We start from the raw sequence: 53,932 nt of genomic DNA on the forward strand, positions 1-53,932 counted from the left end.
TTGCCAAATCGAGACCAATGAGCGTAATGTTCATAGTGGACACCTTTTGTGGATATTTGAGCCTCAACCCAAATATGGCGCATCGCGACGCCGGTTACACAAGAGGTGTCCATCTCATCATCCCTGTACGCTCCGTCACGCCATCCTTGGCGTGAAGGGCACGGCGAAGCAGACACCCTTTGCCCTCCTTGTTAATCACCGAGCTGCCTCTCGTTCCCACACTGCTCGTGACTCGTTCCCACGCTCTGCGTGGGAACACATACCGTTTATCCTGATATTTGCACAGGCGCTCAAAGACTTGTTACCGGTGAAGTAGTGCCTTTGTTCGACCTCCGTACAGTTCTGCAGACACCCCTAATGCGTTAAAGGCATAAAAAATCATTTTTTATTATTATGTGGCTATATGGCCCGCGGTTTATAGTTAGCCTGTCTATCGTTATTTGCGGAGCCGGCCATGGAACACCTGCCTCTTTTTATCAGCATTGAACAACGCCCCTGCCTGGTGGTGGGGGGCGGTGCCGTGGCGGCCCGCAAGGCCCGGCTGCTGCTGTCCCGGGGTGCGCGACTGACTGTGGTGGCTCCCGAACTCTGCTCCGAGCTGGAACAGCAGCTGCCGGAGTTTGAGTGGCAGCAGGCGCCGTTTGCTGAAGCGCACCTGGATGGTCAGTTTCTGGTGGTCACCGCCACCGACAGTGCAGAGGTAAACGCGCAGGTGTACCAGCTCGCCAACCGGCGCGGGATCCTGGTCAACAAGGCCGATGACAGCAAACGTTCGGCGGTGATCTTTCCGTCCGTGGTCGAGCGCTTTCCGCTGCAGGTGGCACTCAGCACCGGTGGCAAGGCTCCCTGGCTGGCCCGCCTGCTGCGCGCCCGGATCGATGCCCTGCTGCCATCTCACTGGGGTGCGCTGGCGGAAGTGGCCGGTCGTCTGCGCCAGCGGGTGAAGAACACCCTGGGCAGCAGCGACGAACGCCGCCGTTTCTGGGCCCGGGCTCAGGATGACAACACCCTCAATGCCTTTCTCAAGCATGGCAATCTGGCCGCCGCCGAGCGCTGGCTGCAGCAGGAAGTTCAGCAGCCTTCAAAGGGAGAGGTGATCCTGGTGGGCGCGGGCCCCGGGGATCCGGATCTGCTGACCGTAAAGGCCCTGAATGAACTGCAAAAGGCCGAGGTGGTGCTGTACGATCAACTGGTGTCCGACGAGATCCTGGCGCTGATCCGGCCCGAGGCGGAGCGGATCTCCGTGGGCAAAAAGGCGGGTAACCACAGTGTGCCCCAGGATCAGATCAACCAGCTGCTGGTGGATCATGCCCTGACCGGCAAGCGGGTGGTGCGCCTCAAAGGCGGCGATCCCTTTATGTTCGGACGCGGCGCGGAAGAGCTGCAGACCCTGGTGGAAGCCGGTATTCGTTACCAGGTGGTGCCCGGCATCACCGCCGCCGCCGGCGCCACCGCCTATGCCGGCATTCCGCTGACCCACAGGGATCATGCCCAGAGTGCGGTATTCATTACCGGTCACTGCAAAAAAGACGGTGAAGAGCCTGACTGGGCCAGCCTGGCCAGTGGCCGCCAGACCCTGGTGATCTACATGGGGCTGATGCGCTCGGCGCACATTCAGCAGCGCTTGCTGGAGCACGGCCTGAGTGCCGCCACGCCGGTGGCGCTGATCGAGCGGGGCACAACGGCGCAGCAGAAGGTGGTGCGGGGCCAGCTGAACGCGCTGAGCGAACTTGCCACGCGGGTGGAAAGCCCGGCGCTGATGGTGATTGGCTCGGTGGCCAGCCTGGCCGACAGCCTGGCCTGGTTCAATACCGGTGCCGATAATCTGGAAGCCCCCCTTGAGCGCGCCGGTTAAGCGCCACTCTCCTTTTGTTCCAGCTGGCCCAGCGGGGCCAGCAACTCCATCAGATCCGTGACATAATCCTTTGGCGCCGTCTCTGCCATCAGGGCAGCGAGCTCGTTGCCAATGCCGGTAAAGCGGTAATACAGCAGCCGTACGCCTCGGCGCCGGGTACTGAGCTGCAACCGCCGGCCGCCCAGCACCAGTCCCAACGGAGGACTGGCGGTCAGCTCTCCCGACTCCAGCTCGGTCTGGTGCAACAACCCCAGTTCAAACAGCTGCATCAGCCCCGCGTAGGGCAGCCGGTATTTGCCCGGGCTCAGTTTCTGCTGACGCAGCCCCTGCCACAGCCCCTTTTGCCGGTAGCCGAGGATCAGCCGTAAATTGTCATCGCCAAAGTGACAGCCCAGGGCGCCGGCCTTTTGCAGCAGCAAGGCATCCTTCTGGGTCATGCGCCGGAGGCAGCTCAGGGCCTGCACCGAGCAGCGGCCGGGCTGGGCGATCTCCCGGACCAGTATGCTGGCCCAGAATTGTTGCATGGCCGGATGACGGATGTTCTCGGCCAGGGCCAGAAAGTGGCTCAGCCAGTCCGGATCCGGCTCGCCACCCACCTCGCTGCTGCACTGCTCATGGGCCTGGCGCACTATGGTTTCCAGGTTTTTCTGGCGGGCGGCTTCGTCCAGTTGCTGACGCATGCGGTAACGCTCGCCAAAACTGTGGGGCGAATCGCCGTGCAGCAGGCCGGCCAGGCCCCGTTGCTCGGCGAGCTCCCGCAGCAGGTGTTTGCTGTTTTTAATCCGCGGATCCTGACTGGGTGGTTTGGCGATCATGAACGTCGATTCAGCTTGTTAATTATGTTTTCACCATGTTAAAATTCGGCTGCAATATTCGAAAGGAGCACCGAATGCAAAAAGACAAGTCCAGGATGACTTGGTTGCTTCTGTTCATCGGCTATGTCTCAAGCCTCGGGATCCTCGCCGTCATGATATAGGGCAACCGGTCAAACTGCATACAGCATAAGGCCCGTTCAGGGCCTTGTCATCAGTGATTATTGAAAGACCGGCTGACCGCCACACAAACAAAAAAAGAGCACCGAAGTGCTCTTTTTTTGTATTCGCTTTTTGTGCAACAAGGCGAAGTTATCAGGCCTTGTTGTGACGCTCGGCGGAAGCCAGAATTTCGGCTTCGGCGGCGGCCTTGTCTTCCCAGCCGTCTACCTTCACCCACTTGCCGGCTTCCAGTTCCTTGTAGCGCTCAAAGAAGTGCTTGATCTGGGCCTTGAGCAGCTCGGGCACATCGTTGATGTCCTGAATGTGGTCGTATTCCTTGGTCAGCTTGCTGTGGGGAACGGCGATCACCTTGGCGTCTTCACCGGACTCGTCGGTCATCTTCAGCACGCCTACCGGACGGCAGCGGATCACGGCACCGGGCACCAGCGGGTGCGGGGTGGGCACCAGTACGTCTACGGGGTCGCCGTCCAGAGACAGGGTCTGGTTTACGTAACCGTAGTTGCAGGGGTAGAACATGGGAGTGGCCATGAAGCGATCCACGAACACGGCGCCGGTGTCCTTGTCGACTTCGTACTTGATGGGATCGGCGTTCTGGGGAATTTCGATAACTACGTAGATATCTTCGGGCAGGCTCTTACCGGCCGGTACCAGGTTCAGGCTCATGACGTTTCCTTGTGTATAGTCAGTTGCGGACTTGTGAATCGAGTGTACCACCGCGGCCGCTTTGCATCTGTTATACAAATGGGTAACGGCGATTCGTGGCCGGCATTATAACCGGGCTGTCGTGTCAATCGCCAGAGCAGTGCCCAAAGTGCCGGCGGATTGCTAGAATGGCGGCACTTTCCATTGCCGAAGGCAGTCTCATGCACATTCATATTCTCGGTATTTGCGGCACCTTTATGGGCGGACTGGCGGTGCTGGCCCGCCAGCTCGGCTACAAGGTCACCGGCAGTGACGCCAATGTTTATCCGCCCATGAGCACCCAGCTGGAGCAGCAGGGGATCGAATTGATCGAAGGCTATGATCCAGACCAGCTGGATCCATGCCCGGATCTGGTGGTGATCGGCAATGCCATGAGCCGGGGCAACCCCTGCGTGGAAGCCGTGCTCAACCGGCGCATTCCCTATACCTCCGGTCCTCAGTGGCTGCTGGAGTATGTGTTGCAGGATCGCTGGGTACTGGCGGTGGCCGGTACTCACGGCAAAACTACTACCTCCGGCATGCTGGCTCATATTCTGGAAGACTGCGGCCTCAAGCCCGGCTTTTTGATCGGTGGCGTGCCCGGCAACTTCGAGGTGTCAGCCCGCCTGGGTGACGCGCCGTTTTTCGTGATCGAGGCGGATGAGTACGACAGCGCCTTTTTCGACAAACGATCCAAGTTTGTGCATTACCGCCCCAGTACCCTGATCCTCAATAACCTTGAGTTTGATCATGCGGATATCTTCCCTGATCTGGCGGCGATCCAGCGACAGTTCCATCATCTGCTGCGCATGGTACCCGGCCATGGCCGCATTCTGATGCCCACCCATACGCCGGCGCTGGAAGTCGTGAAGGACATGGGCTGCTGGAGCGAGCTGGAATATGTGGGCGAAGACGGCCTCTGGCGCGCCGAGCTGCTGACCGCCGATGGCAGCCGTTTTGCGGTCTGGCTCGACAACGAGCGGGTGGGTGAGGTGAGCTGGCCCTGCATGGGCGAGCATAATGTGCACAACGGCCTGATGGCCCTGGCCGCCGCCCGCCATGCCGGCGTGCCGGTGGCCGAGGCCATCACCGCCCTGTGCGGCTTTGTGCCCCCCAGGCGGCGCATGGAGCAAAAGGGCGAGGTGGCCGGCATTCGGGTATGGGACGATTTTGCCCATCACCCTACGGCCATTGCCACCACCCTGGCCGGCCTCAAGGCCCGCAGCGAAGGTCGCCGTGTGCTGGCGGTGCTGGAACCCCGTTCCAATACCATGAAAATGGGCATACACCAGCAGGAGCTGGCGACTTCACTGCAGCAGGCGGACGCCACCTACCTGTTTCAGCCAACCGGGCTGGAGTGGGATCTGCGTGCGGTGGCCGGCGCCTGCCCACAGGGACAAGTGTTTGACGAGCTGGATGCTCTCATTACCGCCTTGGTGAATGAGGCGAACACCGGCGACGAAATTCTGGTCATGAGCAACGGTGGCTTTGGCGGTATTCACGGCAAGTTGCTGGCGGCGCTGGAGGTGGCCCATGGTTGAGTATGCCCGTCATCAGCAGATAACCCTGGCCCTGAGTGGCGCCTCGGGTGCGCCCTATGCCCTTGCCTTGCTGGAGTGTCTGGTCAAGGCCGGCATGCAGGTGCACCTGCTGGTCTCCAGTGCCGCCCGGGTGGTGCTGGCCACCGAGCAGGGCGAGCAGTGGCCGGGCAAGCCGGAGCAGTTGTCCGATTATTTGTGCGAGCGTTACGGCGCCGCTCCCGGCCAGATTCGGGCCTACGGCAAGGAAGAGTGGTTCTCGCCGGTGGCCTCGGGCTCGGGGGCGCCCCGGCGCATGGTGATTTGTCCCTGCTCCATGGGCACGGTGGCCTCCATTGCCAGCGGTGCGTCCGATAATCTGATCGAGCGCGCCGCCGATGTGGTGATCAAGGAAAAGGGTCAGTTGCTCCTGGTGCCCAGAGAGTCGCCATTATCCGAGATCCACCTGGAAAACCTGCTCAAACTGGCGCGACTGGGCGTGACCATCATGCCGGCGGCGCCGGGGTTCTATCATCAGCCCAAATCGATCGAGGATCTGGTCGATTTTATGGTGGCGCGGATCCTGGATCACTTGGGTGTGGATCAGGATCTGGTCTCTCGCTGGGGTTACGGCCAGAAAACCCAAGCTTGAAGCTGGAAGCAAAGCCAGTTGTCTGTAGGTACAGTAAAGTTCGTCGGCCAAAGCGGACTGCTTCTCCGGCACGCCGTGAACCCATCCATGGGGGCTCCACTGCGCCATCCATGGCGCAGAGGGCGCGGCGAAGCAGACACCCTTTGCCCTCCTTAATTGAGTACCGAGCTGACGGTTAGCCTTCAACAGGCGGCTCTGCAGTTTCACGAAGCGGCAGGGCGGATTGCCGGAGCCGACCGTCACATGCCATGGATGGCATGTGCCGAGCGTCCCACGGAAGGGCTTGAAGCGTGTCGGCGGAGCGCAACCGCACTGCTGCTTCGCATGGCGAGCCCACTTTGTGCACCCTGGGCGGAATTCCGCTAAAATACGGCTTTAATCACAGCCGGGTGTTATTAACCCGAACGGAGCAGTAACAATGAAACACCGAGTGGATGTGCTGATCGGCACCGATGAGGTCAATGCCAGAACTCAGGCGCTGGGCGAACAGATTAACACCCACTATCAGGGCGTCGACGAAGTGGTCATCGTGGGCCTGCTGCGGGGCTCCTGCATCTTTATGGCCGATCTGTGCCGCCAGCTCACCGTGCCGGTGCGGCTCGACTTCATGACCGCTTCCAGCTATGGCAACAGCATGGACAGCAACCGGGATGTGCGCATTCTCAAGGACCTGGACGACGAGATCCACGGCAAGCACGTACTGATTGTGGAAGACATCATCGACACCGGTTACACCCTGAGCAAGGTGAGAGAAATACTGTCTCTGCGCAGCCCGGCGTCACTCACCATCTGCACCCTGCTCGACAAGCCCGACCGGCGCGAGGTGCAGGTGCCGGTGGACTGGGTCGGCTTTACCATTCCCGATGAATTCGTGGTAGGTTACGGCATCGACTATGCCCAGCTGTACCGCAACCTGCCCTATATCGGTAAAGTGGTACTGCTCGAATAGCGCACCTTCTTTGTCTCGAACATATTCAATTCTTTCATATGCCTGGTCTCTGTCCAGGCATATGTTTTTCATACGGAGTGAACATGACCAAAGCACTGGAGATCCAGGGCCTGCGCAAAACCTACGCCGGTGGTGTGGAAGCGCTCAAGGGCATTGATCTCGGCGTGGAAGCGGGCGACTTCTACGCCTTGCTTGGCCCCAACGGCGCCGGCAAGTCCACCACCATCGGTATTATTTCTTCCCTGGTGAACAAGAGCGGCGGCACCGTGCGCGTGTTTGGCCACGACATCGACACCGAGCTGGAACAGGCCAAGTCCTGCATCGGCCTGGTGCCTCAGGAATTCAACTTCAACCAGTTTGAAAAAGTACGGCAGATTGTGGTTAACCAGGCCGGCCTTTACGGGGTTGAGCGCAAGGAGGCCCTGGCTCGGGCCGAGCGTTACCTCAAGCAGCTTGATCTGTGGGACAAGCGGGATCTGCCGGCGCGCACCCTGTCCGGCGGCATGAAACGCCGGCTGATGATTGCCCGGGCCCTGATGCACCAGCCCAAGCTGTTGATCCTCGATGAGCCCACCGCCGGGGTGGACATCGAAATTCGCCGGGCCATGTGGGACTTCCTAAAGGAGATCAACGCCGAAGGCATCACCATCATCCTCACCACCCACTACCTGGAAGAAGCCGAAATGCTGTGCCGCCATATCGGCATTATCGACAAGGGCCGGCTGGTGGAAAACACCACCATGAAGGGGCTGCTGGGCAAGTTGAATGTGGAAACCTTTATTCTCGACCTGGCCGCCGACTGTCGCGAGCCCTTCCTGTCGGGCTTTAACTGGCAGATGGTGGACGACCACACCCTGGAAGTGGAAGTGAAGAAGGAGCAGGGGCTCAACGGCGTGTTTGACCAGCTTAACGAGCAGGGGATTCGCGTACTGAGCATGCGCAACAAGGCCAACCGGCTGGAAGAGTTGTTTGTGACACTGGTAGAGCAGGGGAGAAAAGCATGAACGCCAGACAGTATTACATCGCCTTCAAGAGCATACTGCACCGGGAAATCGTGCGTTTTACCCGTATCTGGGTGCAGACCCTGGTACCGCCGGCCATTACCATGACCCTGTATTTCGTGATTTTTGGCAACCTGATCGGCAGCCGTATCGGTGAAATGGGCGGCTATTCCTATATGGCCTTCATCGTGCCCGGGCTTATCATGATGTCGGTGATCACCAACTCCTATTCCAACGTGGCCTCGTCGTTCTTCAGCAGCAAGTTTCAGCGTAATGTGGAGGAGCTGCTGGTCGCACCCGTGCCCACCTATGTGATTATCGCCGGTTATGTCGGTGGTGGCGTGGTACGGGGCCTGCTGGTGGGACTGATTGTCAGCCTGGTGTCGCTGTTTTTCGTCGATCTGCAGGTCAGTCACCTGTTCAGTGTGATCTTTACCGTGTTCCTGACCGCCGTGCTGTTTTCACTGGCCGGGCTGCTCAATGCCATTTTCGCCCGTACCTTTGACGATATCAGCATTATTCCCACCTTTATTCTGACGCCGCTCACCTACCTGGGCGGCGTGTTCTACTCCATCGATCTGCTGCCCGACTTCTGGCAGGGCGTGTCTCACGCCAACCCGGTGCTCTATATGGTGAACGCTTTTCGCTACGGCTTTCTGGGCATTACCGATGTGCCCCTGACCGTGGCTTACGGCATTATTATCGGCTTTATCGGCGCCTTCTACGCCGCTGCCTGGTATCTGATCCACACCGGCCGCGGCCTGCGGCACTGATTGCGGCCCGCTTCTCCTGACACAAAAAAGGCAGCCATTTGGCTGCCTTTTGTTTTCACCGCAGAAGAAAACCGGTGTTCAGGCCAGCTGCAGCGGAATGTTCTTGCTGGTGCGGACGATGTTGTTGTCGGCGTCCAGATAGACCAGATTCGGGTCGTAGGACTCGATCTGCTGCTCGCTCATCGGCGCATAGGCGCAGATGATGATACGGTCGCCCACGGCGGCCTTGCGGGCGGCGGCGCCGTTCAGGGAGATCATTTTCGAGCCCCGCTCGCCGGAAATGGCGTAGGTGTGAAAACGTTCGCCGTTCTCGATGTTGTAAATGTCGATCTGCTCGTATTCACGAATATTGACTGCGTCCAGCAGATCCTGATCGATGGCACAGGAGCCTTCGTAGTTGAGCTCGGCGTGGGTAACCCGGGCCTGGTGCAGTTTGCCCCTGAGCATGATGCGTTGCATGTCCATGTTTAGCTTGTCTCCGTCAATGTTCAGCCCGGTGGGGCTTGTGGTTTTGCGACAGTGCCCGAAGAGAGGGGGGCTCCCTTCCTGCAAAACCTGAGTGTTAACTACAGGGGCACTACCTGATTGTCGATCAGTCTGGCCTTGCCCAGAAAGGCGGCCATCAAAATTACCACTGCCCGGCTGTTGTTGCTCAGCGGGGTCAGGGTGTCGGCATCCACCATGTCGATGCCGTCGGTGCGAAAACCGGCATTATCGAGCCGGGTGCGGCCATCGGCCGCCAGCTGCACCAGATCCCGCTCGCCGGCGGCCAGGCGTCCGGCCAGCCAGTTCATGGTGGCGGCCAGTTCGGGTGCCAGCGCCCGTTCGGCCTCGGTCAGGTAACCATTGCGCGAGCTCAGGGCCAGACCGTCGTCGGCACGCACCGTGGGCACACCGATGATCTCCACCGGCAGGTTCAGATCCGTGGTCATTTTACGGATCAGCGCCAGCTGCTGGTAGTCCTTTTCGCCAAAGCAGGCCAGGTCGGGCTGTACCAGGTTGAACAGCTTGCATACCACTGTGCTGACGCCGTCAAAATGACCCGGGCGCAGGGCGCCTTCCAGTACCTCGGACACACCGGGCACACTGACTTTGGTCTGTTGTTGCTGGCCGTTGGGGTACATCAGCTCCGGAGTGGGAGTAAACACCAGCTCCGCGAGCTCACCCAGGCGCTCGCAATCCTGCTCCAGGGTACGCGGGTAGGCATCCAGATCCGCGGCCCGGTCAAACTGCAGGGGGTTGACGAATATGCTCACCACCACCTTATCGGCTTTTTCCCGGGCCCGGCGTACCAGCTCCAGGTGGCCGTCGTGCAGGTTGCCCATGGTGGGTACAAAACCGATACGCAGGCCGGCGCGGCGCCATTCGGTAATGGTGGCTCTCAGCTGTTCAATGGTACTGGCCAGGTGCATGGCAATTCCTCAGTTAAAGCTGTGCTCGGGACCGGGAAAGCGGCCGTCGGCCACCTCGGTCACGTAGGCCTCGATGGCGGCCTTCACATTGCCGCTGTCGGCCAGAAAGTTTTTGGTAAATTTGGGTACGTAGCCGCTGGTCAGCCCCAGGGCGTCCTGCATCACCAGCACCTGGCCGTCGGTGTCGGCCCCGGCGCCGATGCCAATCACCGGAATGGACAGCATGCGGCTGATGTCGGTGGCAAGCTGGCTGGGCACGCATTCCAGTACCAGCAGCTGAATGCCGGCGGCTTCCAGCGCTCTGGCGTGATGCTTGATCTGCTCGGCCTGCTCGGTCTCGCGGCCCTGCAGCTTGAAGCCGCCGAACACGTGCACCGACTGGGGCGTTAGCCCCAGGTGGCCGCACACCGGCACGCCCTGGCGGGTCAGTTGTTTCACGGTGTCGGCGAGCCAGTCACCGCCTTCCAGCTTCACCATGTGGGCACCGGCGCGCATCAGGGCGGCGGCGCTGGCGCAGGCCTGCTCGGGGGTGCTGTAGCTCATGAACGGCATATCGGCGACGATAAATGCCTTTTCGCAGCCGTTGGCCACGCAACGGGTATGGTAGGCCATGTTGTCCACGGTCACCCCCAGGGTGCTGCTTTCGCCCTGCAATACCATGCCGAGGGAGTCGCCAATGAGAATGGCGTGTACCCCGGCCTGCTCAAACAGGGTGGCAAAGGTGGCGTCGTAGGCGGTGATCATGGCGATCTTGTCCCCGGCCTGCTTCATGGCCTGCAGCCGGGCGGTGGTGATTTTGCTCATGTTGGTTCCTGTTACTGCTCGGGCAGTGGAGTCATGCCGTTAAGCGGGCATTGTTGCAGCAGGGAGGAGAGGCTGGTGCCACAGGGCAGGATCAGGCCGGGAGCCAGATCCGCCAGCGGGTAGAGTACGAATTCCCTTTGCTTCATGCCGTAGTGGGGCACGGTCAGGCGCTCGTCGTCGATGCGCTGCTCGCCATAGAGCAGCAGGTCGAGATCGAGCGCCCGGGGGCCCCAGCGTTCGTCCTTGCGTACCCGGCCTTCCCGCTGCTCGATGTCCTGCAGGGCGTCGAGCAGGGCGAGGGGGGCCAGGGTGGTGTCAAACACCGACACGCCGTTGATGTAGTCCGGCTGATCTGCCGGGCCCATGGGCTTGCTGCAATACAGCGCTGAGTGACGCAGGCTGCCGGGGGCAGCCAGTGCCTCCAGCGCCTGCTGGGCGGCCCGAATGCGCGCCAGCGGCTCATTCAGGTTGGCGCCCAGGGCCACGTAGACGGTGGTCACGACTCTTTTCTCCGGCGCGGCCGACGACGGGGGCGCTTGCGGGGTTTGCGCTCGCCACGTTCGTCGTTATCCCGCTGGTTGTTGCGGCTCAGCTGCTGGCGGTCTACGGGGTTGGCCTGCTGAAACTCGGTCCACCATTCGGCCAGCTCCTTCAGGCGCGGGTCCAGCTCGGCCCGCAGCAGCAGGAAGTCGTAGCCGGCGCGAAACTTGGGATGCTCCAGCAGGCGGAAGGGGCGCTTGCCGGCGCGCTTGGTGAGCCGGTCCTGCAACTGCCAGATGTCGCGCACCACGGTACTGAAGCGGCGTGGAATGGCCACGCTTTTCACCTGGCGGCCAATCACTTCGTCGGCGGCCAGCATAAAGGCGTCGTGGTAGCCCAGGCCGCCTTCGTTGACGAATTCCTGGGTGCGGGTTTCCACCGGGCCCCACAGCAGGGCGGCGTAGAGGAAGGCGGGGGTCACCCGCAGATCCTGGGCAATGCGGTCATCGGTGTTGGCCAGGGCCAGCTCAATGAAGCGGCCGTAGCGGTTATTGCCCCGCCCCATGACCTCGGCGGCTTCCGGGAACAACGGCGCGAACAGGCCGTAGTGCTGCAGCTGGCGATAGGTTTCCACGCCCTGGCCGGCGAGCAGCAGCTTGAGGGTTTCCTCAAACAGCCGGGCCGGAGGAATATCGGCCAGCAGCGGCGCCAGCTCCTTGATGGGCGCTTCGGTACGGGGGCTGATGGACAGCCCCAGCTTGGCGGAGAAACGCACCGCCCGCAGCATTCGCACCGGGTCTTCCCGGTAGCGGGTTTCCGGATCCCCAATCAGCTCCAGGCGACGGGCCTCCAGATCCTTCAGGCCGCCGGCAAAGCCGTGCACGGTGAAGTCGGCGATGTTGTAGTAGAGGGCGTTGACGGTAAAGTCGCGGCGCTCGGCGTCTTCCTCTATGGTGCCGTAGACGTTGTCGCGCAGCAGCATGCCTTCCTTGGACTGGGAGGAAAGGTGCTTGCTGTTATTGACGCTGTGGTGGTGGCCACGGAAGGTGGCCACCTCGATCACATCACGGCCGAACAGCACATGGGCCAGGCGAAAACGGCGTCCCACCAGACGGCAGTTGCTGAACAGCCCCTTGATTTGCTCGGGCGTGGCGTTGGTGGCCACGTCAAAGTCCTTGGGCTGGCGCCCCAGCAGCAGGTCGCGCACGCCACCACCCACCAGGTAGGCCTCATAGCCTCCCTTGTTCAGGCGGTAGAGCACCTTGAGGGCGTTTTCACTGATTTGTCGGCGCGAAATACCGTGCTGGTCGCGCGTCAGTACCACGGGTTGCAAGGGCAACGCCTCCTGTTGTCGGGTCAGCAGCTTTTTACAAAAGCCGGCAATCTGGGAAAAAATGGGACACCTCGCGGGGCTCGGGGTTGAAAAATCGGCGCACTATGATAACGCAGGGCGCTGAAAATGCGAACTGTCGGCGTAATCCAGCTCAATCTGTGGTCCTTTGGGCACTCGTTCCAGCCGCCAGTTGGGTACCGCCCAGGCCAGTAATTCCGCCGCTCCGGCACCAAACAGCTCCGCCGGTGGCTGCTGACCGAGAAAGGCCAGGGCCTGCCACAGGGCGGGGCCCGGCGCCCGGTTGTCGAGCGGTGGTGCATGGTTTTGTTTCGACAGCTTGTGGCCGTCGTGCACCGCCAGTGGCAGGTGCAGCCAGGCCGGCTCGGGGGCCTTCAGCAGCCGGAAAAGCGCAATCTGGCGTACCGTGGGCTCCAGCAGATCGGCACCGCGCACCACTTCGGTGATGCCGGCATCCATGTCGTCGATCACCACCGCCAGGTTGTAGGCATAGAGACCATCGCGGCGGCGCACGATAAAGTCTTCTTCCGCCAGCCGTTCGGCCACGCACACTTCGCCCTGCAGCCGATCGTGAAAGTGATATACAGGCGCCGTCATTTTCAGCCGCACGGCGGCGCCTTCGGCGGGCAGGCCAAGGTTGCGGCAGTGACCGGTATACAGACCGCCGCGGGCAGCAATCTGTTTGCGGGTGCAGTGGCAGTGGTAGGTCAGACCGCGGCGGGTCCAGTGCTCCAGAATTTCCTGGTAACGACCGTGGCGCCGGCTTTGATACACCAGCTCGCCATCCCAGTGCAGGCCAAACGCCTCCAGGGTGCGCAGTATGTCGTCGGCGGCACCGGGCACTTCCCGGGGCGGATCCAGATCTTCAACGCGCACCCGCCATCGCCCCGCCTGGCTGCGAGCCTGCAGGTAACTGCCAAGAGCGGCAATCAGGGAGCCAAAATGAAGGGGACCGCTGGGGGAGGGAGCAAAGCGCCCTGTGTAGCGGTCGGGCGCAGTGGTGTTCATGCTTGAAGGGGCCGGTCAGTAACCGGCCATCTGCTTTTCCTTGATCTCGGCCAGGGTCTTGCAGTCGATGCACAGGTCGGCGGTGGGGCGGGCTTCCAGACGGCGAATGCCGATTTCCACGCCGCAGTGCTCGCAAAAGCCGAAGTCGTCGTCTTCGATTTTCTGCAGGGTCTTTTCGATCTTTTTGATCAGTTTGCGTTCCCGGTCCCGGGCGCGCAGTTCAAGGGCGAACTCTTCTTCCTGAGCGGCCCGGTCAACCGGGTCGGGGAAGTTGGCCGCTTCGTCCTTCATGTGGCCCACGGTACGATCCACTTCTTCGCGCAATTGATTGCGCCAGGCGCCCAGAATCTTGCGGAAGTGCGTTTTCTGCTCTTCGTTCATGTATTCTTCGTCGGGCTTGGCCTGGTAGGGCTCAACACCGGCAATAGCCAGAATACCGAGAGATTTTTTGGTTTCGACTGCTGGCATTCCGTATCTCCTAAAAAGCAAATATTGCGCCAACCAAATTTGAGAAGCGGCTATCTATAGCAGAAAGCATATTGGCAAAGCAATTTTACCGTGTTGTTTCTGCGAAAGTGGTCTTTGTACGGCACCGGCTGGTGCGTGCAAACCACTCGGACAACCCAAAGCGGCGGCATTCTCTTTGGTGAGCTCACCAGATGGGGGCGAGCCTTTCGCTTTTCAAGGCTGGAGCCCCGAACCTTGCTACGGTTACCATTTCATGTCATTCCAACAACTATAGGTATTATTTTGCGTTTTTCCTCCACCCTGGTCCGCGGGCGGCTGATCCAGCGTTATAAACGCTTTCTGGCCGACATTATCGTCGATGATCAGAAACTGACACTGCATTGCCCCAACACCGGCCGCATGACCGGTTGCGCCGGGCCGGGCTGGGCCGTGTATTACTCCACCTCCGACAATGCCAGGCGCAAGTATGCCCATACCTGGGAGCTGAGCCGGGACGATGCCGGCGATTTTATTTGCGTGAACACCGCCCGGGCCAACCAGCTGGTGGCCGAGGCGCTCGACGAAGGGCGCATACCGGCCCTGAGTGGTTACGATACCGTGCGTGCCGAGGTGCGCTACGGCGCCGAGAACAGTCGCATTGATTTTCTGCTTACCGGCCCCGGTTTGCCCGACTGCTACGTGGAAGTGAAAAGTGTGACCCTGCATGAAGGCGAGGGTAACGGCTTTTTTCCCGACACCCAGAGCCTGCGGGCACAAAAGCATGTGCGTGAACTGATGGAATGTGCACGGGCCGGGCACAGAGCCGTGATGCTGTTTTGTGTGCTGCATACCGGCATTGAGCGGGTCAGTCCGGCCGAGCACCTGGATTCGAAATATGCCGCTCTGGTCCGCGAGGCGGTCGCCGCCGGGGTGGAATGCCTGGCCTGGAAGGCGGACATCTCTCCCGAGGGCATGAGCCTGACCGAGCCGTTACCGGTTGAGGTTGGCGGTTAGGCCGTGCAATCTTGTCGGGCCAGAGGCACTACTTCGCCGGCACGCTGTGAATACATCCATGTACGCTCCGCTGCGCCTTCCCTGGCGCAGAGGGCACGGCGAAGCAGACGCCCCTTGCCCTCCTTGTTTCAGCACTGTGTTGTCAGACGAATAGTAACCGGCCGCTCCAGCAACATTTCCCTGATCCCCAGTCTCTATTCCCTGGAAGCAGCAAGCGGCCAGCGTTTGAGACAGTCATACACAGGCCCCTGGTCGGTCAGGGTGGAGCGGTACAGGCACAACGCCTGTGGCTGGTAATGAATCGGGGTGATGGCGGGCAGCTTGTCGGTTTTGCAGTGGCGAAACAGGGTGATGTGCGGGCGGTAGGCTCTGTGCGGTTTGCCAATGCCCAGGGCGCGGCATTTCAGCTCCACGGTGTCGGCCAGCGCCATTAATGCCGGTGGCGGCGTGCTGGGCCCCAGCCACACCACGCCGGCCCGGGGAAAACAGCCGAGCCGGTCCAGTTCCAGCGTAAAGCCGGGCAGGGGCAGGCGAGTCAGTTGTTTGAGCAGTGACGCCTGTTGTTCCGGGCTGCACTGACCGAGAAAATGCAGGGTCAGGTGCAGCTGTTCGGGCGGAATGCGCCGGCCGGACAGGGCCAGCCGGCGTTGCAGAGCTTGCAGTGCCGGAGCCAGTTCCTTGGCGGAAAAGGCCAGAAACAGCCGGTTGTCGTCGTTTGCCATGGTGACTCTCCTGGACAGGCTGCCGTCTGGCGCGCTCTGTTAACTCGCGGCGGCCACTTTTTCGTTGCCGGCATCATCATACCCCTGATAGTGCAGCGCTTGCTCGGGCGAAAGAGGCCGGGCAAACAAAAAGCCCTGGCCGTAATCACAGCCAATGTTACGCAACAGTCGCCGCTGTTGTTCGGTTTCAATGCCTTCGGCCACCACCTTGAGATCCAGCTTGTGCACCATGGCGGTAATGGCCTCCACCATTTGCTGATCAACGGGGCTGGTTTCCAGCTCCATCACAAAGGAACGGTCGATTTTCAGGGCATTGACCGGCAACTGGCGCAGTTGTGCCAACGAAGAATAGCCGGTACCAAAATCATCAATGGAAATGCGCATGCCCAGGCGCTTCAGGTCGCCAATCAGGGCCATGGCCAGATCGACATTTTCCATCAGCATGGACTCGGTAATTTCCAGCTCCAGCAGCTCGGGCGGCACCTTTAATCTCGTGAGCAGGGCTTCCACCCTGGTCGCGAAGTTTGCCTCACGCAACTGGCAGACACTCAGGTTTACCGCCACCGGCCGGGTGGTTTTCCCCGTCTGCATCTGCTGCTGAATGAACCGGCAGGCCGCCTCGAGCACCCAGTAGCCGATGGGCACAATCAGGCCGGTCTGTTCGGCGGTTTCAATAAAGCTGCCGGGGTTCTGCACGCCCTGCTCCGGTTGATCCCAGCGCAGCAGGGCTTCAAATTTTTCTGCCCGGCCGCTGGCCAGGGAAATGATGGGCTGAAACAGCAGAAAGAATTGCTGTTGTTCAATGGCCTGGCGCAGCGCTTTCTCCAGCCTGACCGAATAAAGCGCCTGTTCCTGCATCCGGGCATTGTAAAAGGAAAGCTGGTTCTTGCCCGAGCGTTTCGAGTCATACATGGCGAGATCGGCATTGCGCAATAGCTCTCCGCTGCTGGTGCCGTCTTCCGGTGCCAGGGTGATGCCAATGCTGGTGCCGACCACCGCCTCATGCTGCCCCAGCTGAACGGGCCTGCCGATATTGGCGAGGATCTTTTCGGCGATTTTTCGCACATTGTCGGCGTTGTTCACATTGACCAGCACGATGGCAAATTCATCGCCGCCCAGCCTGCCGACCAGATCCGTCTGCCTGACCGAGTCCTGAAGGCGCCGGGCAATCTCCATCAACAGCCGGTCGCCGTCGGTATGACCCGACGAGTCATTAATGCGTTTGAAATCATCCAGATCCAGATACATCAGGGCCAGACATTGCCCTTCGCGCCGGCCATTCAGAATGGCGCGATCCAGTTGCTCGGTGAGAAAGCGCCGGTTGGCCAGGCCGGTGAGGTCATCATTAAAGGCCAGCAATTCGAGCTGGGCGGTTTGCTGTTTGACCAGCTGTCGTAACCGTTCCGGCTCTCGCAGAATACGGTGCATCAGCAGTGCCACCAGAGTCGCGATCAGCGCACTGAAGAGAATACCCAGCACTACCGGCAGCGTGAAGCTGGCGGGGCGGCTCATGGCGATGGTCCATTCGCCATTGGGCACTCGAATGGCTTTGGTCACCTGCTGTTCATCCAGCTCGCGGGTGGAGCGGGCAAAAATATCCACCTGGCCGGTATCCGGGTGCCAGCGCGACAGTTCATAGGCATAGCCTTTTTGCTGCAGCTGATCCAGCTCGGTAAAGGCCAGCAGATCGTCCAGGTAAATCAGGGCCGTGGCAAAGCCCCAGAAATAGGGCTCGCCCTTTTGCTCCAGGAATACCGGGTTGCGGCCCACCATGCCCATGCGGCCCTGCACCAGCATAAAGGGGCCGGCCAGGCTCAGCTGTTTGCTTTCAATGGCCTGCCAGGCTTCCTTTTTGCGTTTGTCACTGTAAAGCAGATCATGGCCGATGCCCTTTTCATTACCTGCCAGCGGGTAGATTTGTTCGGTAATTCCGTTTGGGGCTAATTGAAGATTGGAGACGCCGCCCAGGGTTTGCATGACTTCTTCGGCAAACTTGTCGAAATCCCTGAACTGGCCGTTACTGCGCCGCACCTCCTGGGCAAGAATGTAGGTGGACGACAGCGAGCGGGTCAGGCGGCGCTCGATGGCGGCGGCCTGAACACCCACCACTTCTTCCATCAGCAGCCGCTGCTCCTTGCGGTCGGCCACTATGCTCAGGTGAGTGTAATAAACCCCTGCTGCAAAGATGCACACAAAGGCCATCAGGGTATACAGGCTGCTGAGCCGGAGTTTGGGCATTAATGTCTCTTACCTGGCATGCCAGGAGTGCTTGAATGTGGTGGTTTCGCGGTACCAGGCACGACCACTCAACAATGCCTAACTCAGCGTAACAACCCGCGTTGGGTTACCTGTATTCCACTATACACAATCTTCGGGGGGTGTTCCGTTTGAGCATTTTCTTGACGGCGACGGTCACACCGGTGGCGTAGTCCTTTGCATGGGCTTTTGGCACAATGGTGGGGTTTCAAGCCAGCCGAGTTATTCCGTGAACCAGCTACCCATTACCGAGGCATTGCCTCAACTGCAACAGGCGCTGACCGCCGGCCAGATCATCGTTGAGGCGCCGCCCGGCGCCGGCAAGTCCACCTGGCTGCCGTTGTGGCTGCTGCAACAGCCGGCCATTGACGGCCGCATCATCATGCTGGAGCCGCGCCGGCTGGCGGCCCGCAGCATCGCCCAGTACCTGGCCAGCCAGCTGAATGAGCAACCCGGCCAGACCGTGGGCTATCGCATGCGTGGCGACAGCCGCACCGGCAAACAGACCCGGCTGGAGGTGGTCACCGAAGGGGTACTGACCCGCATGTTGCAGGCGGATCCCGAGCTGGACGGCGTGTCTTTGTTGATCTTTGACGAATTTCACGAGCGCAGCCTGCAGGCGGATCTGGCTTTGGCCTTTGCCCTGGAGTGCCAGGCGCTGCGCGACGATCTCAAAATCATGGTGATGTCGGCCACCCTGGACGGCCTGGCCCTCGACACTCTGCTGCCCGAGGCCGAGCTGGTGGTCAGCCGGGGCCGCAGTTTTCCCGTGGAGCTGGAATACCGCCCCCGCAATCAGCACAGCCGGCTGGACGAAAGTCTGGGCCGGGCCGTGCTCGATGCGCTGGGCCGGGAAAGCGGCAGCCTGCTGGCGTTTCTGCCCGGAGAGCGGGAGATTCGCCGGGCCGAGGACTGGCTGAGCGCGCGCCTGCCCGATGGCGTTGAACTCCGGCCCTTGTATGGTCGTCTTTCCCTGACGGAGCAGCAGGCGGCCATCGCACCGGCTATAGACGGCCGGCGCAAGGTGGTGCTGGCCACCAATGTGGCGGAAACCTCGCTCACCATTGAAGGCATTCGCATGGTGGTGGACGCGGGGCTGGAGCGCCAGGCCCGCTTTGACCCCGAAGCCGGTCTCACTCAGCTGCAAAGCCGGCTGATCGGCCAGGCCTCGGCCACCCAGCGCGCCGGCCGGGCCGGGCGCCTGCAGCCGGGCATCTGCATACGGCTGTGGAGCAAGGAGCAACAGGAGCGGCTGGCGCCGCGCCGGCCGGCGGAAATTGAACAAAGCTGCCTCGCCGGTTTCGTGCTGGAATGCGCCGCCTGGGGCGCCGAGCCCGAGCAGTTGCCGCTGCTGACCCCGCCGCCGGCACCGCTGCTGGCGGTGGCCCGGGCTCAGCTGGAAGCCCTTGCGTTGCTGTCCGGCAATCAGCTCACCCCCCTGGGACGGCGAGTCTGGCAACTGGGTACCGAGCCCTGGCTGGGGCAACTGCTGTTGACTGCCCTTGACTGGCAGCAACAGGGCCACCACGGCGCCCTGGCCGACGGCGCCTGGTTGCTGGCGCTGCTGGAGGAAGGCCGGCCCGGGGATGGCCCCTTGTCGGGCCAGCTGCTGGCAGCCAAAGGACGGCTCAAGGCTGCCGCCCGGCGCTGGTTTGAGCGGGCCGGCCAGCCCATGGCCGAGCCCACCGGTGCCTTTGTGGGGCCGCTGCTGGCCAACGCTCGGCCCGAGTGGGTAGGGCAGCTGCGCAAGGGGCGCCGCTATGGCCTGGCCGGCGGCCTCAGCGCCGATCTGCCCGCGGCCAGCCCCCTTGCCGGCAAGGACTGGCTGGCGGTAGCGGCCCTGGGCCGGGGCGAGCGGGGCGTGTTTGTGCAGGCCGCCGAGCCGGTGACCCTGGCGCAGTTGCAGCGCTTTGTGCCGGAACGCTTCGGCGAGCGCGAGCAGCTGGAATGGGACGATGATGCCAACCGGGTGCGGGCCGAGCGCCACTGGTGCTTTGGCAACCTGGTGCTGAGAAGCACGCCGCTGGACTCGGTCAGCCCGGAGCAGCGGGCTCAGTGTCTGTTGCAGGAGCTGCAAAAGCGCGGCTGGCCGGCCTTGCCATTAGACGAAAAGGCCCAGCAAATATGGCTGCGGATGAAGCTTGCCGGACAAAAACTGGCCGACAAAGGCTTTGCGGAATGTGACGAAACAGCCTGGCTGGCGGAAGCGGAACACTGGCTGGCGCCCCATCTGCACGGGCTCGGGCGCTGGGACCAGCTGGCCAAACTCGACTGGAGTGGCATTTTGCTGAGCCGGCTGGACTGGTCACAGCGGCAATTGCTGGATACCCTGCTACCCGCTCACCTTGAGCTGGCCACCGGTACCCGGGCGGCCATTCGCTACCGGGAACAGGAAGATCCGGTATTGCCGGTGAAGCTGCAGGAAATGTTCGGTCAGGCAGGGTCGCCGCTGCTGGCCGAGGGCCGGGTCCCATTGGTGCTCGAGCTGTTGTCGCCGGCGCGCCGGCCGTTGCAGCTGACCCGGGATCTGGCCGCCTTCTGGGCCGGAGCCTACCAGGAGGTCAAAAAGGAAATGCGCGGACGCTACCCCAAACACCCGTGGCCCGATGATCCCGCCAACACGGCGCCGACCCGGCACACCAAAAAATACATGAAGCACTGATTATGGCAAAAAAGACAACCCGCAAGACCCGTAAAAAGCCGGTCAAGAAACAGCGCCGCTTCGGCTGGGGGCTGATGCTCAAGCTGGCCCTGGTGGGCGCCGTGCTGGTAGGCACCTTTGGCATTTACCTCGACAGCCAGGTGCGCACTCGCTTTGAAGGACAGAAATGGGCGCTGCCGGCACTGGTATACAGCCGGCCGCTGGAGCTGTTCCCGGGGCAGAAGCTGTCTCATGCGCAGATGCTGCGCGAGCTGCAATTGCTGAATTACCGCAAGGTGGCCAGTCCCTCGCGCCCCGGCGAATATGCGGTCAGCCGCAATCGCATCGAGATCCACCGGCGGCCGTTCAACTTTTCCGATGGCGCCGAGCAGGCCCGAACCCTGCTGTTGAGCTTTGATGGTCAGCGTCTGAGCCGCATGCAGAACCCGGATAACGGCCGGGAGCTGGGCTATGCGCGCATGGATCCGGTGCTGCTCGATCGGCTGAATGTGGACGAGCGGGAAGATCGGCTACTGGTGCGCCTGGATCAGGTACCCGCGCTGCTGGTACAGGCGCTGATCACCGTGGAAGACCGGGACTTCTACCAGCACGATGGGGTATCGCCGCTGGCGATACTGCGCGCCCTGGTGGTCAACATCAAGGCCGGCCGTACCGTGCAGGGCGGCAGCACCCTGACCCAGCAGCTGGCCAAGAACTTTTTTCTGAGCCAGGACCGCAGCCTGTGGCGCAAGGTGCAGGAAGCCTACATGGCGCTGATCATCGACTTTCGCTACGACAAGGACGAAATACTCGAGGCCTACCTCAATGAGGTGTACCTGGGCCAGAACGGTGCCAAGGGCGTGTACGGCTTTGGCCTGGCCAGTTATTTCTATTTCGGCCTGCCCATTAACGAGCTGAATCCGGATCAGATGGCGTTGTTGGTGGCGCTGGTGAAAGGGCCCTCGTTTTACGATCCCTGGCGCAACGCCGAGCGGGCCCGGGACCGGCGGGATCTGGTGCTGCGGCTGCTGGCCAACGAGGGCCATATCGATCGCCAGACCTATGAACGGGCCAGCAGCCGTGATCTGGGACTGATCGAGCGGGGCCGCATGGGCTATGGCCGTACGCCTGCCTTTATGGGCCTGCTCAAGGATGAGCTGAAAACCCGCTTTGGCGCCGAGTTTCTGAACCAGAACGGGCTGCGTATTTTCACCAGTCTGGATCCCATTGCCCAGCATGCCGCCGAGCAGGCGGTGGCCGAGCAGCTCAAGCAGTTGCGCAGCCGCACCAAACGCAAGGATCTGGAAGCCGCCATGGTGGTGTCCAACTGGCGCAAGGGCGAAGTGAGCGCCGTGGTGGGGGGGGCCGATCCGTCCTTTGCCGGCTTTAACCGGGCGCTGTCGGCACGACGGCCCATCGGGTCGCTGATCAAGCCACCGGTATATGCCCTGGGGCTTGAGAGCGGCTATCGCCTTTCCAGTCCGCTCAAGGACGAGCCGGTCACCCTGCGCAGCGCAGGCGGCCAGGTATGGCGGCCCAAGAACTACGATCGCCAGTATCGCGGCAGTGTGCTGCTGGTGGACGCCCTGGCCAAGTCGTTAAACGTGCCCACGGTAAACCTGGGCATGGCGGTGGGCCTGGATAATATCGTGGATGGCCTCAAGCGCATGGGCGTGGAGCAGCCGATTCCACCTTATCCCTCCATGCTGCTGGGCACCCTGGAACTGACGCCCTTTGAGGTCAACCAGCTGTATCTGACTCTGGCCAATCAGGGGCTGTATCAGCCACTGACCTCGATTCGTGCGGTGCAGGATCAGGACGGTGAGCTGCTGTATCAGCACAATGCCCGGGCCAGCCGGGTGCTGAAGCCGGAAGCCGGCTATTTGGGGCTATATGCCATGACCCGTACCGTGGCCGGGGGCACCGCCACCCATCTGGCGGCGCGTTTTCCCAATCGGGTAATGGCGGGAAAGACCGGTACCACCAACGATCTGCGCGATGCCTGGTTTGCCGGTCTTGACAACGAGGAGCTGGTTACCACCTGGGTGGGTCGGGACGATAACGGCGTCACCGGTCTTACCGGTGCCAGCGGTGCCCTGCGGGTGTACAGCCGCTATCTGGACGGTCGGGGCGTGGATTCCCTGGAGCTGGCCCCGCCGCCGGGCATTGATCAGGTGAACTTTGCCCTGAGCGATGGGCAGCCTGCCGATCCCCGCTGTGAGCAGACCCGGCTGCTGCCGGCGCGCACCGCCGGGCTGCCGCCCATGCGTGGTTGCCAGCCGTCGTTGCCCGAGTTGCCTTCCGGCGAGCAGGTGGGGGACTGGCTGCGGGATATCTTCAACTTCGCCCGCTGAATGTTGGGGTGAGGCCACCATGCCTCACCCCACACCTCGATTTTTCTCTTTACTCCTTGTCTCTTGCCCCTCACTGCGGCAGGTGAAAGCTGCCGTCTCCGTATATGCTGAATAGAACAGACGGAGGTGAGCACCATGTTTGCTTTTCATCATGTAACCCTTAACGTGCGAAACCTGGATGCGGCCGAAGGGTTCTACAAGGGGCTCGGCTTTGAGCCCGATTATCGCTGGCAGGATGAGCAGGGTGAGCTCCAGATCTGTCATCTGCGCCTCGGTCAGGCGCGACTGGAATTGTATTGTTTTCGTCCGGCGGACGAGCCTGAGCTGTCGGCGTTGCCGCCCTGGGCTCATGGCCACCGGCTGGGGTTGCGGCATTTTGCGCTGCAGGTGGAGGATCTGGACAACGCCCTGAGCAGCCTGCACGGGGCCGGGCTGCTAGCCGACAAGCCATCACCGGTGCCGGGACAGACCTGCCAACGTTATGTTTTTATCATGGATCCGGACGGAAACAGTGTGGAACTGCTGGAAGCGCCGCTGGTAGAGATCCAGCGGCCGGAATAGGGCGAAAGCACGAAGCACCAGCAGGGTTACCTCCGCCGACACGCTGCATAGAATGCCACTCAGTAAAAAGGCCTGCTGCGAACATACTTAATGTTCGGTCAGGACTTTTTACTTCGTCACGGCGAGCAAGCTCGCCCCATGTAGCGCTCGGCACATGCGTCTGACCGCCAGGGATGGCGGGAATGCTGAAAATGCAGGAGCAATTTTTCAGCCCTGGCATGTGACGGTCGGTTACGGCAATCCCTGGTGTTGCTTCTTAGGGTCGACTGTTAGTTAGCCTTTCAGCGCGGCAAAGGCCTTGTCGGCGGCGGCCAGGGTGTCGGCAATTTCCTGCTCACCGTGGGCCAGAGACATAAAGCCGGCTTCAAAGGCACTGGGCGCCAGGTAGACACCGTGATCCAGCATCAGGTGGAAGAAGCGCTTGAAGGCGTCCAGATCGCAGCGGGTGACCTGCTCGTAGCAGCTGATGTTTTTCTCCTCGGTAAAGAAGAAACCAAACATGGCGCCCACCCGGTTGGTGGTAAAGGCAATGCCGTGCTTGTCGGCGGCGGCCTGCAGGCCGTCTACCAGCTCCTGAGTTTTCTGCTCCAGGGCTTCGTACACGCCGGGTTCGCTGATGGCGTTCAGGGTGGCCAGACCTGCGGCCATGGCCACCGGGTTACCGGACAGGGTGCCGGCCTGATACACGGGGCCGGTGGGAGCCAGGTGCTCCATCACATCGCGGCGGCCACCAAAGGCACCCACCGGCATGCCGCCACCGATGATCTTGCCAAGGGTGGTGAGATCGGGCTTAACGCCAAAGCGCGCTTGAGCACCGCCCAGAGAGGCGCGGAAACCACACATGACTTCATCAAAGATCAGCAGGGCGCCGAACTCGTCACAGATGCTGCGCAGGCCTTCGAGGAAACCGGGGGCGGGGGGAATGCAGTTCATGTTGCCGGCCACCGGCTCCACAATGATACAAGCGATGTCTGCCGGGGCGCCTTCAAAGGCGGCACGGACCGAGTCCAGATCATTAAAGGTGCAGGTCAGGGTGTGCTTGGCAAAGTCGGCGGGCACGCCCGGCGAGTTGGGCTGGCCCAGAGTCAGGGCGCCGGAGCCGGCCTTCACCAGCAGGCAGTCGGCGTGGCCGTGGTAGCAGCCTTCAAACTTGAGGATCTTGTCGCGGCCGGTAAAGCCCCGGGCCAGGCGAATGGCACTCATGGTGGCTTCGGTGCCGGAGTTGACCATGCGTACCTGCTCCATGGAAGGCACCAGCTGGGACACTTTCTCGGCCATGGTCACTTCCACGCCGGTGGGGGCACCAAAGCTCAGGCCGCGGGACACGGCTTCAATGACCGCATCCTTTACCACGGGGGCATTGTGGCCCAGGATCATCGGACCCCAGGAGCCGACGTAATCGATATAGCTGTTGCCGTCCACGTCATACATGCGGGCGCCGTCGGCACGCTCGATGAAACGGGGAGTGCCGCCCACGCCGCTGAAGGCGCGAACCGGCGAGTTAACGCCGCCGGGAATAAAGCGGCGGGCCTGGTTAAAGAGGTCGTCAGACTTGGACATGCACATAATCCTTGGTGTTCATGGTCGAGTAGGCCGCCTTGCCGGCAGCCGGTGTGGGCCCGACTATAACAAAATCTGCACAGGCCGAGAATCGGCCCGGGTCGCACAATACTTGAACTGTTTGGTCGGGTATTGGATAATTTTGACGACACCGACATAAACGAGGTAGTGATGAGCGAAGCAGTCCCCTTGCCGATCCAGATGAGCGATGCGGCAGCCAACAAGGTCAAGGCCCTGATCGCCGAAGAGGAAAACCCCAATCTCAAGCTGCGGGTTTACATTACCGGCGGCGGCTGCTCCGGTTTTCAGTACGGCTTTACCTTTGACGAGAGCAGCAACGACGGCGATACCGTGATCGAAAAGAACGGCATCGTCATGGTGGTGGACGCCATGAGCCTGCAGTACCTGGTGGGCGGTACCGTCGACTATGTGGAAGGCCTGGAAGGTTCCCGCTTTCTGGTGACCAACCCCAACGCCACCAGCACCTGCGGCTGTGGCTCTTCTTTCAGTATCTGAGGCAATTCATGTCCCTGTTTGACTGGTTTGGCGGTGGCGCAAGCCAGGCCGCCGAAGCGGCCCCGGCGGTGAAAAGCCCCGAGCGGCTGGCGCTGTATCAGAAAGAGTGGTGCCCTTACTGCCAGCGGGTGAGTGCCGTGGTGCGCGAGTTGGGCCTGGAACTGGCTCAGTATGACACCAATGATCCCGAGCATCTGCAGACGCTGATGGCCGGCGGTGGCCAGCGCATGGTGCCCTGTCTGCGCATAGAACAGGACAACGGTGAGTATTTCTGGCTCTATGAGTCGGCGGATATCGCCGCCTACCTGCGCCTGCACTTTGGCAAGGACGCATGAGCGGCTTTGTGCTGCATGAGCGGTTGGCCGCCGACAGCGTGGTGCTGGGTGATCTGCCCTTAAGCCGCGTATTGCTGGCCAAGGACGGCCGCTATCCCTGGCTGATCCTGGTGCCCCGGCGTGCCGACATTCGCGAGATTCACCATCTTGGCGAGGGTGCTCAGCAGCAACTGATGCGCGAGTCCTGTGCCCTTAGCCGGCTGATGGAAAGCACGCTGTCGCCCGACAAGCTCAACGTGGCGGCGCTCGGCAACATGGTGCCCCAGCTGCACCTGCATCATATTGCCCGCTTTACGTCGGACGATGCCTGGCCGGGCCCCATCTGGGGTCGTTTTGACACGCAGCCTTATGAGGATGTGGAGGCTGAAGCTGCCCGCTGGCGCGAGCGACTGGCAAGCCTGCCGGACTTTGTGTCTGCGGCATAAAACACGGCCCGCTAATGCGGGCCGTTTTGTTTCAATTCTTCGCCAGCATCACTCCACTTATTTGGGTCAGCTGGGCCAGCAGTTGCTTTGCTCTGGGCTTGAAGCGGGCCAGCTCGGTGGCGGGCAGTTTGGCTGCCTGAGGCAGTTTCACCGTCTTGGGATCCTTGTGCACGCCGTTGACCAGAAACTCGTAATGCAGATGCGGGCCGGTGACCCGGCCGGTGGCGCCCAGGGTGCCGATCTGCTGCTCCTGCTTCACTCTTTGTCCTTTCTTTACCATGCGCTTGTGCAGGTGCAGATACTTGGTGAGGTATTTGCTGTCGTGACGAATAAACACATAGTTGCCGTTAAAGCGGTTGTAGCCCGATTCGGTGACCACGCCGCTGCCGGCCGCCATCACCGGGGTGCCGGTGCGCGCGGCATAGTCGATGCCCCGGTGCGGACGCACCTTGCCGGTCACCGGGTGCAGCCGGCGCGGGTTGAAGTTGGAGCTGATATGGCTGAAGTTCACCGGTGCGCGTAAAAAGCTCTTGCGCATGGCCCGGCCGTCCGGCGAATAGTAGTTGCCGTCGTCATGGCGAATCGCCTGGTACACTCGGCCCTGATTGACGAACTCGGCGGCCAGAATGTCGCCTGTGCCCACGCGAAAGCCGTCTTTATAGGTTTCTTCAAACAGCACGGTGAAATGGTCACCGGCGCGAATATCGAGGGCGAAATCCAGGTCCCAGGCAAACATGCCGGCCAGGTTCATGATCTGGTTGGCATTCAGTCCGGCGGCCCTGCCTGCGTTCCAGAAATTGGAAGTGACCTGGGCCTGGGCAAAGCGGGTGCGGTTTTCCAGCTCGGCGCTGTTAATGCGGCTTTCCAGGCCGGTTTCGCCCTTGCGAATTTCCAGAGTGCGCGCCGCATCAAGAGGATAGAGCAGGGCGGTAAAGTCCCCTTGCGGGCTGAAGCGAAAGGTAAGCTGGTCGCCGGGGTGCAGAGTCTGCAGCGGGCTGGCTGCCTTCAGCCGGCTGATCTCGTGCAGCAGGCTGGAAGGCAGCTCCTGACGGGCAAAGATCAGCGACAGGGCATCGCCGGGGCGAACCTGTACCACCCGTTCCTGAGAGCGACGTTGAGTGTCGGTAAAGGGAATATTTTCCACCTTCAGCGGCAGGGGCTGACGTTTTCCAATCACGGCGGTGTCGGCACTGTCGCGGCTGGCCAGGGCCGATTCGGCAGGGGCCAGACCCAGCAGCAGCAGGCTGGCACTCAGGGTGGAAATGGCAATGCGGTGGCCGCGGGGCAGTATTCTGAACAGTCTGATCATGGGCATGTTCGGCTCTTCCCTGAAAACTGGCAAAAATTCTACAGTCTTTCCAATTTATTCGCCATTCCAGTAATATGGCGTGTTTCTTAATTATATGGCCTGACTTCTCTTGTGTGCCCCGTTGCAGATCAAGAGATCTCATTCAGGTCTGCCGAACAGGAGTGAAGTTGTCATGTCCCAGCTGGAAGCGGCGCTTGCGGAAATCAAGCGTGGTGCCGAAGAGATACTGGTTGAAGAAGAGCTGATTGCCAAGCTGAAGGAAGGTCGTCCACTGCGGGTAAAACTGGGTATGGATCCTACCGCGCCCGACATTCATCTGGGCCATACCGTGATCCTCAACAAGCTGCGTCAGTTCCAGGATCTGGGCCATGAAGTGCTGCTGCTGATCGGGGACTTTACTGCACAGGTGGGAGACCCGTCCGGCAAGAACACCACCCGCCCGCCACTCACTCCCGAGCAGGTGGCCGAGAATGCCAAAACCTACGCCGAGCAGGCGTTCAAGGTGCTGGACCCGGCGAAAACCCAGATCGTATACAACTCCAGCTGGCTGGGTGAGCTGGGCGCCACCGGCATGATCCGTCTGGCTTCCAGGCTGACCGTGGCGCGCATGCTGGAACGGGATGACTTCAAAAAGCGCTACGCCGCGGGCCAGTCCATCGCCATTCACGAGTTCATGTACCCGCTGCTGCAGGGTTACGACTCGGTCGCGCTGAAAGCGGACGTAGAGCTGGGCGGCACCGATCAGAAGTTCAACCTGCTGATGGGCCGTGAACTGCAAAAAGACGAAGGCATGTCGCCCCAGGTGGTGCTGACCATGCCATTGCTGGAAGGCCTGGACGGCATCAAGAAAATGTCCAAGTCTGCCGGCAACTACATCGGTGTGGACGAAGCCCCCAACGAAATGTTCGGCAAGATCATGTCGCTCTCCGATACCCTGATGTGGCGCTACTTTGAACTGCTGTCCCGGCGCAGTCTGGACGAGCTGGCAGCGCTCAAGCAGGAAGTGGCCGACGGCGCCAACCCGCGGGACACCAAGATCCTGCTGGCCAAGGAAATCATCACCCGCTACCACAACGAAGCGGCGGCCGAGCAGGCCCATCAGGACTTTGTGCAGCGGTTTCAGAAAAACGCCATTCCCGATGACCTGCCGGAAGTGACCCTGAATGCCGGTGCCGAGGGTATTGGCATCGCTAACCTGCTGAAGGACGCCGGTCTGGTGGCCTCCACCTCCGAAGCCCTGCGCATGATCAAGCAGGGTGCGGTCAAGGTAGACGGTGACAAGCTGGAAGACGGCAAGCTGCAGGTGCAACCCGGCCAGGCGGTTTACCAGGTGGGCAAGCGCAAGTTCGCTAAAGTCACCGTTGCCTGAGCCTGACGCTTCAAGCTAAAAAAGGGCAGCTCATTTGAGCTGCCCTTTTTTCATCACGTCCAACGTTCGACGTTCAATCCCTTACCTTGTCAGCGAAAAGGCGGGCAGGGACAGGTGCCAGCGAATGGCGGCGACCCGCAGCACAAAGGTGCCCAGCATGCCCAGGGCGGTGGCCAGCAGGGTGGGCAGGCCGAGGACCAGCGCGCCTGTGTAGAGAATACCGCCCAGAATGCAGGCGGTGGCGTAGATTTCCCGCTGCAGCACCATGGGCACTTCCCGGGCCAGCACGTCCCGAATCATGCCGCCGGCCACGCCGGTGATCACGCCCATCACCACCGCCACCATGCCCGAGGTGCCATGGCTCAGGGCCTTGTCGGCACCGATCACGGTAAACACCGCCAGACCAAAGGCATCGGCCAGGGGCAGCATGTACCAGGGCAGGCGGCGTGGCAGCCGCACAATATAGATGCCCAGCATGGCGGTACCCAGGATCACCCACAGATAAAGGGTATCGGCCACCCAGAACACCTGCTCTGCGCCGATAATAAGGTCCCGTATGGTCCCGCCGCCAATGGCGGTGACCGCCGCCAGTACGATCACTCCAAAGCCATCCATGCGCAAGCGGCCCGCCACCAGCACGCCCGAAAAGGCGAACACGGCGGTGCCGAACAAATCGCTCCAGTAAAACACCGAATCAACCAGCGACAGCACTTGTTTTTACCTCAAGAAAAAGGGCCGCCATTGTATAAAGGCGGCCCAGGGAACTCAATTCGCCTTGAGTCTATGTTCCCGGGCGAGATCCAGTTGCCGGCACAGGGCGGCAATGCCGCCCGGGGTACGCGGCGTAAAGCGGTGCAGGCTGTCTACATCGATGGTGAACAGCTGGTTGCGGCGCACGGCGGTGAGTGCCGGCCAGTCGCGCCAGCGCTGCATGGCCTGAAGGCTTTCCGCCAGTATCACTTCCGGGTCCTGAGCCAGCATAAATTCCGGATCGATTTGCGGATAGGGGGTGGGACTGTCGGCGGTGATGCTGTCACCGCCACACAGAGTGACGGCCTGTCCCATCCAGGTGTGCCGGCTGGCGGACATCAGCGGCACTTCGTTGAGCTGATAAAACACGCGAACCGGGGCCACGCCCTGGTAGCGCTGGCGCAGGGCGCTCAGAGTGCGCTGGTAATGCTCGGCCACTCGCTGTGCCTGCTCCTGGTGTCCGGTGAGCCGGCCAAAGCGGGTCAGCTCGTTACCGAGATCGTCCAGTTGTCTGGGCTCGGAGTATTCTACGCGAATGCCGAGTTGCTCCAAGGGAGCCACCTGCAACGACTGGGCGCTTTGCCAGGCCACCACCAGATCGGGCTCCAGTGCCAGAATGCGTTCCAGGTTGAGTGAGCGGTAATTGGCGACCCTGGGCAGGGTCTGTGCCGATTCCGGGTAGTCGCTGGCGCTGTCCACGCCCACCACCTGATCGCCGGCACCGATGGCAAACAGGATTTCGGTAATATGGGGCGCCAGGCTGACAATGCGTCTGGCCTCGGCGTGGGCCAATGCCGGCAGCAATAGCAGGCAGAGCAGTAATTTAGCCATAAAACAGCGGCACCAGAGTCAGGGTCCAGGCCAGCGACAACCAGAACAGCAAGGCCAGGGTTAGCCGCAGCAGCAGGGCACGGGCCTGAGCGGAATGCAACTGGCTGCCACTGCCCAGCTTGGGGTAATACTCCGTGGCCTGGGTATAGCGGCGGGGGCCGCCCAGGCCGGCATTCACCCCGCCGGCGGCCACGGCCAGTGCCCGGCCGGCAGCCGGAAAGGCCCACAGGCCGCCCCTGGGCCAGGCGCGCACTGCGCTGCGTGAACCCGGGTAGATCAGCAGGGTCAGCGCCAGGGCATGAACCGGCAGCCAGGCCATGACCCGGTACAGTACCGAAGGCAGGGCTCCAAAGGTGCGCCAGTCGTCGAGCTTGCACGGCCAGGCCTGCACAGCCAGCCGCAGCAGGGCAAAGCCAAGTGCGGCATAGATACCGCCGGCCAGGTACCAGCAGGCCAGGGCAAAGTCGGCGGCCAGCCGCAGCACGGCCACTTCCGCCACCGCCTTGCGCAGCCCCAGCTCCGACAGGGCATCGGTCTGGCGCAAACACAGGGGCGCCAGGGTCAGCCGGGCCAGATTGCGTTGTTCGGCAATTTGCTTCAGGCATTGCGGCAGGCGCCGGCTGATCCGGCCCGCATCGAAACAGGCCCACAGCAGCAGCACGTCGAGCAGCGCCGGCCAGGGCGCCAGCTCGGTCAGTGCCCACCAGGCGGCCAGCAGGGGTAACAACACCACCAGCAGCAGGCCGGTACCCGCCGCCCTCAGGTAGCCCGGGCCGTAGCCGGGCTTGTTCAGCCGCCGGCCCAGCCGGGCGAGCCCGGCCGTCAGCAGCGGCTGCAGCTTGTCGGCGGGCTGCAGCAGGCTCAGCAGCAGTGCCAGCGTCAGCAGGCTGAGGGGATGCTCGAGCAGGTAGGCCATGGGATCAGCCGGGCAGGCGCTGGATCATGGCGCGAACCATGGCCGAGGAGTGGCGGGCGGCCACGTCCAGAAAGGCTTCAAAGGATTCGGCCTGCTCCTTGCCGGCGATGTCCGACAAGGCGCGCACCACCACAAAGGGCACCTTGAACTGGTGGCACACCTGGGCAATGGCACCGGCTTCCATTTCGCAGGCTTTCATCTGGGGAAAGTCGGTCACGGCTTTTTTCAGCTGATCTTCCCGGTGCATAAACTGATCGCCGGTGCAGATAAGACCCACGGCGGAGTGAATGTCGTCCTGGCCGGTGAGGCACTCCCGGGCCAGCTCAATCAGCGCCGGATCGGCGGTAAAGGCCGGCGGCTGCTGGGCCATCTGGCCCATTTCGTAACCAAAGGCAGTCACGTCCACGTCGTGAAAGCGCACTTCGCTGGACACCACCACATCGCCCACGTGCAGGGCCGGATCAAAGCCGCCGGCAGAGCCGGTGTTGATCACGCATTTGGGCGTAAAACGTTCCAGCAACAGGGTGGTGGCGATGCTGGCGGCGACCTTGCCGATGCCGGAGCGGGTGATCACCACGTCCTTGCCGGACAGGGTGCCCTGATAAAACTCACAGCCGCCCACGGTCGTGGTGGTGGCGTTTTCCAGTTGTGCGCGCAGCTCGGCCACTTCCTGCTCCATGGCCCCGATAATTCCGATAGTCATAACAATGAGTTCCGCAAAAATAATGGCCGCAAGTGTAACACCATCAACTAAAAAGGCCGATGAAACGACCAACAAAAAGGCCGCTCATTGAGCGGCCTTTGCACATGAAACCCGTCAGGCTTACACGCCGATATAGTCCATGATGCCGTCGGCGGCCTTGCGGCCTTCGGCGATGGCGGTTACCACCAGATCGGAACCGCGTACCGCATCGCCGCCGGCGAAGATGCGCGGGTTGCTGGTCTGGTAGGCAAACTCGGCCTGCTCGGGGGCGATGACCCGGCCCCACTGGTCGGCCTCGATACCAAATTCCTTCAGCCAGGGCTGCTCATGGGGCTGGAAGCCAAAGGCCATGATCACGGCGTCGGCGGCCAGCACCTGCTCGGAGCCGGGCACCGGCTCGGGGCGGCGGCGGCCGTTGGCATCGGGCTCACCCAGCTGGGTAGAAACCACTTCCACGCCGGTGACCTTGCCGTTGCCATCTACCTGAATGCCGGTGGGCTGCAGGTTGAACATAAAGTTCACGCCTTCTTCCCGGGCATTCTGCACTTCGCGGCGGGAACCGGGCATGTTGGCCTCGTCCCGGCGGTAGGCACAGATAACGTTGTCGGCGCCCTGGCGAATGGAGGTACGCACACAGTCCATGGCGGTGTCGCCACCACCCAGTACCACCACCTTCTTGCCGGACATATCGATGTAGTCGGCGGCCTGCTTCTCGAAACCCAGCACCCGGTTGGCGTTGGAGATCAGGAAGGGCAGGGCGTCGTACACGCCGTCGGCGTTCTCGTTGGCCAGACCACCGCGCAGGTACTTGTAGGTACCCACGGCCAGGAAGACGGCGTCATAGTCGTCCACCAGGCTCTGGAAGGACACGTCCTTGCCCACTTCGGTGTTGAGACGGAATTCCACGCCCATTTCGGCGAACACTTCGCGACGACGGCTCATCACCGACTTTTCCAGCTTGAACGACGGAATACCAAAGGTCAGCAGGCCGCCGATTTCCGGGTAACGGTCAAACACCACAGGGGTGACGCCATTACGGGCCAGAATGTCGGCACAGGCCAGGCCGGCGGGGCCGGCACCTATGATGGCGACCTTTTTGTCGGTCTTCACCACGTGAGACATGTCCGGGCGCCAGCCCATTTCAAAGGCCTTGTCGGTGATGTACTTCTCGATGTTACCGATGGTCACGGCACCGAACTCGTCGTTCAGGGTACAGGAGCCTTCACACAGGCGATCCTGCGGGCAGACCCGGCCACACACCTCGGGCAGGCTGTTGGTCTGGTGACACAGATCCGCGGCCTCGAAAATGCGTCCCTCGTTGGCCAGCTTCAGCCAGTTGGGAATGTAGTTGTGAACCGGACACTTCCACTCGCAGTAAGGGTTGCCGCAGTCCAGGCAGCGGTCGGCCTGCATCTGGGCCTGGCTGTCGGAAAAGGGTTCGTAGATTTCCACGAACTCGATTTTACGGGTGCCGATGGCCTTCTTGGGCGGATCGACACGTTGTACGTCTATAAACTGAAATACGTTCTGGCTCATCACAATCTTCCTTTACTGCGCGTGGACCCGAAGCTCGGCGGTGGAGCGACTCTGGTGGCCCAGCAGGGATTTCACATCGCTGGACTTGGGTTTGACCAGCTTGAACATGGGCAGGTAACGGTCGAAATCGGCCAGTATTTCCTGCGCCCGGTCGCTGCCGGTTTCCTGCAGATGTTGGGTGATGATGCCGCGCAGGTGCTCCTGATGGATCACCAGCTCGTCCAGCCCCAGCAGTTCAACCAGCTCGTGGTTGGTTCTGAGCTCGAAATCATCGTCTTCATCCAGCACGTAGGCAAAGCCGCCGGTCATGCCCGCCGCAAAGTTGACACCGGTGCGGCCGAGCACGGTGACAATACCGCTGGTCATGTACTCACAGCCGTTGTCGCCCAGGCCTTCCACCACGGCGATGGCGCCGGAGTTGCGCACCGCGAAACGTTCACCGGCGCGGCCGGCCACGTACAGGTAGCCGCCGGTGGCGCCGTACAGGCAGGTGTTGCCCGCCAGGGTGGCGTCCTTGGAGGCAAAAGCCACGCCCACGTGGGACTTGATCACCAGCTTGCCGCCGGTCATGCCCTTGCCCACGTAGTCGTTGGCGTCACCGGTGAGGATCATTTCCAGACCGCCGGCGTTCCATACCCCGAAGCTCTGGCCGGCGGTGCCGTCCAGGTGAATGCGCACCGGGTCGGCCGCCATGCCCTGGTTGCCGTGGCGCTTGGCGATTTCGCCGGACAGGCGGGCCCCCACGGAGCGGTCGGTGTTGCGAATGCTGTAGAAGAAGTCGCCGCCGCTGCTGGCTTCGATGGCGGGCAGGGCCTCTTCGGTCATTTTCAGGTTGAGCACGCCCTTGTCGAAGTTGGGGTTGCCGACCTGACAGAACACGCCCAGACCCGGCTTGGGCTCGGGTTTGGCCAGAATGCCGGACAGGTCCAGCTTCTGCTGCTTGGCGGTCAGGCCGGGCAGGGCTTCCAGCAGGTCGGTGCGGCCGATCAGGTCGGTCAGCTTGGTGACACCCAGCTCGGCCATCAGCTCGCGGGTTTCCTCGGCGATAAACTTGAAGTAGTGCTCCACCATTTCCGGCAGACCGAGGAAGTGATCCTTGCGCAGTTTCTCGTCCTGAGTGGCCACGCCGGTGGCGCAGTTGTTCAGGTGACAGATACGCAGGTACTTGCAGCCCAGGGCCACCATGGGACCGGTACCAAAGCCAAAGCTTTCGGCGCCCAGAATGGCGGCCTTGACGATGTCCAGGCCGGTCTTGAGACCGCCGTCCACCTGCAGCCGTACCTTGTGGCGCAGGCCATTGGCCACCAGCGCCTGCTGGGTTTCGGCCAGACCCAGCTCCCAGGGAGAGCCGGCGTACTTGACCGAGGTCAGCGGGCTGGCACCGGTGCCGCCGTCGTAGCCGGACACGGTGATCAGATCGGCATAGGCCTTGGCCACGCCGGTGGCGATGGTGCCGACACCGGGCTCGGACACCAGCTTGACCGATACCATGCAGTCCGGGTTGACCTGCTTGATGTCGAAGATCAGCTGGGCCAGATCCTCGATGGAGTAGATGTCGTGGTGCGGCGGCGGCGAGATCAGGGTCACGCCCGGTACCGCGTAACGCAGCTTGGCGATCTCGGCGGTGACCTTGTGGCCGGGCAGCTGGCCGCCCTCACCGGGCTTGGCGCCCTGAGCCACCTTGATCTGAATGACCTCGGCGTTCATCAGGTAGTGCGGCGTCACCCCGAAGCGACCAGAGGCCACCTGCTTGATCTTGGAGTTCTTCAGGCTGTTGAAGCGACGGGGATCCTCGCCGCCCTCACCGGAGTTGCTCTGACCACCGAGGCGGTTCATGGCCACGGCCAGGGACTCGTGTGCTTCCGGACCCAGAGCGCCGATGGACATGGCGGCGCTGTCAAAGCGAGGGAACAGCTCGGTGGCCGGCTCTACCTGGCTCAGGTCGACGCCATCTCCGTCGGGCTTGAGGGTCAGCAGATCCCGCAGGGTAGCCACCGGACGCTCGTTCACCAGTTTGGCGTAGGTCTTGTACTCCTCGTAGCTGCCGGAGCGCACCGCCTTTTGCAGGCTGCTGACCACGTCCGGGTTGTAGCTGTGGTACTCGCCACCGTGCACGTACTTGAGCAGGCCGCCCTGGTTGAGGGGCTTGCGGGCAATCCAGGCCAGCTTGGACAGGTTGAACAGGTCCTGCTGGAAGTCGTCAAAGGCGGCGCCCTGAATGCGGCTGGACACGCCCTTGAAGCAGAACTCGACCACCTCGTCGTGCAGGCCCACGGCTTCAAACAGCTGGGAGCAGCGGTAAGAGGCGATGGTGCTGATGCCCATCTTGGACATCACCTTGTACAGGCCCTTGTTGATGCTGTTGCGGAAGTTCAGCAGCGCGTCGCGCAGGGGCATTTTCAGCACGCCGTCGGCCACCTGGCGCGCCAGGGTCTCGTAGGCCAGGTAGGGATAGATGGCGGTGGCGCCAAAGCCCAGCAGCACGGCAAACTGGTGCGGATCCCGGGTGCTGGCGGTTTCCACAATAATGTTGGAGTCGCAGCGCAGGTTTTGCTCAACCAGGGTGCGTTGTACCGCGCCCACGGCCATGGCGGCGGGGATCGGCAGCCGGTCTTGGCGAATGGCGCGGTCACTCAGCACCAGCAGCACGGCACCGTCGCGCACGGCGGTGGTGGCTTCTTCGCACAGCCGCTCGAGGGCGGCCTTCAGACCTTCGGCCGGATCGAAGTTGAGATCCAGCACGCAGTGTTTGTGGTATTGCTGATCCAGCCCCATCAGCTGATGGAAGTCGGAATACAGCAGAATGGGTGACTCAAACTGAACCCTGTGGGCGTGGCCGTGGGTTTCGTTGAACACGTTCTGCTCCCGGCCGATCAGGGTGGCCAGCGACATAACGTGATTTTCCCGCAGCGGATCGATGGGCGGGTTGGTCACCTGGGCGAACATCTGACGGAAATAGTCATAGACGGAGCGGGCCCGGCTGGACAGCACCGCCATGGGGGCGTCGTCACCCATGGAGCCGGTGGCTTCCTGACCGTTTTCGCCCATCACGCGAATGACCTGATCCAGTTCTTCCATGGAATAGCCGAACAGCTTCTGGTAGGTACGCAGTTGTTGCTCGTCCAGTTCGCTTTGGCCGGCCTGGTCATCGGTCAGGTCTTCAAAGCGATCCAGTTTGCGCTTGTGTTTGGTCATCCACTCCTTATAGGGGTGGCGGCCCTTGAGATCGTCGTCGATTTCAAAGCTGTTCCAGATTTTGCCGCTGGCGGTGTCCACCACAAACAGCTCACCCGGGCCGACCCGGCCTTTTTCCAGCACTTCATCCGGGGTGTAGTCCCAGATGCCGATTTCGGACGCCAGGGTAATAAAGCCGTCCTTGGTGCGCACATAGCGGGCCGGACGCAGGCCGTTGCGGTCCAGGGCACAGGCGGCGAAGCGGCCGTCGGACATGACAATGCCGGCGGGGCCGTCCCAGGGCTCCATGTGCATGGAGTTGAAGTCGTAGAAGGCGCGCAGATCTTCGTCCATGGCCGGGTTTTTCTGCCAGGCGGGCGGGATCAGCATGCGCATGGCACGGAACAGGTCCATACCGCCGGCCAGGAACAGCTCCAGCATGTTGTCAAGGCTGGAGGAGTCGGAGCCCGAGGTGTTCACATAGGGAGCGGCTTCCTGCAGATCCGGCAGCAGCGGCGAGGCAAACTTGTAGGCGCGGGCCTGGGCCCACTGGCGGTTACCACCTATGGTGTTGATTTCACCGTTGTGGGCCAGAAAGCGGAACGGCTGGGCCAGCGGCCAGCGCGGCTGGGTGTTGGTGGAAAAGCGCTGGTGGAACACGCAGATGGCGGACTGCATGCGAATGTCGGCCAGGTCCAGGTAGAACCGGGGCAGATCGGCGGGCATGCACAGGCCCTTGTAGGTCATCACCAGGTTGGACAGGCTGACCACGTAGAAGAAGTCGTCGCTGATGCGCTTTTCAATGCGGCGGCGCACGATATAGAGACGGCGCTCAATGTCCTTTTCGGCCCAGCCGGCGGGGGCATTGACAAATACCTGCTCGATGCGGGGCAGCGAGGCCTTGGCGATCTCGCCCAGCACGCCGGTGTTGACCGGCACCTCGCGCCAGCCCACCAGGCTCAGGGTTTCCCGCTCCAGCTCTTCATTAATAATGGTTCTGTGTTGCTCGGCAATGGCGGCATCGGGGTTGAGGAACAGCATGCCAACCGCGTATTTGCGGCCCAGGTTCCATCCCTTGTCTTCCGCCACGGCGCGAAAGAAGCTGTCGGGTTTCTGCATCAGCAGGCCACAACCGTCACCGGTTTTGCCGTCGGCGGCGATACCGCCCCTGTGCTGCATGCGATCCAGTGCCGAAATAGCGAGACGAACAAGCTTGTGACTGGTTTCGCCTTCGGTATGGGCGATCAGACCAAAACCACAGTTGTCCTTCTCAAGCGTCGGGTCATAAAGAGACATTGCATTCCTCCATTGCTCGAGCTCGGTGGCCGAGCGACTGCTTTTTATCAGCGCATTCTGCTTCGAAGCGTCCGTTGCCATAAGTGGCTAAATTACAAAAATATCGGTATTTTTTTGTGAGGTCAATTAAATAAATACTTTACGTGAATATCTTTTCAGTGGCGCTTTTTAGTATTTTTTTAATGAAAAAGTGTTTTATTTAGGCTTAAATCCCGCGTTTAAGGGGGTTTGATGCCTTCTTGTCATGATTTTCACAGGGGATGTGCGGGTGCAACGCCTTGCTCTGCTTTGTTGTTTTATTACAACAAATAATCGTGAAAGTATTGACCTGACTCATGCCTTTTCTTGGCGCAGCGCCTGCCCCAATAGGGTGCAAGGGGTGAAAAAATGATGTTAATCAGCTTGTTATGAGTTCAATTTTGGTGCATCCGGTCAATTTTGGATAGCTACAATTGACACCAAATGGGGCGGGGTGGCACTGAGTTACGTCAAATAGTCCATGATTTGCCCACACAGGGGGCCCTGCGCATCCTTTCATCGTGCCGTTTTGGTGCAACGCCGGCCGAGGCCGGTGCCGCAGCCCGTATCGGCCATGCGCCAAACCGGCGCACACTTCACTGGCGGGCTACATGACAGCTCACTTCGGAGCCGGTATCCTCATTCTCTTGCCGTTGCCGACAGGATAAAAGCCGATGAAACCCGTTAAGACCTGGGCCCAGTACTATGTGGATCTGATGACCAAGCTGGGCATAGTGCGCTTCAGCATGCTGCTGGCCGCCTGCATTATTCTGCTGGCCATCTTTATTCAGGTGGGGGTCACCCTGTTTCTGCGCGGCTCGGTGGAGTCGGTGGATCTGGTGCGCTCCATCTTCTTTGGCCTGCTGGTCACTCCCTGGGCGGTGTACTTTCTGTCGGTGGTGGTGGACCAGCTGGAAGACTCCCGCCAGCGGCTGAGCCGGCTGGTGCAACGACTGCAGCAGATGCGCGAGCGGGATCAGGAGCTGCACGCCGAGCTGCAGGAAAAAATCGAGCTGCTTAACCGTCAGATAGAGGAAACCCGCAAGGCTCAGGCCGCCCGCCAGCAAGCCATCGAGGATCTGGAAAGCGAAGTGTTTCAGCGGGAAAAGGCACAGATGGAATCCCAGGAGCGCTCGGCACTGCTGCGCTCCTTTATCGATACTTCCCCCGATCTGGTGTATTACCGCAACGAGCTGGAGGAGTTCTCCGGCTGCAACAAGGCCATGGAAAATCTGCTCGGCCGGCAGGAAAAGGAGCTCATCGGCCTGACCCCTTACGACGTGTATTCCGCCGACGTGGCCGACAAGGTGGTGGAAACCGACAAGGAAGTGTTTGCCCGCAACGAAACCCAGACCTACGAGCAATGGCTGCAATATCCTGACGGTCGCCGGGCCTGCTTTGAGCTGCGCAAGGTGCCTTTCTTTGACCGGGACGGCAAGCGTCTGGGCCTGCTCGGCTTTGGCCGGGACATTACCGAGCGCAAGCGCTATCAGAACGAGCTGGAAAAGGCGAGCCGCGACAAGACCACCTTTATTTCCACCATCAGCCACGAACTGCGCACGCCGCTTAACGGCATCGTGGGCCTGAGCCGTATTCTGCTGGCCACCGAGCTCAGCCCCGAGCAGCGCCAGCACCTCAAGACCATTCACTTCAGCGCCGTGACCCTGGGCAACATCTTTAACGACATCATCGATCTCGACAAACTGGACCGTAGCCGGCTGGAACTGGCCCCCGAGCCCATGGATCTGCCCGGCTTTCTCGATGATCTGGAAAGCCTGGCCCGGCTGCAGGCCGAGCAGAAGGGGCTTTACCTGCACTTTGACCGGGACGGAGACATTCCCGAATGGATACAGGCCGACGGTACCCGGCTGCGCCAGGTGCTGTGGAACCTGGTGGGCAACGCGGTCAAGTTTACCGACGACGGCGGCGTCACCATTCGCTGCATGGCCGACGAGCTGGCGCCGGGGGAAGTGACCCTGCGCTTTGACATTGAAGACACCGGTATCGGCATTCCCGCCTCGCTGCAGCAGAAGATTTTCGCGCTTTATTTTCAGATTGAAGGCAAGAAGCACGCCACTGGCACCGGCATTGGCCTGGCGGTATCGCAACAGCTGGTGGAAGCCATGCATGGCACCATCGAGCTCGACAGCGAGCCGGGCGAGGGCTCCTGCTTCAGTATCACCATTACCGTGCCCACCACCCAGGCCCCCAAGGACGATCCTGTGCTGGCCCAGTTGCCCTGTCTGTCGGTGCTGCTGGTGGAAGACGTGGAGCTCAATGTCACTGTGGCCTGCGCCCTGCTGGAAAAGCTGGGCCACAGAGTCAGCGTGGCCCGGGACGGCGGCGAAGCCTTTGCGCTGCTGGCCGAGTTCGACTTTGATCTGGTGTTCCTTGATATTCAGCTGCCGGACATGACCGGTTTTGATATCGCCGGCCGTCTGCGTGACGAGGCGAAAGAGCAGGGCACGGTACTGCCGCCCCTGGTGGCGCTCACCGCCAATGTGATCAGCGACAAGCAGAAATACCTGGCCGGGGGCATGGACGATGCCATCAGCAAGCCGTTGTCATCCAAGGCCATCAAGGGCGTACTGGCGCGCTTCTTTGGCCACAAGCCGCCCTGCAACAAGGCCGCGGAGCTGCCGGCCCCGGCCGCGCCCGAGCAAACCGGCGACGAGCCGGTACTGGACACGGTTTTCCTGCAGGACTATGTGGATACCGTGGGTGCCAGGGCCTTGCTGTCGAGTGTGGACATGCTGGGCACCATGGCGGCCGATTACCTGGCCCGGCTGAATGAGTTCACCACCGAGCGCCGCCAGCAGGAAATCGTGGAGGAAGCCCACAAGATAAAGGGGGCGGCGGGCTCGGTGGGGCTGAAGCGGGTGCAGTTGCTGGCCCAGCAGATCCAGAGCCCGGAGCTGCCCGACTGGTGGGAGCGCCTCGATGAGCGAGTGGCCGAGCTCAACCGCCTGATGGCGCCGGATCTGGCCGAGCTGCGCCAGTGGCTGGAGCAGCGCGCATGAACCGCTATGCCGCCTTTATTCGTGCCGACCGGCTGAGACCCGAGCCCGGGGCAGCAACGGCGGAGCTGGCCATCGAAGCCGACCGTGCCCGTATTGTGCAGTGCTCGCCGGTGCGCCGGCTGCAGCAAAAAACCCAGGTGTTTCCGCTGGATGTAAAGGCCTCGGTGCGCAGCCGCTTGACCCACTCCCTGGAGGTGAAGGAAACCGGGCGCCAGCTGGCGCTGCGGGTGGTGGCCGGGCTGGAGCCCGAGGTGGAGCGGGATGCCCTGGTCAGCCTGGTGGAAATGGCCTGCCTGTTGCACGACGTGGGCAATCCGCCCTTTGGTCACTTTGGCGAGGCGGTGATCATCGACTGGCTGGGCCGGCACCTGCCGGCGCTGTTTCGCCGGGCCGTGGGCGCGCCGTCGCGGCAGTGGCCCATGTTGCTGGCGGATCTGCGCCAATTCGAGGGTAATGCCCAGAGCCTGCGGTTGCTGCACAGCCTGCAGGACATGAACCTGACCCTGAGCCAGCTGGCGGCGCTGCAAAAATATGTGCGCGGCGCCTACCAGCCCAGAACCGGCGGTCGCTGGCAGCAAAAGCCCGGGCACTTCTTCAGTGAGCGTCCGCTGATCCAGCAAATTCGCGGCTGTTTTCCCACCACCGCCAAGGGCCGCCATCCACTGGCCTTTCTGATGGAGGCGGCGGACGACATGGCCTATGGCGTGGCCGATCTGGAAGATGCGGTCGACAGAGGCGTGCTCAGCCTGGCCGAGCTGGAGCGGGCCCTGCTGAATGAAGCCAACGACTACCTCAGGCAATTGTGGAAGGACGCCCGCGTGCAGGAGCCGGGCTTTTTCAGCCGGTTTCGCCAGCGGCTGGGACAGGATCTGCTGCCGCTGGTCAGCGAGCAGTATCTGGTGCACCAGCAAGCCATTCTCGATGGCGAACACGACCAGCCCCTGCTGGCGGTGGAGCAGCCGCCGGCCCAGGCACTGCAATGGCTGAAAAGCTTTGCCCATGGTCATGTGTTTCGCCGGCGGGAAGTGGAATCGCTGGAGCTGGCGGGCTTTGCCGCCCTCAAGGGCGTGCTGGATGCCTTTGCCCCGCTGCTGGCGCTGTCGGCGGCGGAGTTTACCGGCCTGGAACACCGCCAGGACGCCAACGGCCAGGTACTGCGCCGGCTGTTTCATCGCCTGCCGCCGAGGCACCTGGCGGCGTATCACCGTGACCGCCGAAGCGCGCCTTTTTTTGAGAGCGACGTCGAGCGCGAGTGGTATTTTCGCGTGCGTTTGCTGCTGGATTTCATCAGCGGCATGACGGACACTTACGTGCTGGAAGAATATCGTTTGCTGTGTGGCCTGCAGGGGTGAGTGCACCCTCTATGTCTGGTGGTAAGGGGAGGCCGAAGCATGCGGTGGGTATGCCTTTTACTGGGGCTGGGCATGATGGCGATGGCCCGGGCTGCCGGGCCCGTGATGGTGATGCATCAGGTATCCGAGGGCGAAAACTGGGCCGGTCTGGCCCAGCGTTATCAGCTGACCGAGCGAACCCTGCGATGGGAGTTTAACCGCGAGCGCTTTATGGTGCCGCTGGCTCCCGACGACTGGATCTGGGTCCCCGAACGGGTTCCTGAACAGGTCCCCGAACGGGTTCCTGAACAGGTCCCCGCACGGGTGCCCGAGCGGGTTTCCGACAAGCCACCTTCTTCTGCCGTCGCCGGGCCGGTGCCGGCCCGTTTATCTTCCTCTGCCGCTCCGGCCACCTCTGCCGCTCACGCATCCACTATGTCTCTGCCGGGATTGGGCCGGCCCGATCCTGCCAGGGCCCCCAGGTCCGGTGAGCTGCTGCAAACCCTGGCCAGTGCGGCCCGGGCCGCCGCCACCGACGATCTCGACGGTTTTGTGCTGGCCCAGACCGAACTGCTTGCCGATGACACCCTGTCTTTTGGCACCAGCCGGCTGGCTTCGCTGCCCTGGCTCAATCCCAGCGACTGGTACTGGGACTACCAGTTGCCGCTGTTTGACCAGGATGCCGAGGTCAACAGCCAGCTGGCGTTGCCGGTGTGGAAGGCGCTGAACACGGAACTGGGCGTGGATTACCGGGACGACCGGCTGACCTATCAGCTGGGACTGCATTACCGCCAGCCGCTGGCATCGGATCGTCTGCTGCATATTGAGCCCTTGTTTGACTATCAGGAACACAGTGCCCACCGCCGTGGCGGCCTGCTGCTGTGGCTGGAGCAAAACGACTGGCGCCTGGGCGCTGCGCAGTACCGGCCGCTGTCGCCCTGGCGCCTGGAGCAGCGGCGTGAGCGGCCCGCCGCCGGCCGCATCTGGTTTGGTGAAGGACGGGTGAAGGCGTTGCCCGGGCTCAGTGTCAGCGGTCGTCATTATCGCTGGCGAGGTGAGCAGCTGCGACTCTTTGGCAGCGGTGACAGGCACAAGGCGGCGGCGTCCACGCAATGGTCGCTGAACTATGCGCCCTGGCGCATTCTTCGGTTACAGACGTCCCTGCTCAGCAACAGTGAAAACGAGGTGGAATCACGCCTGCGGCTGATGCTGGAGCTGCCCCTGCGGCTGGCGCCGGGGCTGTGGTGGCGCATGGCGAGCACTTCCGGGGAGCTTGGCTACCGGCCACTGCAATATCACAGGGTTATGGTACTGGAGCAGCGCTGAGGCGTTATTTTTCGAGGCGGGTGTAGTCGCTGTTGGCAAAGCTGGCGAGGGTCTGATTTTGCAGCAGCGTCAGCAGCAACATGGCACGGCTGTCACCGTCTGCTTCCTGATAAATGGCTTCCATGCCCGCAAAGGGGCCTTCCTTGATCATGACCTTGTCGCCGCACCTGGGCAGGTCGCTCAGCTGCTCGCCAAGGCGTTCGTCTCCGGCGCGGCACATGAGATCGTACACCAGCTCCTTGGGTACCACGCAGGGGGTGTCACCAAAGCGCACCAGGTTGCGCACACCCCGAGTGGAGCGCAGGGTGGTGGAGCTGGTCTGTTCCAGATCGGCGCGCAAAAACACATAGCCCGGAAACAGCGCTTCGTTGCGCAGCACCCGTTTGCCACGCACGACTTTTTTCACTTCGATAAAGGGGCAGAAGGTCTCGATATGCTGGTGTTCCAGGTTCAGCAGGGCCCGTTCTTCTTCCCGTGGACGACAGTGGGCCAGGTACCAGTTGAGCATGAATCCATCCTGCGCTGTGGGTGAAAGCTGCATTATGGCAGCAACAAAAAAAAAGGGCCACGGCGTGCCGTGACCCTGCTGATAAAGTGAGCGGTGACTTACCAGCCCTTGACCACGCCGCCCTTGAACAGCTCCAGCGCCGCCTGATAGACCTCTTCGCTTTGATAGGCCTTGACGAAGGTCTGTACGCGCTCGTCGTTCTGGTTTTCGGTGCGGGACACGATCAGATTGACGTAGGGAGACTCCTTGTCTTCCACAAACAGGCTGTCGCGGCCGGGCAGCATGTCGATTTGCGAGGCGTAGGTGGTGTTGATCACCGCAAAGGCGACGTCATCCAGGGAGCGGGGCAGCTGAGGGGCTTCCAGCTCGACGATGTCGAGGTTTTTGGGGTTGGCGGTGATGTTCAGGGGAGTGGCTTCCAGACCCACGGCATCGTCCACCTCAATCAGGCCCTGTTGCTCCAGCAGCAGCAGGCTGCGGCCCAGGTTGGTGGGATCGTTGGGCACAGCCACCTTGGCGCCTTCGGCCAGCTCATCCAGAGACTGGATCACCTTGGAATAGGCGGCGATGGGGTACACAAAGGTGTTGCCTACCGGCACCAGCTCGTAGCCGCGATCGGCAATTTGTTTGTCGAGGTAGGGCTTGTGCTGAAAGGCGTTGATGTCGAGGCTGCCGTCGCTCAGGGCCACGTTGGGGGTCACGTAGTCGCTGAAGGACACCAGCTCCACGTCCAGGTTGTACTGCTCCTTGGCGACCTTGACGGCCACTTCGGCGACCTGCTCCTCGGCTCCGGCGATCACGCCCAGGCGCAGCGGCTTGACCGCTTCGGCCTCGGTGGTGGTTTGCTCGGCCTGCTCGCCGCAACCGGCCAGGGTCAGGGCCGAGGCCAGCACGCCCAGGGTGGCGAATGTTTTCAATCCTGCTTTCATGATGCTCTCCTTTATTAAAATAAATCAGCGACGATCCATACGGGCTACCAGCCGTTCGCCGGCGCTCTGAATGATTTGTACCAGCACCACCAGTATGACGACGGTGATCAGCATGATCTGTGGGTCAAAGCGCTGGTAGCCGTAGCGAATGCCCACGTCGCCCAGGCCGCCGCCGCCCACGGCGCCGGCCATGGCGGAATAGTTGACCAGGGTCACCAGGGTAATGATGATGCCGTTGAGCATGCCGGGCAGGGCCTCGGGCAGCAATACCTTGTACACAATCTGCAGCCGGCGCGCGCCCATGGCCTGGGCTGCTTCCACCAGCCCGGACGGTACTTCCATCAGGGCACCTTCCATCAGCCGGGCCACAAAGGGAATGGCGGCCACCGTCAGCGGCACCACGGCGGCCCAGGTGCCGATGCTGGTGCCCACCACCAGCCGGGTAAAGGGAATAATGGCCACCAGCAGAATGATAAAGGGCACGGAGCGGCCGATGTTGACCACGGTGCCGAGGATCTTGTTAAAGGCCTTGTTTTCCCAGATCTGACCGGGCTTGCTCACGTGCAGGGCAATGCCCAGCGGCAGACCCAGGGCGCAGGCGATGGCGCCCGAGCCAAAGGTCATGATCAGGGTCTCCCAGAGTGCCGAGAGCAGCAGGTTAATCATGGCGTCGGACATAACCGAGTAACTCCACCTGAATTTTGTGTTCCTGAAGATAAGCGATGGCGGCCTGAGTCTGCTCAGGCTCACCGTCGAGCTCGGCCAGCATAAAGCCGAATTTCACGCCGCCGGCATATTCGATGTCGGCGCTGAGAATGGTGACGTCCACACTCAGCTCCCGGCTGAGAATGGAGATCAATGGCGTGTCCACGGTTTCGCCGGTAAAGCCCAGCCGCACCAGGGGCAGGGCACCGGTTTCCGGTTCGGCCGCCAGCCGCTTTTGATATTCATCGGGAATTTCCAGATGAATGGTGGAGGCAATAAAGCGCCGGGCCAGCTCGGTCTGGGCATTGGCAAAGAACCAGGCCACTTCGCCCTGCTCCACCAGTTCGCCGTCGTTGATGATGGCCACCCGGTCACAGATGGACTTGACCACCTGCATCTCGTGGGTGATCAGCAAAATGGTCAGTCCCAGACGCTGATTGAGCTCTTTCAGCAGCGCCAGAATCGACTGGGTGGTTTGCGGGTCCAGCGCCGAGGTGGCCTCATCGCACAGCAGCACCTTGGGCGCCGGCGCTAGGGCGCGGGCAATGGCCACCCGCTGTTTCTGGCCGCCCGACAGGGCATTGGGATAGGCGTTGGCGCGGTGGGACAGGCCCACCAGATCCAGCAGCTCGTTGACCCGCTGCTTGATGTCGGCCTTTGACGTGCCGGCCAGCTCAAGGGGCAGGGCGATATTGTCAAACACGGTGCGGGACGACAGCAGGTTGAAGTGCTGAAAAATCATGCCGATATTGCGGCGGGCGCGGGACAGCTCGGTGCTGCCCATGGCGGTCAGATCCTGGCCGTCCACGTAGACTCTGCCCTCGGTGGGGCGTTCGAGCAGGTTGACGCAACGGATCAGGGTGCTCTTGCCAGCCCCGGATTCGCCGATAACGCCCATGATCTGGCCGGCAGCGACCTCCAGATCCACGTTTTTCACGGCGTGAACGGCGAACTCGCCTGTTCCGTAGCGCTTGGTGATATTGGTCAGTTTGATCATCGGAGGATGGGCCTTCCGGTATGGTTATCCACTGCATGAACAGCGTAAGAACAGGGACAAGTCATGAAACCATGACTAATGGCAGAGGATGCTAAGCCGTCTGGACGTCCGAGTCAACGAGTATTTCCCGCCACAGGGCGAAAGGAAAAGTGGCCCCTGTCTTGCCCCTTTGCCAATGCATTGATATAGGATGAAAAAGAGCACCATAACCCGTAAGCTGGCTATGACTCTGCGGCCAGTGAAGCGAAGGCGTTTCATTCTTTTTCAGGGAACGAAAATAAGGAACACGATGGGCCAGTATTTTCTGCGTCGATTATTGCTGCTGATCCCCACCTTTCTCGGTATTACCCTGGTGGTGTTCGCCATCACCCGTTTTGTGCCGGGCGGCCCGGTGGAACGCATGCTGATGGAAAGCCAGCTGGCGGGCAGCGAGTTCAGCCAGAGCAGCCGGGGCAGTCAGGTGCTGTCATCCGAGCAGATCGACGAGCTCAAGGCCTTTTACGGTCTCGACAAGCCGGTGGGCGAAGCCTACCTGGACTGGCTGGGCAAACTGGTACGCCTCGATCTGGGGGAGTCTACCCGCTACTACCTGCCGGTGTGGGAGCTGATCCAGGAGCGGCTGCCAGTGTCGGCCTTTTTCGGCATCAGTACCTTTATTCTCAGCTACCTGGTGTCCATTCCCCTGGGGGTGCTCAAGGCACTGAAACACAACAGCCGCTTCGACAGCATCAGCTCCATGTTTATCTATGCCGGCTACGCCCTGCCGGCCTATGTGGTGGGCATTTTTCTGCTGACGGTGTTCGCCTTTCAGCTGGGCTGGTTTCCCATGGGCGGTTTCGTGGGCGACGACTTCTACTACCTGGAGGGGTTCTGGCCCAAGACCCTGAATCTGTTTCACCATGCCCTGCTGCCGCTGATTGCCTATGCCATCGGTGATTTCGCGGTGCTGACCATGACCATGAAAAACAGCCTGATGGAAAACCTGTCGGCGGATTACGTGCGTACCGCCGTGGCCAAGGGGCTGCCCTTTGGCAAGGCCGTTACCCGCCACGCCCTGCGCAACAGTCTTATTCCCATCGCCAGCCACTTCGGCAACGTGATCTCGGTGTTTTTCGCCGGCTCTTTCCTGATTGAAGTGATCTTTAATATCGACGGCCTGGGCCTGCTCGGCTATGAGGCGGTGGTGGAGCGGGATTACCCGGTGGTGATGGGTATACTGGCGGTGACCTCGCTGCTGATGCTGCTGGGCAACATATTGTCGGATATCTGCGTGGCACTGGTGGATCCGCGAGTGAGGTTCGATGGCTAGGTTGCTTTCCAATGTCACCAAAAAGAAACTGCGCCGCTTTCGCAGCATTCGGCGCGGCTATTATGCCTTTGTGCTGTTTATGGTGATGGTGCTGCTGGCCGCTGCCGCCGAGCTGTGGGTCAGCAACCGGGCGCTGCTGGTGAAGTATGAGGGTCAGTTGTATTTTCCCACTTACGGTGCCGTGATCACCGGTGACACCTTTGGCCTTGGCTACCAGTACGAAACCGATTACCGGCAGCTGAAGCAGGTGCTGGATGAGCAGCCCGGCAACTGGGTGCTGCTGCCGCTGGTGCCCTGGAGCCCCTATGAGCAGGATTACAGTGGCAACGGTTATCCGCCCACGGCGCCCAGCATTGAGAGCCGGCACTTTCTCGGCACCGACAGCTCGGGCCGGGACATAGTCGCGCGCCTGGTATACGGTTTTCGCACCGCCGTGGGCTTTGCCTTTATCGCGCTCACCGCCAGTTACCTCATCGGGGTGATGATCGGTTGCCTGATGGGATTTCGGGGCGGGCGGTTCGACTTGCTGTTTCAGCGCTTTATCGAAATCTGGTCCCAGGTGCCGTTTCTGTACGTGATCATGATACTGGTGTCGATCACCCAGCCCAATTTTGCCCTGTTTGTGGCCATCAACGTGCTGTTTGGCTGGATGGGCATCACCTGGTACATGCGTACTCTGACCTACAAGGAAAAGGCACGGGACTACGTGCTGGCGGCCCGGGCTCAGGGTGCCGGCACCTGGCGCATTATCGTGCACCACATTCTGCCCAATACCCTGATGATGATAGTGACCCTTGCGCCCTTTACCGTGGTGGCCAATATTTCGCTGCTCACGGCCCTCGATTACCTGGGTTTTGGCCTGCCGCCGCCGACCCCGAGCTGGGGTGAATTGCTGCGTCAGGGCGTGAACCATCTGGACTCACCCTGGATAGTGGCGTCGGTGGTGACGGCGGTGTCACTGGTGTTGATCACAGTGTCCTTTATCGGCGAGGCCATTCGCGAGGCCTTTGATCCCAAACATTTTTCCCGTTATGAATAGGGGAGGACTGCAATGAACAAACTGCTGGCGATAGTCGCATCCTTTGGTCTGGCCCTGGGCCTGCAGGCGGCGGAGCTGCCCGACGACCTGACCTGGGAAACCAACCAGGACGATCCCATCTTTGCCTCGCCCGAGGCCAAACGGGGCGGCCAGTTCAACATGACACTGCTGAGCTTTCCCCTGACCTTCCGGACCGTGGGGCCCGACTCCAATACCTCGTTCCGCTCCTTTATTCTGGAAAATCAGCTCGGCCTCTATGCCCTGCATCCGCAAACCGAGAATCCCATTCCCGCCCTGGCCACCCACTGGGCCTTTGGTGACGACGATCGCACCATGTATTTCAAACTCAACCCGGCGGCACGCTGGTCCGACGGCGAGCCGGTCACCGCCGACGACTACCTGTTCGCGCTCGAGTTCATGCGCTCCAAGGTGATTCGGGCGCCCTGGTACAACAACTATTTCACCGAAGAGCTCACCGACGTCACCAAATACGATGACTACACCATCTCGGTGACCGCCGGCAGCCCCAAAAGCCGCCGTGAGCTGCTCAATACCGTGGGCCTGGTGCCTCAGCCCGAGCATTTTTACGAGCTGAGCGAGGACTGGGTGCGCCGCTACAACTGGGAAGTGGCGCCGGTTACCGGCGCCTATGTGATCAGCGATGTGAAACGAGGCCGCTCCATTACCTTCAAGCGCTTGAACGACTGGTGGGGCAACGACCTTACCTATTACCGGCATCGCTTTAATGTGGATGAAATTCGTCTGACCGTGGTGCGAGATCTCAACATCGCCTACCGCCACTTTCTGCGCGGTGATGTCGACACCTTTGGTCTGATCCTGCCGGAATGGTGGCACGACAAGACCAATACCCCCGAGTACCGCAATGGCCTGATCAACCGCATCTGGTTCTACAACGACATGCAGCAGGGCGCCCAGGGGCTGCACCTCAATACCGCTCACCCGCGGCTGTCGGATGTGCGGGTGCGCAAGGGCATTGCCCATGCCATCAATATGCAGCGCATGCTCGAGACCATTCTGCGGGGCGACTATGAACGCATGAACAGCTTTGGCACCGGCTACGGCGACTTCACCGATTACGATATTCGCGCCCGCGAGTACAATATTCAACAGGCGCGGGCGCTGTTCGCCGAGGCAGGCTTTGATCGTCAGGGCCCGGGTGGCATTTTGCTGAATGCCAAGGGTGACCGGCTCAGCCTGGCGGTCACCTACACCACTCAGGAGCATACCGCCCGTCTGGCCATTTTGCGGGAGGAGGCGCGCAAGGCCGGGCTGGATCTGCAGCTTAACCTGGTGGACGGCGCCACCGGCTTCAAGTCGATGCTTGAGAAAAAGCATGAGGCAGCCTGGCTGGGCTGGAGCGGTGGCGGTCTTTACCCTCAGTACTGGGAATTCTTTCACTCCCTCAATGCCGGCAAGCCCCAGACCAACAACCTGTTCAACATCAGTGACGATGAACTGGACCGGCTGATCGAGGAATATCGCCGCACCATGGACCTGGATGCCAAGGCGGCCATTTCCCGGCAAATTCAGCGCCGGGTGCATGAGCTCGCCATCTTTATTCCCGGTTATCAGGTGCCCTATACCCGGGAAGCTTACTGGCGTTACGTGAAACTGCCCGAGAGCAAGGGCACCCGGCACTCGCCGTCCCTGTTCTGGCCGATGGAAGGTTATCCTCACAGCACCGGCGGACTGTTCTGGATCGATCAGCAACAAAAGGCCGAGATCAAGGCCGGCGGCAAGCGCTTTGAGCCGGTGCTGGAAGTTGTGGAAACCTGGCGGAGGCCTGAAGCCTGATGGCGGCATTGCTGGAGGTGAACAATCTGGCGGTCAGTTTTACTACCGAAGCGGGCTGCTTTCGAGTCGTGGATGACGTCAGTTTTTCGCTGGCGCCCGGCCAGACCCTGGGGCTGGTGGGGGAGTCCGGCTGCGGCAAGAGCGTGACCGCGCTCAGTCTGCTGGGCCTGCTGCCGCAACCGGCGGGAAAAGTGGAAGGCGGTCGGGCCCTGTTTCAGGGAGCGGATCTGCTGACGCTTGACCCTCAGCAGCGCTACCGGCTGCGGGGCAACAAGATTGCCATGATTTTCCAGGAGCCGATGACCGCCCTTAACCCGGTGCATACCGTTGGCCGCCAGCTGATGGAGGTGTATGAGCTGCATCGCCCGGAGCTGAACAAGGCGCAACGACGGGAAGCGGCGCTGACCATGCTGCGCCGGGTAGGCATTCCGGAAGCCGAGGCCCGACTTGACGCCTACCCGCACCAGCTTTCCGGTGGCATGCGCCAACGGGTGATGATCGCCATGGCGCTGGCCTGCGAGCCCGAGTTGCTGATCTGTGATGAACCCACCACGGCACTGGACGTGACCATTCAGGCGCAGATCCTGCACCTGATCCGCGAGTTGCAGCAGCAAAACAACATGGCGGTGATCTTTATTACCCATGATCTGGGCGTGGTGGCCCAGATCTGCGATCAGGTGCTGGTGATGTATGCCGGGCGCAGTGCCGAGCAGGCCGGTGTGTTCGACCTGTTTGAGCGGCCCCGCCATCCATATACCCGCGGATTGCTGGCGTCCATTCCCCGGCTGGATCGGCCCGGTAAAACCGAGCTGCCGGTCATTGGGGGGCAGGTGCCGTCATTGGAGCAATTGCCGTCCGGTTGCCGCTTTGCCAACCGGTGCTCGCACCGCACCGGCGTGTGCGATGTTCAGCCGCCCCCTGAACTGGCAAACAGCGTGCACCATGTGTGGTGCCACCACTGGCGGGAGCTGGACTTATGACGGCCTTGCTGACCGTCGACAACCTGACCCAGCACTTCACCCTGGGAGGTGGTTTGCTGCGCTCCGGGCGTACTCTGTACGCGGTGGATGGCGTCAGTTTTGAGCTGGAAGCCGGCCAGACCCTGGGGCTGGTGGGGGAATCGGGGTGCGGCAAGTCCACTCTGGCCCGGGCCCTGCTCAAACTGCATGAGCCCACCAGCGGACGCATTCTGTATGACGGCACCGACATTACCGATTACAGCCGCCGGCAAATGCAGCCCCTGCGCCGGCAGATGCAGATGGTGTTTCAGGATCCTCAGGAGTCGCTCAACGGCCGTCATACCATAGGCACCCTGCTGCAGGAGCCATTTGTTATTCACAAAATGGGCAGCTGGCGCGAGCGCCAGGCATGGGCGGCAGAGCTGCTGGAGCGGGTGGGGTTGCCGGCCTCGGCGCTGGAGCGGTTTCCTCACGAATTCTCCGGCGGCCAGCGCCAGCGCATCGGCATCGCCCGCGCCATGGCCCTCAACCCGCGCTTGCTGGTATGCGATGAAGCCGTATCGGCACTGGATGTATCGGTACAGTCCCAGATCCTCAACCTGTTGTTGTCATTACAGCAGGAGCGGGGGCTGGCCATGCTGTTCATCGCTCATGATCTGTCGGTGGTCAAGCATGTATCGGATCATATTGCCGTCATGTACCTGGGGCGTATTGTCGAACAGGCACCGGCGGAGGAGCTTTATCGGCAGCCGCGCCATCCTTATACCCGAGTGTTGATCTCGGCCATTCCCCGGCCTGATCCGCGGCACAGACAGGCGCCCATGATGTTGAGCGGCGAACTGCCGTCCCCGGCCAGTCCGCCGAGTGGCTGTCATTTTCGTACCCGCTGCCCCTACGCCGGTGACCGTTGTGCCCGTGAAGTGCCGTTGCTGCAAGGGAATGGTCATAAAGTCGCCTGTCATTATGCGGCAGAAATTGCCTCCGGCGCCCGCCAGCCCTGTGCTAACATGCGCCCGGTAACAATTGACTGAAGGCAGGTAAGACAGTGGCAAAGGCAGCGATTTTTCTCGACCGGGACGGCGTCATTAACCAGGACACCGGCTATGTGTCTCATTCCGATGATTTTGTCTTTATTGACGGGGTGATTGACGCCCTTCGCCTGCTCAAGGAGAAAGGCTATTTGCTGGTGGTGGTCACCAACCAGTCCGGCATTGCTCGGGGCATGTTCAGCGAAGATGACTTCATGCGCCTGACCGAGTGGATGGACTGGTCTCTGGCCGATCGGGGCGTGGATCTCGACGGCATCTATTTCTGCCCGCATCATCCGACCGCCGGCAACGGCCCCGATACGCGGGAATGCGACTGCCGCAAGCCGGCACCGGGCATGTTGCTGGATGCCGCCAGGGAGCTCGGTATCGACATGGCCGCGTCTTATATGGTGGGTGACAAGGTGTCGGACATGAATGCAGCCATCAGTGCCGGTGTGGGGCACCCCGTGCTGGTACGGACCGGCAAGGAAATTACCGAAGAAGGGGAAAAACTGGCGGAAAGCGTCTATTCTTCTTTGGTGGAATTTGCACGGCAGCTGGCCGAAGCGCGGTAAGTTTCACCTGTTTGGTTAACCTTTGAACGCTTGATGCGGCGGAAGCGATTTTTCCTTAAAAAGCCCTTGCGCAAAAATCGCGGCTCCCTATAATGCGCTTCCACTGACACGGGGCAACACGCCAACGGTCACAAGGGTTGAAAGCGAACCAAACAAAGTTCAAATCAACGCTTGACGAAC

The 53,932-nt window shown here is 61.3% G+C and carries 46 protein-coding genes; 23 read left to right on the forward strand and 23 right to left on the reverse strand.

What is annotated here, in order from left to right:
- The first annotated feature begins 454 nt into the window (after window positions 1-454).
- Window positions 455-1,855: a siroheme synthase CysG gene (gene cysG, locus Q9290_RS15520; RefSeq protein WP_306080554.1), complete on the forward strand. Its 1,401-nt coding sequence runs from the start codon at window positions 455-457 to the stop codon at window positions 1,853-1,855.
- Here cysG and Q9290_RS15525 read toward each other — a convergent pair.
- Window positions 1,852-2,670 carry a TIGR03899 family protein gene (locus tag Q9290_RS15525; protein WP_306080555.1) on the reverse strand — a complete coding sequence of 273 codons (819 nt, stop codon included), beginning with the start codon at window positions 2,668-2,670 and terminating at the stop codon, window positions 1,852-1,854. The two genes, cysG and Q9290_RS15525, sit on opposite strands and share 4 nt — an antisense overlap.
- Before the next feature lie 312 nt (window positions 2,671-2,982).
- The gene (ppa, locus tag Q9290_RS15530; protein ID WP_228213064.1) at window positions 2,983-3,513 is read right to left on the reverse strand and encodes an inorganic diphosphatase; all 531 of its coding nucleotides are present in this window, start codon (window positions 3,511-3,513) and stop codon (window positions 2,983-2,985) included.
- A 200-nt stretch (window positions 3,514-3,713) separates the two neighbouring features.
- On the opposite strand from ppa, the gene mpl reads away from it, so the two are divergent.
- From mpl to Q9290_RS15555, 5 genes are all read left to right on the forward strand, one after another.
- The gene (gene mpl, locus Q9290_RS15535) at window positions 3,714-5,072 is read left to right on the forward strand and encodes a UDP-N-acetylmuramate:L-alanyl-gamma-D-glutamyl-meso-diaminopimelate ligase (RefSeq protein WP_306080593.1); all 1,359 of its coding nucleotides are present in this window, start codon (window positions 3,714-3,716) and stop codon (window positions 5,070-5,072) included.
- Window positions 5,065-5,700 carry a flavin prenyltransferase UbiX gene (locus tag Q9290_RS15540; protein WP_306080556.1) on the forward strand — a complete coding sequence of 212 codons (636 nt, stop codon included), beginning with the start codon at window positions 5,065-5,067 and terminating at the stop codon, window positions 5,698-5,700. Before mpl ends, Q9290_RS15540 begins: the two co-directional genes overlap by 8 nt.
- 418 nt (window positions 5,701-6,118) lie before the next feature.
- On the forward strand, window positions 6,119-6,649 hold the full coding sequence (gene hpt, locus Q9290_RS15545; protein WP_306080557.1) for a hypoxanthine phosphoribosyltransferase: 531 nt from the start codon (window positions 6,119-6,121) through the stop codon (window positions 6,647-6,649).
- Between the two features lie 83 nt (window positions 6,650-6,732).
- A complete protein-coding gene (locus Q9290_RS15550; RefSeq protein WP_306080558.1) occupies window positions 6,733-7,653 on the forward strand; it encodes an ABC transporter ATP-binding protein in 921 nt (306 codons plus the stop codon).
- A complete protein-coding gene (locus Q9290_RS15555) occupies window positions 7,650-8,423 on the forward strand; it encodes an ABC transporter permease (RefSeq protein WP_306080559.1) in 774 nt (257 codons plus the stop codon). Before Q9290_RS15550 ends, Q9290_RS15555 begins: the two co-directional genes overlap by 4 nt.
- A 78-nt stretch (window positions 8,424-8,501) precedes the next feature.
- On the opposite strand, the gene panD is transcribed toward Q9290_RS15555, so the two are convergent.
- The 7 genes from panD to dksA all read right to left on the reverse strand — a co-directional run bounded on the left by panD (window position 8,502) and on the right by dksA (window position 13,946).
- A complete protein-coding gene (gene panD, locus Q9290_RS15560; protein ID WP_425435404.1) occupies window positions 8,502-8,888 on the reverse strand; it encodes an aspartate 1-decarboxylase in 387 nt (128 codons plus the stop codon).
- A 101-nt stretch (window positions 8,889-8,989) separates the two neighbouring features.
- Window positions 8,990-9,835, reverse strand: a complete 846-nt coding sequence (panC, locus tag Q9290_RS15565) for a pantoate--beta-alanine ligase (RefSeq protein WP_306080560.1) — start codon at window positions 9,833-9,835, stop codon at window positions 8,990-8,992.
- Window positions 9,836-9,844: 9 nt separating this feature from the next.
- Window positions 9,845-10,639, reverse strand: a complete 795-nt coding sequence (panB, locus tag Q9290_RS15570; protein WP_306080561.1) for a 3-methyl-2-oxobutanoate hydroxymethyltransferase — start codon at window positions 10,637-10,639, stop codon at window positions 9,845-9,847.
- Window positions 10,640-10,650: 11 nt separating this feature from the next.
- A complete protein-coding gene (gene folK, locus Q9290_RS15575; protein WP_306080562.1) occupies window positions 10,651-11,139 on the reverse strand; it encodes a 2-amino-4-hydroxy-6-hydroxymethyldihydropteridine diphosphokinase in 489 nt (162 codons plus the stop codon).
- Window positions 11,136-12,482 carry a polynucleotide adenylyltransferase PcnB gene (gene pcnB / locus Q9290_RS15580; protein ID WP_306080594.1) on the reverse strand — a complete coding sequence of 449 codons (1,347 nt, stop codon included), beginning with the start codon at window positions 12,480-12,482 and terminating at the stop codon, window positions 11,136-11,138. Before pcnB ends, folK begins: the two co-directional genes overlap by 4 nt.
- 72 nt (window positions 12,483-12,554) lie before the next feature.
- Window positions 12,555-13,478: a tRNA glutamyl-Q(34) synthetase GluQRS gene (gene gluQRS, locus Q9290_RS15585; RefSeq protein ID WP_306080563.1), complete on the reverse strand. Its 924-nt coding sequence runs from the start codon at window positions 13,476-13,478 to the stop codon at window positions 12,555-12,557.
- 15 nt (window positions 13,479-13,493) lie between these two features.
- Window positions 13,494-13,946, reverse strand: a complete 453-nt coding sequence (dksA, locus tag Q9290_RS15590) for an RNA polymerase-binding protein DksA (RefSeq protein WP_014291256.1) — start codon at window positions 13,944-13,946, stop codon at window positions 13,494-13,496.
- A 282-nt stretch (window positions 13,947-14,228) separates the two neighbouring features.
- Between dksA and sfsA the strand changes: the two genes are divergently transcribed.
- Window positions 14,229-14,939, forward strand: coding sequence for a DNA/RNA nuclease SfsA (sfsA, locus tag Q9290_RS15595; RefSeq protein WP_306080564.1), 711 nt, complete (start codon window positions 14,229-14,231; stop codon window positions 14,937-14,939).
- Between the two features lie 194 nt (window positions 14,940-15,133).
- Here sfsA and thpR read toward each other — a convergent pair whose 3' ends face one another.
- Entirely contained in the window at window positions 15,134-15,661 is a 528-nt protein-coding gene (gene thpR / locus Q9290_RS15600) for an RNA 2',3'-cyclic phosphodiesterase (protein ID WP_306080565.1), read from the reverse strand.
- Window positions 15,662-15,700: 39 nt separating this feature from the next.
- On the reverse strand, window positions 15,701-17,899 hold the full coding sequence (locus Q9290_RS15605; protein ID WP_306080566.1) for a bifunctional diguanylate cyclase/phosphodiesterase: 2,199 nt from the start codon (window positions 17,897-17,899) through the stop codon (window positions 15,701-15,703).
- A gap of 247 nt (window positions 17,900-18,146) precedes the next feature.
- On the opposite strand from Q9290_RS15605, the gene hrpB reads away from it, so the two are divergent.
- From hrpB to Q9290_RS15620, 3 genes are all read left to right on the forward strand, one after another.
- Window positions 18,147-20,579 carry an ATP-dependent helicase HrpB gene (gene hrpB, locus Q9290_RS15610; RefSeq protein ID WP_306080567.1) on the forward strand — a complete coding sequence of 811 codons (2,433 nt, stop codon included), beginning with the start codon at window positions 18,147-18,149 and terminating at the stop codon, window positions 20,577-20,579.
- A 2-nt stretch (window positions 20,580-20,581) separates the two neighbouring features.
- Complete coding sequence (mrcB, locus tag Q9290_RS15615) at window positions 20,582-22,912, forward strand: penicillin-binding protein 1B (RefSeq protein ID WP_306080568.1); 2,331 nt, start codon at window positions 20,582-20,584, stop codon at window positions 22,910-22,912.
- A gap of 135 nt (window positions 22,913-23,047) precedes the next feature.
- The gene (locus Q9290_RS15620; RefSeq protein WP_306080569.1) at window positions 23,048-23,473 is read left to right on the forward strand and encodes a VOC family protein; all 426 of its coding nucleotides are present in this window, start codon (window positions 23,048-23,050) and stop codon (window positions 23,471-23,473) included.
- 273 nt (window positions 23,474-23,746) lie between these two features.
- Here the strand turns inward: Q9290_RS15620 and hemL are convergent, their stop codons facing one another.
- A complete protein-coding gene (gene hemL, locus Q9290_RS15625; RefSeq protein ID WP_306080570.1) occupies window positions 23,747-25,033 on the reverse strand; it encodes a glutamate-1-semialdehyde 2,1-aminomutase in 1,287 nt (428 codons plus the stop codon).
- A gap of 171 nt (window positions 25,034-25,204) precedes the next feature.
- Between hemL and erpA the strand changes: the two genes are divergently transcribed.
- From erpA to Q9290_RS15640, 3 genes are read left to right on the forward strand one after another with little or no spacing between them, the layout of a single operon-like run.
- Window positions 25,205-25,549, forward strand: coding sequence for an iron-sulfur cluster insertion protein ErpA (gene erpA, locus Q9290_RS15630; RefSeq protein ID WP_094202075.1), 345 nt, complete (start codon window positions 25,205-25,207; stop codon window positions 25,547-25,549).
- Window positions 25,550-25,557: 8 nt separating this feature from the next.
- Window positions 25,558-25,884, forward strand: coding sequence for a glutaredoxin family protein (locus Q9290_RS15635; protein ID WP_306080571.1), 327 nt, complete (start codon window positions 25,558-25,560; stop codon window positions 25,882-25,884).
- Window positions 25,881-26,309 carry an HIT domain-containing protein gene (locus tag Q9290_RS15640; RefSeq protein ID WP_306080572.1) on the forward strand — a complete coding sequence of 143 codons (429 nt, stop codon included), beginning with the start codon at window positions 25,881-25,883 and terminating at the stop codon, window positions 26,307-26,309. Before Q9290_RS15635 ends, Q9290_RS15640 begins: the two co-directional genes overlap by 4 nt.
- Window positions 26,310-26,340: 31 nt before the next feature.
- On the opposite strand, the gene Q9290_RS15645 is transcribed toward Q9290_RS15640, so the two are convergent.
- Entirely contained in the window at window positions 26,341-27,624 is a 1,284-nt protein-coding gene (locus Q9290_RS15645) for a peptidoglycan DD-metalloendopeptidase family protein (RefSeq protein WP_306080573.1), read from the reverse strand.
- Window positions 27,625-27,790: 166 nt separating this feature from the next.
- Between Q9290_RS15645 and tyrS the strand changes: the two genes are divergently transcribed.
- On the forward strand, window positions 27,791-28,987 hold the full coding sequence (tyrS, locus tag Q9290_RS15650; RefSeq protein WP_306080574.1) for a tyrosine--tRNA ligase: 1,197 nt from the start codon (window positions 27,791-27,793) through the stop codon (window positions 28,985-28,987).
- Between the two features lie 81 nt (window positions 28,988-29,068).
- On the opposite strand, the gene Q9290_RS15655 is transcribed toward tyrS, so the two are convergent.
- The 6 genes from Q9290_RS15655 to gltB all read right to left on the reverse strand — a co-directional run bounded on the left by Q9290_RS15655 (window position 29,069) and on the right by gltB (window position 38,193).
- Window positions 29,069-29,698: a trimeric intracellular cation channel family protein gene (locus tag Q9290_RS15655; protein ID WP_306080575.1), complete on the reverse strand. Its 630-nt coding sequence runs from the start codon at window positions 29,696-29,698 to the stop codon at window positions 29,069-29,071.
- Window positions 29,699-29,752: 54 nt separating this feature from the next.
- The gene (locus Q9290_RS15660) at window positions 29,753-30,568 is read right to left on the reverse strand and encodes a cobalamin-binding protein (RefSeq protein ID WP_306080576.1); all 816 of its coding nucleotides are present in this window, start codon (window positions 30,566-30,568) and stop codon (window positions 29,753-29,755) included.
- Window positions 30,561-31,484 carry a cobalamin biosynthesis protein gene (locus tag Q9290_RS15665; RefSeq protein WP_306080577.1) on the reverse strand — a complete coding sequence of 308 codons (924 nt, stop codon included), beginning with the start codon at window positions 31,482-31,484 and terminating at the stop codon, window positions 30,561-30,563. The genes Q9290_RS15660 and Q9290_RS15665 overlap by 8 nt, the downstream gene beginning before the upstream one ends.
- A gap of 4 nt (window positions 31,485-31,488) precedes the next feature.
- Complete coding sequence (gene mtnN / locus Q9290_RS15670; protein ID WP_306080578.1) at window positions 31,489-32,187, reverse strand: 5'-methylthioadenosine/S-adenosylhomocysteine nucleosidase; 699 nt, start codon at window positions 32,185-32,187, stop codon at window positions 31,489-31,491.
- A gap of 120 nt (window positions 32,188-32,307) precedes the next feature.
- On the reverse strand, window positions 32,308-33,723 hold the full coding sequence (locus tag Q9290_RS15675; protein WP_306080579.1) for an FAD-dependent oxidoreductase: 1,416 nt from the start codon (window positions 33,721-33,723) through the stop codon (window positions 32,308-32,310).
- A 12-nt stretch (window positions 33,724-33,735) separates the two neighbouring features.
- Window positions 33,736-38,193, reverse strand: coding sequence for a glutamate synthase large subunit (gene gltB, locus Q9290_RS15680; protein WP_306080580.1), 4,458 nt, complete (start codon window positions 38,191-38,193; stop codon window positions 33,736-33,738).
- A 692-nt stretch (window positions 38,194-38,885) separates the two neighbouring features.
- Between gltB and arcB the strand changes: the two genes are divergently transcribed.
- Genes arcB through Q9290_RS15695 form a run of 3 tightly spaced genes read left to right on the forward strand, consistent with a single transcriptional unit; the run spans window position 38,886 to window position 43,888 of the window.
- The gene (arcB, locus tag Q9290_RS15685; RefSeq protein ID WP_306080581.1) at window positions 38,886-41,231 is read left to right on the forward strand and encodes an aerobic respiration two-component sensor histidine kinase ArcB; all 2,346 of its coding nucleotides are present in this window, start codon (window positions 38,886-38,888) and stop codon (window positions 41,229-41,231) included.
- Window positions 41,228-42,583 carry a dGTPase gene (gene dgt / locus Q9290_RS15690; protein WP_306080582.1) on the forward strand — a complete coding sequence of 452 codons (1,356 nt, stop codon included), beginning with the start codon at window positions 41,228-41,230 and terminating at the stop codon, window positions 42,581-42,583. Before arcB ends, dgt begins: the two co-directional genes overlap by 4 nt.
- 39 nt (window positions 42,584-42,622) lie before the next feature.
- The gene (locus Q9290_RS15695) at window positions 42,623-43,888 is read left to right on the forward strand and encodes an inverse autotransporter beta domain-containing protein (protein WP_306080583.1); all 1,266 of its coding nucleotides are present in this window, start codon (window positions 42,623-42,625) and stop codon (window positions 43,886-43,888) included.
- A 4-nt stretch (window positions 43,889-43,892) separates the two neighbouring features.
- Here the strand turns inward: Q9290_RS15695 and rfaH are convergent, their stop codons facing one another.
- The 4 genes from rfaH to metN form a co-directional block, all read right to left on the reverse strand.
- The gene (gene rfaH / locus Q9290_RS15700) at window positions 43,893-44,396 is read right to left on the reverse strand and encodes a transcription/translation regulatory transformer protein RfaH (protein WP_306080584.1); all 504 of its coding nucleotides are present in this window, start codon (window positions 44,394-44,396) and stop codon (window positions 43,893-43,895) included.
- Between the two features lie 98 nt (window positions 44,397-44,494).
- Window positions 44,495-45,325: a methionine ABC transporter substrate-binding lipoprotein MetQ gene (gene metQ, locus Q9290_RS15705; RefSeq protein WP_306080585.1), complete on the reverse strand. Its 831-nt coding sequence runs from the start codon at window positions 45,323-45,325 to the stop codon at window positions 44,495-44,497.
- 24 nt (window positions 45,326-45,349) lie between these two features.
- Complete coding sequence (locus Q9290_RS15710) at window positions 45,350-46,003, reverse strand: methionine ABC transporter permease (protein ID WP_019934424.1); 654 nt, start codon at window positions 46,001-46,003, stop codon at window positions 45,350-45,352.
- The gene (gene metN, locus Q9290_RS15715; protein ID WP_306080586.1) at window positions 45,984-47,027 is read right to left on the reverse strand and encodes a methionine ABC transporter ATP-binding protein MetN; all 1,044 of its coding nucleotides are present in this window, start codon (window positions 47,025-47,027) and stop codon (window positions 45,984-45,986) included. Before metN ends, Q9290_RS15710 begins: the two co-directional genes overlap by 20 nt.
- Before the next feature lie 289 nt (window positions 47,028-47,316).
- Here metN and Q9290_RS15720 point away from each other — a divergent pair, with 289 nt between their 5' ends.
- Genes Q9290_RS15720 through gmhB form a run of 6 tightly spaced genes read left to right on the forward strand, consistent with a single transcriptional unit; the run spans window position 47,317 to window position 53,752 of the window.
- Window positions 47,317-48,336 carry an ABC transporter permease subunit gene (locus Q9290_RS15720; RefSeq protein WP_306080587.1) on the forward strand — a complete coding sequence of 340 codons (1,020 nt, stop codon included), beginning with the start codon at window positions 47,317-47,319 and terminating at the stop codon, window positions 48,334-48,336.
- On the forward strand, window positions 48,329-49,375 hold the full coding sequence (locus Q9290_RS15725; RefSeq protein WP_306080588.1) for an ABC transporter permease: 1,047 nt from the start codon (window positions 48,329-48,331) through the stop codon (window positions 49,373-49,375). Before Q9290_RS15720 ends, Q9290_RS15725 begins: the two co-directional genes overlap by 8 nt.
- 12 nt (window positions 49,376-49,387) lie before the next feature.
- On the forward strand, window positions 49,388-51,190 hold the full coding sequence (locus Q9290_RS15730; RefSeq protein WP_306080589.1) for an extracellular solute-binding protein: 1,803 nt from the start codon (window positions 49,388-49,390) through the stop codon (window positions 51,188-51,190).
- Window positions 51,190-52,170 carry an ABC transporter ATP-binding protein gene (locus Q9290_RS15735; RefSeq protein WP_306080590.1) on the forward strand — a complete coding sequence of 327 codons (981 nt, stop codon included), beginning with the start codon at window positions 51,190-51,192 and terminating at the stop codon, window positions 52,168-52,170. The genes Q9290_RS15730 and Q9290_RS15735 overlap by 1 nt, the downstream gene beginning before the upstream one ends.
- Window positions 52,167-53,180, forward strand: coding sequence for an ABC transporter ATP-binding protein (locus tag Q9290_RS15740; RefSeq protein ID WP_306080591.1), 1,014 nt, complete (start codon window positions 52,167-52,169; stop codon window positions 53,178-53,180). The genes Q9290_RS15735 and Q9290_RS15740 overlap by 4 nt, the downstream gene beginning before the upstream one ends.
- Before the next feature lie 14 nt (window positions 53,181-53,194).
- Window positions 53,195-53,752, forward strand: coding sequence for a D-glycero-beta-D-manno-heptose 1,7-bisphosphate 7-phosphatase (gmhB, locus tag Q9290_RS15745; protein WP_306080592.1), 558 nt, complete (start codon window positions 53,195-53,197; stop codon window positions 53,750-53,752).
- Window positions 53,753-53,932 lie beyond the last annotated feature (180 nt).

This window comes from Oceanimonas aquatica, from assembly GCF_030732065.1.
GTDB lineage: Bacteria > Pseudomonadota > Gammaproteobacteria > Enterobacterales > Aeromonadaceae > Oceanimonas.

Bases quoted from the DNA above. Each gene is read 5' to 3' on its own strand.
- Q9290_RS15675 (WP_306080579.1), bottom strand. From the start codon at position 33,723: ATGAGCCAGAACGTATTTCAGTTTATAGACGTACAACGTGTCGATCCG.
- erpA (WP_094202075.1), top strand. From the start codon at position 25,205: ATGAGCGAAGCAGTCCCCTTGCCGATCCAGATGAGCGATGCGGCAGCC.
- dksA (WP_014291256.1), bottom strand. From the start codon at position 13,946: ATGCCAGCAGTCGAAACCAAAAAATCTCTCGGTATTCTGGCTATTGCC.
- Q9290_RS15730 (WP_306080589.1), top strand. From the start codon at position 49,388: ATGAACAAACTGCTGGCGATAGTCGCATCCTTTGGTCTGGCCCTGGGC.
- hpt (WP_306080557.1), top strand. From the start codon at position 6,119: ATGAAACACCGAGTGGATGTGCTGATCGGCACCGATGAGGTCAATGCC.
- Q9290_RS15710 (WP_019934424.1), bottom strand. From the start codon at position 46,003: ATGTCCGACGCCATGATTAACCTGCTGCTCTCGGCACTCTGGGAGACC.
- Q9290_RS15635 (WP_306080571.1), top strand. From the start codon at position 25,558: ATGTCCCTGTTTGACTGGTTTGGCGGTGGCGCAAGCCAGGCCGCCGAA.
- Q9290_RS15720 (WP_306080587.1), top strand. From the start codon at position 47,317: ATGGGCCAGTATTTTCTGCGTCGATTATTGCTGCTGATCCCCACCTTT.
- Q9290_RS15605 (WP_306080566.1), bottom strand. From the start codon at position 17,899: ATGCCCAAACTCCGGCTCAGCAGCCTGTATACCCTGATGGCCTTTGTG.
- panB (WP_306080561.1), bottom strand. From the start codon at position 10,639: ATGAGCAAAATCACCACCGCCCGGCTGCAGGCCATGAAGCAGGCCGGG.
- Q9290_RS15660 (WP_306080576.1), bottom strand. From the start codon at position 30,568: ATGGCTAAATTACTGCTCTGCCTGCTATTGCTGCCGGCATTGGCCCAC.
- Q9290_RS15640 (WP_306080572.1), top strand. From the start codon at position 25,881: ATGAGCGGCTTTGTGCTGCATGAGCGGTTGGCCGCCGACAGCGTGGTG.
- mrcB (WP_306080568.1), top strand. From the start codon at position 20,582: ATGGCAAAAAAGACAACCCGCAAGACCCGTAAAAAGCCGGTCAAGAAA.
- Q9290_RS15620 (WP_306080569.1), top strand. From the start codon at position 23,048: ATGTTTGCTTTTCATCATGTAACCCTTAACGTGCGAAACCTGGATGCG.
- Q9290_RS15525 (WP_306080555.1), bottom strand. From the start codon at position 2,670: ATGATCGCCAAACCACCCAGTCAGGATCCGCGGATTAAAAACAGCAAA.
- metQ (WP_306080585.1), bottom strand. From the start codon at position 45,325: ATGAAAGCAGGATTGAAAACATTCGCCACCCTGGGCGTGCTGGCCTCG.
- panD (WP_425435404.1), bottom strand. From the start codon at position 8,888: ATGGACATGCAACGCATCATGCTCAGGGGCAAACTGCACCAGGCCCGG.
- Q9290_RS15695 (WP_306080583.1), top strand. From the start codon at position 42,623: ATGCGGTGGGTATGCCTTTTACTGGGGCTGGGCATGATGGCGATGGCC.
- hemL (WP_306080570.1), bottom strand. From the start codon at position 25,033: ATGTCCAAGTCTGACGACCTCTTTAACCAGGCCCGCCGCTTTATTCCC.
- metN (WP_306080586.1), bottom strand. From the start codon at position 47,027: ATGATCAAACTGACCAATATCACCAAGCGCTACGGAACAGGCGAGTTC.
- ppa (WP_228213064.1), bottom strand. From the start codon at position 3,513: ATGAGCCTGAACCTGGTACCGGCCGGTAAGAGCCTGCCCGAAGATATC.
- cysG (WP_306080554.1), top strand. From the start codon at position 455: ATGGAACACCTGCCTCTTTTTATCAGCATTGAACAACGCCCCTGCCTG.
- Q9290_RS15540 (WP_306080556.1), top strand. From the start codon at position 5,065: ATGGTTGAGTATGCCCGTCATCAGCAGATAACCCTGGCCCTGAGTGGC.
- gluQRS (WP_306080563.1), bottom strand. From the start codon at position 13,478: ATGAACACCACTGCGCCCGACCGCTACACAGGGCGCTTTGCTCCCTCC.
- Q9290_RS15550 (WP_306080558.1), top strand. From the start codon at position 6,733: ATGACCAAAGCACTGGAGATCCAGGGCCTGCGCAAAACCTACGCCGGT.
- gltB (WP_306080580.1), bottom strand. From the start codon at position 38,193: ATGTCTCTTTATGACCCGACGCTTGAGAAGGACAACTGTGGTTTTGGT.
- mpl (WP_306080593.1), top strand. From the start codon at position 3,714: ATGCACATTCATATTCTCGGTATTTGCGGCACCTTTATGGGCGGACTG.
- arcB (WP_306080581.1), top strand. From the start codon at position 38,886: ATGAAACCCGTTAAGACCTGGGCCCAGTACTATGTGGATCTGATGACC.
- Q9290_RS15740 (WP_306080591.1), top strand. From the start codon at position 52,167: ATGACGGCCTTGCTGACCGTCGACAACCTGACCCAGCACTTCACCCTG.
- Q9290_RS15665 (WP_306080577.1), bottom strand. From the start codon at position 31,484: ATGGCCTACCTGCTCGAGCATCCCCTCAGCCTGCTGACGCTGGCACTG.
- rfaH (WP_306080584.1), bottom strand. From the start codon at position 44,396: ATGCTCAACTGGTACCTGGCCCACTGTCGTCCACGGGAAGAAGAACGG.
- panC (WP_306080560.1), bottom strand. From the start codon at position 9,835: ATGCACCTGGCCAGTACCATTGAACAGCTGAGAGCCACCATTACCGAA.
- mtnN (WP_306080578.1), bottom strand. From the start codon at position 32,187: ATGACTATCGGAATTATCGGGGCCATGGAGCAGGAAGTGGCCGAGCTG.
- Q9290_RS15555 (WP_306080559.1), top strand. From the start codon at position 7,650: ATGAACGCCAGACAGTATTACATCGCCTTCAAGAGCATACTGCACCGG.
- Q9290_RS15735 (WP_306080590.1), top strand. From the start codon at position 51,190: ATGGCGGCATTGCTGGAGGTGAACAATCTGGCGGTCAGTTTTACTACC.
- dgt (WP_306080582.1), top strand. From the start codon at position 41,228: ATGAACCGCTATGCCGCCTTTATTCGTGCCGACCGGCTGAGACCCGAG.
- Q9290_RS15725 (WP_306080588.1), top strand. From the start codon at position 48,329: ATGGCTAGGTTGCTTTCCAATGTCACCAAAAAGAAACTGCGCCGCTTT.
- Q9290_RS15645 (WP_306080573.1), bottom strand. From the start codon at position 27,624: ATGCCCATGATCAGACTGTTCAGAATACTGCCCCGCGGCCACCGCATT.
- thpR (WP_306080565.1), bottom strand. From the start codon at position 15,661: ATGGCAAACGACGACAACCGGCTGTTTCTGGCCTTTTCCGCCAAGGAA.
- tyrS (WP_306080574.1), top strand. From the start codon at position 27,791: ATGTCCCAGCTGGAAGCGGCGCTTGCGGAAATCAAGCGTGGTGCCGAA.